We start from the raw sequence: 56302 nt of genomic DNA on the forward strand, positions 1-56302 counted from the left end.
CCGATCTGTGTATTGGTGTCCAGCGGGTTGCCCTGGATGATTTTCTGCGTCCTGGCCACGGCGTCGGCCAAGAAGGAGTCGTAGATGCCGTCCTGGACGAGGGCACGGGACGGGCTGCTGCAGACTTCGCCTTGGTTGAAGGCGTACAGGGTGAAGCCCTCGAGCGACTTGTCGTAGAAGGCGTCGTTGGAGTCGGCAACGTCGTTGAAGAAGATGTTGGGGCTCTTGCCGCCAAGCTCCAGCGTGACCGGGATCAGGTTGGCGCTGGCGTACTGGCTGATCAGGCGCCCGGTGGAGGTCTCGCCGGTGAACGCGATCTTCCGGATCCGCGGGCTGGAGGCCAGCGGCTTTCCCACCTCGGAGCCGAAGCCGTTGACGATGTTCAGCAGGCCGGCCGGCAGCAGGTCCGCAATGAGTTCCGCCAGGACCAGGATGGAGGCCGGGGTGTTGGAGGCGGGCTTCAGGACGACGGCGTTGCCGGCGGCAAGGGCGGGGGCCATCTTCCACACGGCCATGAGGATCGGGAAGTTCCACGGGATGATCTGCCCCACCACGCCGAGGGGCTCGTGGAAATGGTACGCCGTGGTGTCCTCGTCGAGCTGGGACAGCCGGCCTTCCTGGGCGCGTATGGCGCTGGCGAAGTAGCGGAAGTGGTCCGCCGCGAGCGGGATGTCCGCATTAAGGGTTTCGCGGATGGGCTTGCCGTTGTCCCAGGACTCGGCGACGGCAAGCATTTCGAGGTTGGCATCGATCCTGTCTGCGATCTTGTTCAGCACAGCAGCCCGCTCAGTGGCTGATGTCTTTCCCCACGCCGGTGAAGCCTTGTGCGCGGCGTCCAGGGCGAGCTCGACGTCCGCAGCGGCGCCGCGAGCCACCTCGGTAAATTGCTTCCCGTTCACCGGGGAGACGTTCTCGATGTATCGGCCGGTAGTTGGAGCCACCCATTCTCCGCCGATCCAGTTCTCGTAGCGGTCCTTGAACTGGACCTTGGATCCTTCTTGGCCGGGCTGTACATAAACAGTCATGGTCACTCCTCTGGAAAACGGACGTCTTCGTCCTGGCCCCCATGCTAGGGGTTCAAAGGTTGCGACCAGGCTGCAATGGGCCCTGCCCTACTGAAGCTGGGCACTAACCCAGCTTCCTTGCCGGACGTGACCGCTCGGCGCGAATGGCGGTTGCAGCTTCCGTCAAAGCTGCGTAGTTGTGCCCGCTGATGAAGGCGTCACAATAGGGCAGCGCCGCGGCCATGCCACCCGCCAACGGTTGGTAGTCCGCGCCGGCTTTCCTCGGATTGACCCAGACGATCCGGTAGGCGAGCCGCCGCAGCCGCGCCATCTGGGCGTCCACCAGTTCCGGCGCGTCCTGTGCCCAACCGTCGGAGAGCACCACAATGACCGCACCCCGGGCCAAGCCGCGGCGTCCATGGCCGTCGATGAAGTGCCGGAGGCTCTCCGCGAGCCGGGTGCCGCCCGCCCAGTCAGGCGCGGCGGCGGCTCCCAGGGCCAGGGCTTTGTCTGCGTTCCGGTTCGAAAGCTGCCGGGTGAGCCTGGTCAGCCGCGTGGAAAACACGAACGCCTCGGCCTGGGCGCCGGCTACTGCGCCCTGCAGCAGGGAAAGGAACACCTGTGTGTACGGTTCCATGGAGCCGGATACATCGCACAGGAACACGAGGCGGCGCGGACGCTGACGACGCCGGGCATAGACCAAGGAGCCTGCGTCGCCCCCGGTGCGCCGTGCCGCGCGGATGGTGCGTCGGAGATCGAGCTTCGCGCCGCTGTGCGCGCCTTGTCGTGTCCGGCGGCTTCGGCGTTCCGGAGTAGCCAGCACGATCCGCCGGACCAGCTGGCGCACGTGGGCAGCTTCTTCAGGTGTCAGCTCGGCGAAGGACTTCTCATGCAGGTGCTCGTCAGCCGAGGCCATGGCCAGGATTGCCTCCAACGCGGGTGAGCTGGCCTCGTCGTCGCTCCCTACTCCAGGGGCGGCGACGGGTGCCCGCGACGCCGGGACGTGGCCGTCGGCATGAGCCGGCCGTTGTTCGCCGGGAGCCGCTCGGGCGCGCTCCGCCGCTCCGATCGCCGGTGGGTTATTGGCATCGCCCCGGGTCTCTGCCGGATCGGGCATCCCGTCGAATGCGGCCGAAAAGACGGCGTCGAATACCGGCAGTTGTTCGTGCGAGGAGACGAGCGCCACCCGGCACGTCCAGTACAGCGGCTCACGGGCAGCAGGGGGAACGATCCTCAGCGCCTGCGCCAGCCAGGCCGTGCGGTCCGGGGAGCTCGGGAGTCCAGCCCGGCGCAGCGCCGTACTGAACCCCACCGCCAAAGCCGCCGCATCGACGCCGGCCAAGCCATCCCTGGGCGCATAGTCAGTCATGGCCGCCGGCCACCCATGCCGGTCCGCGGGCCCAGGCAATGTCCAGATCGTCGCGATTCTTCAAGACCGAACCCCACGTCTGTTTCACCGCAACCGGATCCAGCCGGTCGACGCCAAGCACCGTGAGGGCGGACACCCAGTCGATGGCCTCCGCGATCCCCGGGGGCTTGGCCAAGTCCAGGGACCGCAGCCTCGTGATGGCCGCTGCGGCATCCAGGGCGAGCGGCTCGGCGCTCCCGGGAACCTTGCGGCGTACGATAGCGGCGATCCGTTCGGGCCGTGGGTAGTCAATCCAGTGGTACAGGCAGCGCCTGGTTAGCGCGTCGTGTAGGTCCCTGGTCCGGTTGGAGGTCAGCACGACGACGGGCGGGTGCGTGGCGCGGATGGTGCCGAGCTCGGGAATCGTCACCGCTGCCTCGGCCAGAAGCTCGAAAGTGAAGGCCTCGAACTCGGCGTCGGCCCGGTCGATCTCGTCCAGCAGGAGGACGGCCGGGCGCGGACCTGGATGCTCGATCGCCTTCAGCAGCGGGCGGCGCAGCAAGTACTGTTCCCCGAAGAGATCGGCCTCCTCTACGTGGATGTCCCGGACTTCAGCCAGGCGGATCCCCAGGAGTTGGCGTTGATGGTTCCACTCGTACAGGGCCTCGCCCACGTCGATGCCCTCGTAGCACTGCAAGCGGTACAGGGGAGTGCCGAGCACCTTGGCCAGCGCCTTCGCTGCCTCGGTCTTCCCGACGCCGGCCTCACCCTCCAGCAGGATGGGTTGTGGCAAGCGGATGGACAGGAACAAGGCGGTCGCCAGTCCGACGTCGGCGAGGTAGTCGCCGTCGTCGAGGGCGGACATCAACGCGGAGACGTCCGGGACAAGGCGGCGCACTTCGTCTTCGGCACCCGCGCGCACCGGTCCGGCGGCCGGGGGTTCACGACGCGGTGGCATAGTGTTCCGGATCGGCGAGGAAGGCCCTCCTGCAACCAGCGGAACAGAAGTAGTACGTCGTTCCGGCGTACTCGGCGTGCAGCGTAGATTCCACAGCCGCGACGCTCATGCCGCAGACAGGGTCCACGGCACTCGCGGGCTCGGTGCTCGCGGGCACCGGATCCGCCGCCGCAGTCTCCGGTCTCGTAGCCTCTACAGCCCTGCCAAGGTGGCGCACGGACACAAGCTCGGCCAGGATCGACAGTGCGATCTCGGCAGGCGTGCGGCCGCCCAGCAGCAGTCCGGCCGGGCTGTGCACCCGCGCACGCTGGCCGTCGTCGACGTCGAGCGAAGCCAGGACCGCGGCGCCGCGCGTGCGGCTGGCGACCAAGGCGACGTACGGCACCCCTAGCCGGAGTGCGGCCTCCAACGCGGGCTCCTCGTCCCGGCCCTGCGACGCGACGATGAGGGCGGCGTCGTCGGCCCGTGGTTCCGCGGCGGTCCCGTTGGTGAGTTGCATGTCCAGGTCGAGGATGGCGCCCAGGGCCCCCAAGGCCTGTGCCACGGGGGTCGCGCCGACCACCACTACCCTGGGCGCGGGCATCTGCGGCTCGAGGAAAATCTCCACGGCGCCGCCGCTGAGGCAGGGATTTGCGACCTCCACGGCGCCCTCCTCGCGGGTGCGGGACGGCTCGCCGGGGACTACGCGCAGCAGCAGGGGTTCGTGCTTGGTCAGCGTCTGCAGTCCGTATTCGCGCACTGAGGCCTCGACACACGTGCCGCCAAGGAACCCGTCGATTTCCCCGTTGGCCAGCACCAGGGCGGTGTCCCCGGCATGGGCGCTGGTGGGATGCTGCGCGCGCACTACGGTGGCACGCACAAAAGGTTCCCGGCGTTCCACAAGTTCCTGCGCCCTCGCCGCCAAGTCTTCTCCGTGCAGGGGCATGTCACACCGGTGGCCTGGCCCGGCCCTGCATGGCCTCCCACACCCGGGCCGGCGTGCACGGCATATCCATGTGGGTCACTCCATACGGTGTCAAGGCATCCACGATGGCGTTGACGATGGCCGGCGGCGATCCGACCGTTGCGGATTCGCCGATGCCTTTGGCGCCGATGGGGTGGTGTGGCGACGGCGTGACGGTAAATCCGGTCTCCCAATCCGGGACTTCCATTGCCGTGGGGATGAGGTAGTCCATGAACGAGCCGCTGAGGCAGTTGCCTTCCTCGTCGAACGCGATGATTTCCATGAGCGCCATCCCGACGCCGTCGGTCAGCCCGCCGTGGACCTGGCCCTCGATGATCATCGGGTTGATCCGGGTCCCGCAGTCGTCCACCGCGATGAAGCGCCGGACCTTGACGTGGCCGGTCCCGGCGTCGACGTCCACGACGCAGATATAGGCGCCGAATGGGAACGTCAGGTTGGGAGGGTCATAGGTCACCTCCGCGTCGAGGTTGCCGTCAATGCCTTCCGGCAGGGCCACGGTGCCGTGCGCGCCGAAGGCGATCTCGGCGATTGTCTTGCCGGCGCTCGGATCGCCCTTGACGAACCAGCGGCCCTTTTCCCATTCGAGGTCCTCGGGCCGGGTCTCAAGCATCGCGGCGGCAATGAACTTCGCCTTTTCCCGGACCTTGCGCGCCACCAGCGCCACTGCGCCGCCGCTGACCGGCGTCGAGCGGCTGCCGTATGTGCCCAGGCCGAAGGGCGTCTGGTCCGTGTCGCCGTGTACGACGTCGATGTTTTCCGGCGGGATGCCGAGCTCCTCGGCCACGATCTGGGCGAAAGTGGTTTCGTGGCCCTGGCCCTGGCTCTGCACCGAGATCCTGACGACGGCCTTGCCGGTGGGATGGACGCGGAGTTCGGCGCCGTCGGCCATGCCGAGTCCGACGATGTCGAAGTGCTTGCGCGGTCCGGCCCCGACGGTCTCGGTGAAGAAGGAGACGCCGATGCCCATCAGCTCGCCGCGTTCCCGCTTTTCGAGTTGCTCGCGCCGGAGATCCTCGTACCCGGCCATCTGCATGGACAAGCGCATGGCAGGCTCGTAGTTGCCCGAATCGTAAACCCAGCCGGTCTTGTTGGCATAGGGGAACTGTTCCGGCCTGATGAAATTCTTCAGCCGAAGCTCTGCCGGATCCATCTCCAGTTTCCTGGCCAGGATGTCCACCATGCGCTCCACGAGGTAGACCGCTTCAGTCACGCGGAAGGAGCAGGCATAGGCCACGCCCCCGGGCGCCTTGTTGGTGTAGACACCCGTGACCTTGCAGTAGGCCGCCTGCAGGTCATAGCTCCCGGTGAAGATGGAGAAGAAACCGGCCGGGGTCTTGGTGGGCTGCGCGGTGGCATTGAACGCACCGTGGTCTGCCAGCACGCTGGTCCGGACTGCCAGGATCTTGCCTTCCTTGGTGGCCGCGATCTCGCCCTGCATGATGTAGTCGCGGGCGAACGACGTCGACATCAGGTTCTCCGAGCGGTCCTCCACCCACTTCACCGGCTTGCCGGTGACAATCGAGCCGACGACGGCCAGGACGTAGCCGGGATAGATGCCCACCTTGTTGCCAAAGCCTCCGCCGATATCGGGGGAGACGATCCGGATCTTGTGCTCTGGAATGCCGGCGACTATTGCGTACAGGGTCCGGTGGGCATGCGGGGCCTGGGTTGTTTCGTAGAGGGTCAGCCTGCCGTCGATCGGATCGAAATCCGCGACGGCGCCGCAGGTTTCCATGGGTGCCGGGTGCACGCGCGGGTACACGACTTCCTGGGCGACGACGACGTCGGCCGCGGCGAACACCGCCTCGGTTTCAGCCGCATCGCCGATCTCCCAATCGAAGATCCGGTTGTCCGTCCTGCCCTCGATATCGTCCCGGATGACCGGCGCGCCGGGGTCGAGGGCGTGCCGGGCATCAATCACTGGCGGCAACATGTCGTATTCGACGTCGATGAGCTCCAAAGCGTCCCTGGCGGCGTAACGGTGCTCGGCGACGACGAAAGCGACCTCCTGGCCCTGGAAGCGGACCTTGTCGGTGACGAGGACTGCCTGGACGTCCGCCGACAGGGTAGGCGCCCACGCGAGGTTGAGGGCCTGCAGGTCCTTGCCGGTGATGACGGCGAGGACCCCGGGATGCGCCAGCGCTTCGGTTGTGTCTATTGAAACGAGCCGGGCATGCGCAACGGGTGCGCGCAGGATTGCTCCATGCAGCATGCCGGGGAGCACGATGTCGTCGAGGTAATTGCCCTTTCCGCGGACGAACCGCGGGTCCTCTTTGCGCTGGAGGCGGCCGAACCCGATCGGGCGGCCCGGGTCTCCGGCCGCCGGGTTGGGTGCATGCTCCTGGATGGTGGTCATGCCGTCACCTCTTCCGCGACGGTCCCTCCGGCACCGCCGTCTTCCGTCCCGGCGTCCGTCTCAGAATCCCAACCGGGCGGGTGGGCGGCGGCCCATTGCACCGAGCGGACGATCGTCGCGTAACCGGTGCACCGGCAAATCTGGCCCGAAATGGCCTGGCGGATCTCGCCGTCGTCGGGATGCGGGTTGCGGTCCAGCAGTGCCCTGGCGGTGAGCATCATGCCCGGAGTGCAGAATCCGCATTGCAGGCCGTGTTCCTCCATGAACCCCTGCTGTACGGGATCGAGCGTGCCGCCGACGGCCAGCCCCTCGACAGTCCGGATGTCGTGTCCATCGGCCATGGCTGCCAGCACGGTGCACGATTTCACCGGCTGGCCGTCCATCAGGACCACGCAGGTTCCGCAATTGCTCGTGTCGCATCCCCAGTGCGTGCCGGTCAATCCAAGGTTTTCGCGGATGAAGTGGACCAGCAACACGCGGGGTTCGATCTCCCGGGTGACCTTGTCCCCGTTGACCGTCATGCTGATCTGCATTGCTTTCAGCCTTCCTGTGCACCTGCGGCGCGCGCACAAGCGCGGCGCAGGACCCTGCGGGTGAGTTCGTCGGCCAGGTGCCGTTTGTAGTCGACCGGTCCACGCTGGTCGTCCACTGGGTGGCAGGCGGCGGCCGCGATGCGGGCGGCCTCGACGAACAGGTCTTCATGCGGCTGCCGTCCGCGAAGCACGGCCTCGGCTTCGGAGACGGTGCCGTCCAGCCCCACTGCCGTCAGCCCGATTGCGGCCTCTTCCACGGTGCCGTCTGCGGAGAGCCCGACGGCGGCCCCGGCCGCGACGATTGCCCAGTCACCCACCCGGCGTTCCACCTTTTCATAGGCGCTGCCGGAGCGCGGGCGGATCGTGAAGCGGACTTCGTACAATAGCTCGTTCTGCGCCACGGCCGTTTCGTAGGGACCGCGGTGGAAGTCCGACATTGCGACGATCCGTTCGCCGTCGGGCCCGCGGATCACGGCCTGGGCTCGCAGGACGTCGCAAACAGTAGACAGGTCTTCGGCCGGATCCGCCTGGCAGAGCGAGCCTCCGATCGTGCCGCGGTTGCGGACTACAGGGTCCGCGATCACCTGCTCGGCGTCGTGGATTATCGGAAAGAGCCTGGCGACGTCGCTGGACTCAAGGAGCGCTGTGTGGCGGGTTAATGCGCCCACACGCAACTGCTCACCTTCCCGGCGGATAAATTCCAGTTCCGTCAGGTCGTTGATGTCGATCAGCCATTCGGGCCGCGCCAGGCGAAGCTTCATCATCGGCAGCAAACTGTGCCCGCCTGCAATGATGCGCGACTCGGGACCGTGGCGTTCGAGGAGGGCCAGCGCGTTTGCGACGTCGCTCGCGCGCTCATACTCAAATGGAGCCGGAATCTGCATTGTCCACCCCTTAGGGCCAGACGTCCTGCACCTCGTAGGACGCGGACCTATGATCAGTCTTGTCCGCGTCATTCTGAGTGTCAACATGGTCAAGGGGGCCAAGATCGCGGCCATTTCGGCTCGCAAAAGAATTTCCCAAACAGTGTCCTTTTCGCGACGTCCCGCCCGTCGTCATGGTGTATCAACCGATAAGAAGGAGTCATCGTGGAGTACATGCTTTTCATTTGCAACGACCCGGCAGCGCCGGAATATGTCCCCGCCGAGGACAACATCGTGGAATGGGTGGCCGAGATGGAAGCCCGGGGAGTGCGCCGTCACGGTGACCGGTTGCGTCCCGTCGAGGACGCGACCACCGTCACGGTGCGGGCGGGCGAGGTAGTTGTCTCGGACGGACCGTTTGCGGAGACAAAGGAGTGGATCGCGGGCTATGACATCATCGCCTGTGCCGATCTCGATGAGGCCATCGAGGTGGCGTCCAAGCATCCCATGGCGAGATTCGGCAAGATCGAGATCAGGCCTGTGTGGCCGCTCGGGCTGTAGCGGTTCGCCGCGTGACCGGCGTCGATGATGGTGGGAGGGACGACGTGACACCGGGACTGACGGACGCCCGGACCGCCGTCGAGGCCGCCTCCGCCGAAGAGACCGCCCGCATCACCGCAACCCTCATCCGTGTGACGGGCGACTGGAGCCTGGCGGAGGATTGCGTCCAGGACGCGTTCGCAAAGGCGTTGGTCGACTGGCCGGAGCACGGCATTCCGAGGAATCCCGGGGCGTGGCTGACCACCGTGGCCAGGAACCGCGCGATCGACCGCATGCGCAGTGCGGCCAGTGAAAAGAAGGCGGTCCGTGAACTCGCGATCATCGCCCAACTCGAAGGCCTGGACGAAGCGATCACCAGCGATCCCGGCGCGGAAGACGACCGCTTGCGGCTGATCTTCACTTGTTGCCACCCGGCTCTCCCGCTCGACGCGAGGGTTGCCTTGACCTTGCGCACCGTCGCGGGGCTGACCACCGGCGAGATTGCGCGTGCGTTCCTCGTCTCGGAAGCAACCATGTCAAAGAGGCTCGTCCGCGCGCGGGCCAAGATACGGGACGCAGGAATCCCGTATCGGGTGCCGCCGCCGGAGCTGAGGGCTGAACGCACGTCCGGGGTCCTTGCCGTCCTCTACCTCATGTTCAACGAAGGCTATTCGGCCACCGGCGGCGAATCATTGATCCGCGAACCCCTTGCCCGGGAAGCGATACGCCTCAACCGCTTGCTCGTTTCGCTGCTCGCCGGTTCCCCGCAAGAGCCGGAGGCCCTGGGCCTCCTGGCGCTCATGCTGTTCCACCATGCACGGCGAAGCTCGCGAACAGACGCGGCGGGGGACTTGGTGACGTTGGAGGAGCAGGACCGTAAATCGTGGGATCCCGCTGAAATCGCCGAGGCCGTCGCGCTCCTTGCCCTTGCCGAACGGCTCGGCATTTCACGCCCTTCCCGGCCGGGGAGCTACCGGGTCCAGGCCGCCATCGCGGCGTGCCATATGACCGCCAGCAACTCAGGCAACACAGACTTCGCCAGGGTGGCCTTGCTGTATGACTCCCTTGCGCGGATCGCTCCGTCTCCGGTCGTCGAGCTCAACCGGGCTGTCGCCGTCGCAATGTCCCAGGGGCCGGAGGCCGGTCTTGCCCTCATCGAGCAACTTGACCGAACCCGCTCGTTGGAGGGGTACTACCTCCTGCCTGCCGCGAAAGCGGACCTCCTGCGCCGCCTGGGCAGAAGCTCGGAGGCCCGGGATGAATACCAGAGGGCCCGGGAGCTCGCACCATCCGAGGCCGAGCGCCGTTACCTTGGCAAACGCCTTGCGGAGACTGGTTCTGCGTCCTCGTCCTTATCTGGAGCCAAGCGGAACAGCCACACGACCCCCGCCGTCAAGGAGCAAAAATGAAACACCTCTTGCTGATTCAAAACAACTTCGACACCTGGAACGCCCTGCCTGCGGACCAGATCGAGGCGATCATGCAAGCCCATGCCTCGGTGCAGCAGGAACTCAGGGCCTCCGGAGAGTTCGTGGAGGCACATGAGCTGGGTGCGGAAGCGAAGTTCGTAAGATGCAACGGCGACGGGCCTACGGTGACGGACGGTCCGTTCATCGAGACGAAGGAAATTGTGGCCGGCTACTACGTCGTCGACTGCAAGGACATGGACCGCGCTGTGGAAATCGCCGGCAAATTCGGAGAGGCCAGGCTGTGGCCGATCGAGGTGCGACCCATGGACCCGTGAGCGATGCTGAGAGCGTTGACACTGTTCTGGGCCGCGAGGAGACTTTTTCTGGGGATGCCTCGCCGAAAGGAGCCCCAGATGTCATGGCACGTCGAGGGTACGTATTTTGAGAATTGCAATTGCGACATGGTTTGCCCGTGTTCCACTTCCGGGCTGACCGCACCGGCTGATAACGACCGCTGCAACGTGGCCTTTGCCTTCCATGTGGACACCGGTGAGGTGAACGGTGTCGACGTCGGAGGCCTGACGGTCTGCCTCGTCGTCGATACGCCTGCCCTCATGAGTGACGGTGGTTGGAAGGTCGGTGTCGTGATGGACGCCGCAGCCTCCCCGGAGCAGGCGGAAGCGCTCGGTGGTGTCTTCGGTGGCCAGCTCGGCGGACCGATGGAGGGCCTGACACCGTTGATCGGTGAAATGGCGGGAATGGAGTCGCTGGAAATCGCTTACACCGACGACGGGCGCATGCACCAGGTCCGCGTTGGCAGCGCTGTCGACATGGCTGTGGAGGACTTCGTGTCGCCGCTGGATGCCACGGGACTCGGAGTGAAAATCAGCGGGATAGGATTCCCGGCGGACACCTTGGCGGCCGGCACGTCCAGCACGGCCCGCGTGGACGTGTTCGGGATGACGTGGGATAACGCCGGAAAGAACTCCTTCTCGGCTCCCTTTGCCTGGTCGGCCTAAGTACCGCTTCTTGGCCTTCAGAGACGGCGGACTGCGTCAACCGGGACGCTCGCTCAGATATATGGGCAAAAGCAAGGACGCTCGCTCACGTCATGTGAGCGAGCGTCCGCCGAAAACGCCCTAAAGGTGAGCGAGCGTCTGGGTAGGGAACGGCGCACGGCGGGACGACAGCGGGAGGGGACTGCCGCCGTCGGGCACTGACGGACCTGTCGCGGTACGTCAACCCGGATGCGCGCTCATATACATGGCAAAATTCCAGAACGCGCCGTTCTCTAAGGCATGTCACGCAGCTGGTCCCGGCCCTGCTGCCGACCGCGCGCCACAGGAGTAGCGTTTGCCTTGGCTGAGGATAGGGGTCCACATGAGCTATAAGTATCGAACCGTCAGGGTTCGTGGCACCGAGTTGGTAGGAACCATCGCCCGAAAACACGGCAGCGCACCGGAGATCTACGAAACCTCGAAGGACGCGAACACATCGGTAGTTCCCGTGTTTTTCCAGGCGACCGGCGAGATCCGATTCTTCGACAGGTCAGTCCTGGAAGACGTCGTGACGCCGGCCAGCTAGCAGCAGTTGCGCCTCTCGGAACTGACCAGAGACGTTTGTTTTCAGAGCTCCTGCGACTTGTGGTCGTTGGGGGTAGCTTTTGTGGCCCACACTTGGCAAGTGCGTACTTTTGGTGTTGAAGAAGAATTCCTGATCGTAGATCCTGACAACGGCAGTCCCGTGCCCCTCGCCGGCGATATCTTGCGCCTTCATAGCGCCGGTCCCCAGGGGGTGGCTCCTCCTTTCGGCCCGACGTTAGCGATCGAGCTTCAGCAGGAGCAAATCGAAGTCATCACCTCCCCGCACAGCAGCCTGAGTGCACTCGGCGCTGAAATACGTGCCGGACGCTCCTACGCCGATTCGCTCGCCCGGAAGGCGGGCGCAAGAATTGCTGCGCTCGCGACGTCGCCCCTGGCGGTTACTCCGCATGCAACAAACACCGATCGCTACGACGCCCTCCTGGAAAAGTTCGCTATGACTGCCAGAGAGCAGCTGACCTGCGGATATCACGTCCATGTTTCCGTTGACTCGGATGAGGAAGGCGTCGCAGTGCTGGACCGGATCAGGTCCTGGCTTCCGGTGCTGACTGCACTGAGCTCGAATTCACCGTTCTGGAACGGGGCCGACAGCGGTTACGCCAGTTTCCGGACCCAAGCTTGGAACCGATGGTCCAGCGCCGGTCCCACCGATGTCTTCGGATCTGCCGAGGCCTATCACTCTTTGGTGGCGGACCTGTCGGGAACCGGTGTGATCATGAGCCCGGATTTCGACGCTCGCCTGTCCGCCCGGCACCCTACGGTCGAGATCCGCGTCTCGGATGTTTGCCTTGATGCCCGGGATACCGTGCTGATCGCGGCCTTGGTGCGCGCCTTGGTGGATACGGCCGCCAGGGAATGGAAATCCGGACAGCGTCCGGACATGGTTTCTGCCGCCGTCCTGCGCCAAGCCACGTGGCGGGCCAGCCGGTTCGGCCTGCACGGGGAGCTGCTCGACTCGAAAACGCACAAGCCCGACACCGCAAAGCATGTCCTCGCTGCACTCCACTCCCACGTCCGTGATGCCCTCGAAGAGACCGGGGACGCACTGTACGCCAAGGAGGGATTGCAAAGGATCCTCAGCCAAGGCACGGGAGCCGCGCGGCAACGGCAAGCCCACCAACGCACCGGCAGTCTCGCCGGCGTCGTCGCATATGCAACGCGCGTCACCCACCTCGAACCCGTGGAGCACCAACACACCGGCGAACCATCCTTTTCGACGGATGCAGGGACTGCCGTGCTCGTGGCGAGCTAGCGGTCGGGCGAAATTGCGGCTCCATCGGAGTGCGCCGTTAGGGTGAGGCATGAGCGATAAGGGAAAGACCTGGCACGAAAACCACAAGGAATCATTGACGAAGGGTCAACGCGCCGCGGATGTCATGCGGAACGGGATGGGCAGTTGGCCGTTCGTCGGCGGCTTTGTCGGGTTCATGATCCTTTGGGCAGCCATCAACAGCTGGGCGTTGGCGAACAACGCCTGGGATCCGTATCCGTACATCTTGTTGAATCTCTTCCTCTCGATGCTGGCTGGCCTGCAAGGAGCCATCCTTCTCATCGCCGCAAAGCGTCAGGATGCGATTGCGGCGGTGATGTCCCGGCACGATCATGACACGAACGTGAAATCCAAAGAGGAGATCGACCTGCTCATGGCCATCAACAGCCAGCAACTGGAGATCCTCCGTGAATTGCAGGTACTCGCAGCCGCGGGGAACATCAGGATCGATGCAGCTGCGGGCAAGAGCTCGGACCGTTATTAGCGCTTCACGTCGGAAGGCACGACGGCGTGGCGTTCACTGCCGGAACCACCAGGAAGGAATCCAATGACTGAGAGCAACAATTCGCCGACCAAACCCACGATGTCAGCGATGTGGTCCGACGGCCTTGGCCGGGCAGGGATCCGTTCAGGGCAGATGCTCCTGGTCATCACCCTGGTGTCGGTGATTCTGTGGGCGATGACCAGCGTGCCGCTCGTCATGATCCCGGTCACAATCGCGCTCATTCTCGCCTCGGCAATTTCGCCCCTTGTGCGTTGGCTGACTGCACACCGGTGGCCCCGGGCCGTCGCCGTCGCGGCGTCGTTCGTGGGCATCCTTGCAGTCTTCGGCGGAGTCATCACCGGAATCGTCTTTCTTATCAGGGCGCAATCCAAGGAGCTTGCCGTGAAATTCACTGCCGGCATCGAGCAATTGCACCAATTCCTGAACAACGGCCCTTTCAAAGTCAGCGACGAGCAGCTCCGATCCGTGGCCGATTCCATCCAGCGCTTCTTCACGAGCAGTAGCTTTGGTGCCGAGGCGCTGACCGGCGCGCGGACGGTCGCTGAAATCCTGGCCGGCTTGGTTCTCATGGTGGTGATCTTGTTCTTCTTCCTCAAGGACGGCGAGAAGATCAGGAACTTCATCTTCGGATTTCTTCCGGCGGCTCATCGCGGAAAGGCCCATCTGGCCGCGGAACGAAGCGCCATCGTTCTGGGAGGCTACGTCCGCGGAACGGCCCTGATCGCTGCAGTAAACGGCGTGATCATAGGGACAATGCTGGCCATCCTCGGTGTCCCGCTTGCCCTGCCCCTCGGCGTTTTTGTGTTTATCGGCGGGTTCATTCCCATCGTTGGTTCCACCGCGGCGGGTACCCTCGCTGTGGGTGTCGCCTTGATTTCGAACGGTCCGGTGACGTCCCTCATCGTCCTCGCCGTCCTCATCGCGGCCAACCAGCTTGAGCACCATTTCCTCCAACCGGTTTTGATGGGCAAGGTCCTGAGTATCCATGGACTGGCCATTTTGCTCGCCTTGGCCATCGGGACGATGCTCGCAGGCATTGTCGGGGCCTTGTTAGCCGTACCGACCGCCGCCGTCGCGTGGACTGCAATCAAGACGTGGACCGGGCGCGGAGACACGGCGCCCGGTGGCATCGGCCCAGCCGACGAAACCGCGGCCTGAACGGTCTCGCAAGCAAACCTCGACCCTACGCTTGCGCTAGGAGCTCGTCGCGCAATTGCTCCAGGTGCGACGGCTGTTCCGCCAACGCCCGTGCGGTCGGCGGGGGAGTAGGTGCCTGAACCCCCGCGAGGGGGTCGTCGGTCCGGGGGACGGTGAGGCTCAACGCCCCGCCGACGTCGGGCGCCGCCGCATCGCGGCGGGTGAGGGCCGGCAGATTCCAACGATGTTCGATCGTCGCAAGGATGCTGGTGTGATCGAGCGGGACAGAACCGGGGGCTCGAAACACGGTGCCGGCAGGGATGAGCGGACTGATCAGTACCGTCGGTACCCGTAGCCCGAAACGGGTGAAATCGAAACCGAATTCCCCCGGGGCGCCGTCCGGGGGCGTCGCGCCCCATGGCGGGGCGACGTGGTCATAGCAGCCACCGTGTTCGTCATACGTGATGATGAGCAGGGTTGAGTCCCAGGCCGGCCCCGCGCGGACGGCGCGATAGACGTCGAGCAGGAACTGCTCACCGAGAGCGACGTTGTAGTTGGGGTGTTCGCTGTTGCCGGTCGAGGACCAGGACGGCTCAAGGAAAGAGTATGCGGGGAGCTTCCCGGATGCCGCGTCGGCTTGGAAGTCCGTGAACAGGCCAATGTTCGACGCCGGAGCGTGCCGGGTGTCGTCGAAGTCGAGTTTCGTCAGGGGCTGCTTGGTTTCGCCGTAGATCTTCCAGGGGATGCCATGGTTGCCCAGGTGCCCGAAAATGCTCGGCACGGTAAACCGCTTGGCCTTGTCATCCAAGTTGCCCTGGCTGGTGCCGGCGCAGGCGAAGGCCCGATTGGGCATCGTCATGGTGGGAGCTGACGCGAACCAGGCGTCGCACACGGCGAATCCCTTCGCCATCGCCGACAACACCGGCAGTGTCTGAGGGGTGAAGCAGCCCATGATCATGTGCGCGGTTGTTCCCGGCACCACATGCCAGCCCTTGGCTAGGTTGTCCTTGATGGCGCCGGCATAGTTGGTCACAAAACCGGTCATGGAAGGAATAGCCCCGGCTTTCGGCGCACTGGCGCTGCCATAGAGCTGGTAGTTCGTGGCCTGGTACCCCTCTCCGGGGTCGGCGCCCGGCATGAAGTAGAGGTCGGGGGTCGAAGGAGTCAACTGGTAGGCGCCCACCGGCCTGCCATCGGAACCGGGACAGGACTCCGTGCCGGTCAAGCCCTCGAACGGGTGCCCTGCAGAGGAAACATTGCCCGAATCTGCATAGAGGTATCCAAGCATGTGATCGAACGATCGGTTTTCAAGCATCAAGACGACGATGTGCTGGACGGTGTTGAGACCTGTTACCGCCACGATGACCATCCCCTTCGAAGAGTTCCTGTCGGTGCTGAACAGTCTCCCACGCCGCTGTCTTGGTGGATATGCCTCGGGCCCGGTCGTGGTCAGCCGGGAATGGTAGCCAGGACGGGTTCACCATTGAAGTATTCGAGTTGCCAGCCGTCAATGGCATGGTGGTGGGCGAGGTTGAGGACGGCGTTGTCGATGCTCTCCAGTGTGCGGCCGATGGCGCGGCCGAGGCTCACTCGGAGGAGCGTTCCGTGGGCGACAACGAGGACCCGGCGGCCGCGGAACTCCTCGGCCAGCGCCTCCAGCGCGGCAAGACCGCGGGAGGCTGCCTCCTCCGCGGTTTCCGCCCCATGGAAGCCACCGGGAATGCGAAGTGCGTCCAGTTCAGGTCCTGCCTGCAGGCCCTCGGCAGGTCCAAAGCGGCGCTCGGTGAGCTCCGGCATGTGCCGGTCCACGCTGAGCCCCAGCCCAGCGGCGATCAGCTCTGCGGTCTCCGCGGCCCGGCTCAGCGGTGACGAAACAACGACGTCCCACTCGTAACCGGACAGCACGGCTACGGCGTCGCGCGCTTGGCCACGGCCGACGTCGTTCAGCGGAATATCGGTCGATCCCTGCAGCCGGCGCTGGGCATTCCAGTCTGTCTGGCCGTGGCGGACGAGGGCGAACGTAGTAAGGGGCATGCCCTCCATTCTGCCTTGACCAATGCGGCTTCGATCAATCCAAGAGTTGGATTAGGAAGGGGTAGCCTCCAGTGGCCTCGGCCGCCCGGTGGACCAAGCCGGGGGACAGGCCGGGGGACAGGCCGGCCCCGGCCCTGGCGAAGGTCGCGGCGAAGGAATCCTCAGGACCTGTGCCAGGCTCCCAGTAAGTTGCCGCATGGATTCCCCGAGGCGTCCCATAAAACCTTCGGTCGCTGTCTCGGAAATAACTGCCCAGCCCTGTCCGCGGGCCGGATCATGGGCCGCCGATCATGACTGTCTTGCCGATGCCGCGTGCTGGGATGTACAAGATCCACGGCACAAATATCTCAGGCCGGACCGCGGATCGATAACTCCGATCCAATACGGATTTCGTCGCCGTCGTATGTTAAGCCATTGTCATTGAACGGAAGTTCTCGCAGCCCCTTCCACTCCCGCTCTTTTAACGCCGATAATCTACATTATGTAAAGTAATACTCTGCGTATCTCATCAGATGAATCAATTCGCCCTAATCCTCCGGATCCGTCGGGGCGGGCTCACTCGCCCCGGGATTGCGCGGATTTTTGCACCTCTGCAACCCTGGCGGGCAGCTTCCCGGACGATCCAGACGGCTGCGTGTGGTTTTCTGTGACGGCGTGAGACGCGCCTCTGACCTGCGGTTTTGTCGTGATGATGCGTTTGATGAATCATTGATTCAAATTATGAACATGATTCAGGCGTGATTTGGAGGCGAAAATGGCGGTCGATGGGTCCGGGCGCGTGCTGCAACTGAGTGCTGTTCGGCTGCTGCATCCCGAGGAACAGACGCTCGAGGACATGCTTACGGGCTGGCGCAACCAGCAGCTCTCCAGGAACCTTCAATTCGACACGATTGATAAGGGCATCGGATGTGTCCGAAGGTTCGTGAACCATGTGAACGAGTTCCCCTGGAACTGGTCACCGGCCCATGTCGAGGAGTATTTCGGTGACCTGCGCTCGATCCATCAACTGAAGCACTCCACGATCCGCGGTTACCAGTCCGCCCTCCGCCGGTTCACGTCCTACGTATCCAATCCCGACTATGGCTGGGACCAGGTCTGTGAGCAGCGCTTTGGCACGCACCCGTCCCAGGTCTTCTTTGACTGGAACACCGCTGCGCACACGCAAGAGTACGAAGGGCGTCCTTCGAAGCGGCCATTCACCAAGGCTGAACTGCAGATGCTGTTCGACCATGCGGATGACCAGGTCGAACTCATCGCGGCCTCTGGCAAGAAAGGCTGGAAAGCAGCCTACCGCGACGCGGTCATGCTGAAAGTCACCTACTCGTACGGGCTCAGGTTCAACGAACTCCGGCACCTGCAGACCATCGATTTCGCGACCAATCCGCAGGCGCGAAGGTTCGGAAAAACAGGCGTCTGCAAGGTCCGCTTCGGCAAGTCACGCAAGGGCTCCCCGCACAAACCCCGCAGCGTCCTGACGGTCTTCGACTGGACCGCCGGGGTCATCGAGGACTGGCTCGCCAACGGGCGGGGAACGCTTGAAACACTGGACCTGTTCCCCAGCGAACGCGGTGGGCTGATCTGCGAATCCACCCTGCTGCGCCGGCTCCGGCGTTACCTGGACGAGCTGGGACTGCCGCTGGATGGCCTGGATCTGCACTCACTGCGACGCTCCTACGCAACACACCTCCTGGAGGACGGGTGGGATCCTAGATTCGTGCAATATCAAATGGGCCACGAACACGCCTCCACCACCGGGATCTATCAATTCGTCAGCGATGACTTCCGCAACTCCACCCTCCGTGCGGCCCTGGACCGCACCATGGACGAAGTTCTGGGCGTGCAGATACGGGGCCAATGGTGAGACGCGAAGTCGAATACAAATGGCGGCTTTCCGAGCTTATGGCAGCACGGGGACTACACAACACCACCGACCTCATCCCCCTGCTGGCCGAGCGCGGCATCTCCTTGTCCCGGCCACAGGTCTACCGGCTCGTCAACCAGAAGCCCGAACGCGTCGCGCTCCAACTCATCGCCGCGATCTGTGACATCTTCTCCTGCGGCCCCGAAGACCTCATCACGGTGACAGCCGCCGACGCCCGCACCCGCAAGACCGGCACCAGCGCTCCCAATGTCGTAGACCTGAACCGAACCGTCCGCCCGCGGCGGGCCCGCATCATCGACGATGGACACTGAGGCTCCAGAGGGGCTGACTCCCCGCAACACCAGCCGCGGCCGGCCGCGCACCACCGGGACCGCCACTTGCGTCCGATGCGGCCGAAACGCCGGCCGAACACGCGCCACCTGGCCCGAAGGCAAAATCTGCGGACCCTGCTTCACCACCGCCACCCGCACCCACGGGACCTGCCCTGACTGTGGCCAGCACCGGCTGCTCCCCGGCCCGCCCGAGACCATCGGCGGGCCGCGATGCGCACCCTGCGCAGGCATCCCCCACGACTTCCACTGCGGCCGCTGCGGTGTTGAGGGCGAGTTCTACCGGCTGGGTATCTGCGCCCGCTGCGCCCTCCGGGACGACCTCAACGATCTACTGCTCACAGACCCTGCCGATTCAGGAATAGCCGTCAGAATCGTCGAGGTCCTCTGCAAGGCAGACCGGCCCGAGAGCATCATCACCTGGAAGCGCTCCCCCAAAGTCCAAGCCCTCCTGTCCTCACTCTCAAACGGGACAACACCTTTGACCCACGAAGGACTCAACGCCCAGGCCAAGTCAGCGGAACGAGAAACCAACCACCTGCGGGCACTGTTCGTCCACCACGGACTCCTCCCCTACCAAGACCCGCACCTGGCCCGGTTCGAGTCCTGGATCGAAGACAAGCTCCGCCCCTTGCCCGAACAGGTCGCAAGACCTGTCGAGCACTTTGCCACATGGCACCACCTACGGCGCATCCGGTCCACGACAACACCGGAAACAAGCGCCCGCGGCCCGGTGCACTCGGCCAAACAAGAGATCACCGAAACCATCAAATTCCTGGACTGGCTCTGGCAGACCCACCAAAGAACCGCAGCCACCTGCACCCAGCAAGACATCGAAACCTGGCTCGCCACCGGACCCACGACCAGAAAAGCCATCCGCACCTTCATCGTCTTCATCAACAACACCGGAACAAACACCCGCGTGGAAATGGGCCATTACACCGCCAAAAAACGCCCGGCAATCACCCAGGACCAACGCCTGGCCTGGCTGCGCGAACTGCTCACCGGCACCAGCGAATCCCTGCCCTACAGAGTCGCCGGGATCCTGCTGCTTCTCTACGCCCAACCGCTCGTGCGGGTAGCCAAACTCCGCGTCGAGGCCGTCGAGCCCAACGAAGGCAGCGCGAACATGAAGATCGCCTTCGGTACGCATCCGGTCCCCGTGCCCCAGCCCGTCGCGGAACTACTTCAAGAACACCTGCGAAACCGGCCGAACCTCAGAACCGGATCAGACACACAAAGCCCCTGGCTCTTCCCCGGAACCCGAGCCGGACAGCCACTTCACCCAAACACCATCATGGACAGGCTCCGCAGCCTCGGCATCGACCTGCGCGGCGCACGAAACACCGCCCTCGACGAACACCTGACCCTTTCCCCGCCACCACTGGTCGCGGACGCACTCGGCTACAGCCACCAGGTTGCGTTCCTCCACGCCGACAATGCCGGGGACTCCTGGTCACGCTACGTAGACCGACGAACATAACCGCTGCTGCGGGCTCAGTCCGGGAATCGGGGTTCTTCTCCCCAAATTGCGCTCTGAACGCGGTTCGCGGCGGCCAAACCAACTCGATTGGCGCTGGTCGATGGCCCCTTGATCCTCGCACTGTGTGTGCTTCGATACACAACCCTGTCGCCGACTATTGTCCCCGCATAGCGGCCGCTCGGGTCGTAGACGCGATCGTCATACACCTTGCCAACGTAGATGCCGGAGCGGGAGTAGAGCCGATCTCCCTGCAATCGGAGAGGACGGCCGTTCTTGGTATAGAGATTACTCATGCTCCAATTCAGCCATGACAGTCTGACAATTCCGACTGGCTACCTGCCTCGGTGAACCCGAAGACGTCCATTAGTTACCGTGCAGGCAAGTCGTGACCGCGACGGCTGAGTTCCTCCCGCACCCGGACGAAAGCGTACTGCGGCTTAGCAGAAAGCAAAGGAACCAGGTCGACAAAAGAGGGCGTGCTATCCATAAAGTTCGCGACCGGGATAATAACAACTTCAGTGAGTTGCTCGACGAAGGCATCTTCCGGGAACCGGCCGCTCATTTCGGCGTCGAGCAGGATGGTTCCCGGAAGGTCGCGAGCTACCAAGCCGTCGTGTCGCACAAAGTCAATCGACGGGATCACATCCGTTTGTTCGGCTCGAAGACTCAGAAGGCAGAGGTTTTCTGACCGAAACTCCCCCCTAGGGACCGACGGGTCCCACGCCAGGTTGAGGTAGTAGTCTCCGCTTCCCCATGGGGACTTCTGAAGGTTCACCACCTGATATTCACCGGCCAATGTCGTGCGGAACCAGTTACGACCCCGCTTACGGAACCCGCGGGACTTGAGAACGCCGGCGAATGCTGACTCGACTAGTTTCGTTCTTTCCACACGGGCAATTCTCCAGCATGATCCGTCTGCGGCCGATGAATACGCCCACATTCGATCCGCAGGGATGCCAGTAGAAGTGCTCCGATCGCAGAACTTGCAGATTAGGACCCGGTGATACGCTGTCGCAACCAAGCTGCGAACGAAGCCCGGTGACAAAGCCCGCGCCCACGTATACGCTGCGATCAGCTTCCATTTTCAGGGGATTCGATGAAGCATTCACGATTGTGGCAAAACACTTTTTGCCTGCTATTTCTCGGCCTGCTAATGACTTCTTGTGCATCAGGTCCAGTAGGCAAAACACGGCCAGACGTTACAACGCTTTCCCCGACCGTTTCCATGCCTCCCGTGGTGACCTGCACGTCCTTCCTGCCGTCTGCCCCATGTTCGCAATACGTCAGCATCTCAGGGACGTCCAACGGCGCTGCCCTGCCGTGGGTGGCGGCAGGCGGGCTAAGAGTAGAACTGTATTCCGTCAACGGCGGGCTTCAGTTCGCAGCGAAAACGCCGTGCAATCCGATCAGCGGACCGGCGGCGATCGCCGGGAACACGCTCACACTTGGCAAGCTCGCAGTCGGGGCGATGGGCTGCGTCGGCGATTCTTCTGCTCAGGAGCAATGGGTCACGCAATTCCTAGGTCGCCCGATCGAAATGTCGTTCGTCCATGACACCCTGACCTGGACGACCGGCGCGGACACGCTCAGCTTTAAAGGCAAATAGCAGTCGCTCGTTGTGTCCTTGCCCTGGCCGCCAGGCGGAACTGACCGCGGGGGCGCCGCTCGTCCATCACGGGCTCCTCCCCTACCAGGATCCAAACCGCGATCGTCTCGAGTCCATACTCACGTCGCAACGCTTGCCACACACCAGCCGCCCTAGAAAACATCCTCGGGATCCACCGTCGACGTTGCGTACTCCGGACGCCCAGCCGGTCGATAAGTCTGGATGGTGATGCCGCGGGACGTCGTCCGTGAGTTGACGAGTTCAAGCGCGAGGTCCGGACCGGATTCGGGGAACAACCGAGTGCCCTGGCCGACGACCACGGGATAGGTGAGCAGGTCGAGCCGGTCGACCAGATTGTTGGCGAGCAGCCATCGGACGAGGACACCGCTGCCCGGGACAACCAAGTCGCCGTCGTGATGTGCCTTCAGCTCGCCGATTGCTGAGGCGAGGTCACCGGCCAGGACGGTCGTGCTCGCCCATTGCGGGTCGGTGAGGCTCGTTGATGCTACATACTTGGGCCGGTTGTTCAATGCGGCCGCGATCGGGTTGGTGCTCGGGTCGATCATCGCTCCCCAATAGGGCGCGAAGATCTCGTAGGTCCGCCGCCCGAAGAGGAACGCGGACGCACCGCCGTAGACCTCGGTGAGATACTCCCCGGTTTCGGCGTCCAGAAGTGGGATCGCCCATCCCCCGCGCTCGAAGCCACCTCTGCGATCTTCGTCCGCTCCGCCCAACCCCTGCATCACGCCGTCCACTGAGACGTTGGTCGTGGTCGTCAACCTCATGTCGTTTTACCCCGTCGAACAACGGCCGCGGAGCCCTTCTGGATCCACGCTACGTGCCCTCATTGTCGCAAGCCTTTACGCCCTTGGCCCGGTACCGCCGTCGAACGCTAATTCGTGGCAAGAGCGGTTCGATCATGACCGCGCCTTCCGTGTGACGATATCCGGATGGAACAGACTCCGGACGTACTCCGCTATGCCGCCTTTACCGCCACTCCCGAAGGAGGAAATCCGGCCGGAGTAGTCCTGGACGCAACCGGGCTTGACGACGCCCGGATGCAGGCCATTGCGGCCGAGATCGGTTATGCGGAAACGGTCTTTGTCACCGGGAAGACTATTGACGGGGACGCCCGCCGAAACCGTGTGCGGTACTTCTCCCCCATCGCCGAGGTACCGTTTTGCGGCCATGCCACAATCGCTTTGGCTGTCGCCCTGTCAGGGCGCGACGGTGCGGGAACCTTTGTGTTCGAGACGGAGGTAGGGCCCGTGGTGATTGAGACGACGGGAGGCGGCGACACGATCACGGCAAGCTTCACGAGCGTGGAGCCCCGGGTAGCCGGCTTCCCCGCCGGTGTTCTGGACTCCCTGCTCGGATTGCTCGGCGTGGGCCAAGGCGAACTGCACCCGGGCTACCCTCCGATGGTCGCCTTTGCTGGAAACTGGCACCCTATTCTTGTCTTCAAGGAACGGAGCACCTTCGACTCCTTCGTTTTCGACCCGGATGCCATGCGCACGCTGATGGATGCCCAGGGCTGGGCAGGCACCGTCACGACGCTCTGCGAGATTGCTGGCGGCGAGTTCGACTCGCGCAACCTTTTCCCCGTGGGAACCATCACTGAAGATCCGGCGACAGGTTCAGCCGCCGCGGCTTTCGGCGCATACCTCCGGTTGCTTTCGCTCGTGGAGACGCCAATCCGGGTGATTGTGCACCAAGGAAGCCATGTCCACCGCCCGAGTGTGCTCACTGTCGACATTCCCCCGGAAGGCGGAATTGTCGTAAGTGGTGAAGCCGTGGAGATCGCCGAACTCTTGTAGAACCCGGCCGCTTCATGCGGGCCGGCGAGCGCGCCAGACGCACCTACCCGTGTCTCACGACTTAACGGGCAGCAGGAAGTATTCTCCATCGATGGGCGTGAACGCCCGCACAATTTCATTTTGGGGGAAATCTTGAAGTCGCACATGGTAAATCGTTCACTCGTCATAGGATCGCTACTGGCTGGGCTAGTTCTGGTGGGCTCAGCCTGCGCAGATCCGGTGGCGAGTCCTCCCCCTGCTGTTACTGCACACGTCGACTCTTCGACGCCGACGCCAACTTCCGTACCCGCACCGGTGACTTCTATCGCCGTTCCTACCCCGGCCGCCTCATTCCAGCGCTTCACTTTTCCAGACGGCCACATCTCCTTTGCATACCCGGCAGGTTGGGCTGTTCGCACCGAACAGGGACGGTATTTGAGCCCGGAGACCAAGGCAGGTTCCGTATCCGCCATCGTCTCCGATGCGTCCGGATCGGAGGTAGCACGCGTCCTCAGCGGGATGTACGGTGACGGTGCTGCCGGTTGGGTCCAGAGGACTGTCTTGGACCACGTTCCCGTTGAGGGGATTACAAGCGCCGCCGGGGAGCCCGTCGAGTTCGGCTTCGCCATGGATCAAGGCTTGTCCGTTCCTTCTCCTTACACAGGGGTGCCTACCGTGCCTGCAGATGGCAGCCTCAGGTACTACTTCATGGATGTCCGGCGTGCTGGTGAGTTTCAGCCAGCGCAGAACAGTTCCGGATCCAACCAGATTCGCCTGCCTAATGGGGTCATGTCGGCTTTTGTTGTCTTCGACTCCGGGAAGCAGCCCGTCTTTGCAACGCCTGGCGCGGCAAGGGCGTGGATGGCGAGTGAAGAATATGGCCAACTGAAGGCCCTCGTGCTTAGTCTCAGATATGCGTAAGCAGGCCAAGTGCGACGTGACTCCGCTTAGATAGTAAGGAAACCTTTTCAGTTTGCCTTACTCAAACGCCTTTGGAGCCGTGAGAAACATGCCCATCACCACGTTGGACCCACAGACCGCCCTCATCATTGTTGACCTTCAGCGGGGAATAGTTGCCTCCCCGAAAGCGCATCCCATCGATCCAATCGTGCGGAATTCCGCTGCCTTGGCGGATGCCTTCCGCAGCCACGGCCTGCCCGTGGTGCTGGTCAACGTCAGCGGCGGAGCGCCCGGCCGGACAGATCAAGGCAGTACCGCGGGAAGGGACTTCCCAGCCGAATTCGCCGAACTCCTGCCCGAACTCAACCAGCAACCAGGCGATCACCTCGTCACGAAGAAGACGTGGGGCGCGTTCACCAACACCGGCCTGGGCGCACTCCTGGAGGACCTTGGTGTGACCCAGGTGGTGCTCACCGGTGTGGCCACCAGCATTGGCGTGGAATCCACTGCGCGGAGCGCCCACGAAGCCGGCCTTAACGTCACTCTCGCCCTTGACGCGATGACCGATCTGACGATGAACGCCCACGAAAACTCCGTCACGACGATTTTTCCCCGACTAGGCGAAACCGGAACGACTCAAGAAATCCTGAACGTGCTTGAAACCACCCGGTCGTGACCGCGCCGGACGCGGCCGGCGCCGAACCCAGCTGACACGGGCAAGCGCCTGCTGACTCCCCCACGGTCCGCGACTCGGGCCGAGACTTCAGGTCAGGGTGATCGGCCCTCGAACCCGCTGGGTTGGAGATTCACGGCACCCTTCCTGCTTGGCTCCACCCTGAACCCGATCAACAGCTCGATGATTGCCACCGCGCTGGTGGGCATCGGGACTGACTTTCGCTCGAGTCCGGGCGCCACCGCCGGACTCATATCCGTCCTGTACCTATGTAGCGCAGTGGCCCAACCGACCATGGGGAAACTCTCCGTCTTCTTCGGGCCCAGGCGGGCCTTCCTCTCCGGCGTCGCTGTCCTCCTGCTGGCTGGTGTCGTGGGCGTGCTGGCTCCAAACCTGGGCGTGCTGCTCATTTCGAGGGCACTCATCGGCGTCGGGACTTCAGCGTGCTACCCGACGGCGATGGCGCTGGTCCGCCGGCGGGCCGATGAGTCCGGGGTCGGCGTCCCGGGCCGCGTCCTGGGCAACTTTTCGATCGCAGCCCAGGTGACCGCCGTCGTCGGCTTGCCGCTTGGTGGAGTGTTGGCAGGCGCGTTCGGCTGGCGGGCCCTGTTCGCGGTCAATATTCCGCTGGCCCTGCTGGCATTCACTCTCACGTTGCGCGGAGTGGCGAAAGACGCGCCGGTCCGCAAACAGGGCTTGGCTAGCCTGCTCACCATGCTGGACCTGCCGGGGATCGCCCTCTTTGCTGGTGCGATCATCTCGCTGCTGGTGTTCCTATCGGCGCTCACGACGCCTGCCTGGTGGCTTGCCGTCCTCGCTGTGGTGCTGGCGGGGGCGCTGCTGTTGCGGGAACGGCATGCGCGCAGTCCGCTGATCGACGTCCGGATGCTGGGCAGGAACGGACCGCTGCAGCGTACCTACCTGCGTACGATCCTGGCCGCACTGGCAACATATGCATCGATGTACGGGGCCAGCCAGTGGATGGAACAAAGCATGCGACTGAACCGGTCGGGCGTGGGTCCGCTGGCCGTTGATCCTTGCAGGCGTCGCTTTGACCCTCTCCGCAGAGGTGATGCTGCTGGTGAACCACAGCTCCGGCGTCGCACTGCTCATCGGGATGACCCTGCTGATGGGCCTGACCAACGGTTTCAGCAGTTTCGCCAATCAGGCAGCGCTGTACCTGCAAACGACGGCCGCGGAGATCGCCGTGGCCTCGGGCTTGCTGCGGACGTCGATGTACTTGGGCGCGATCGGCTCCTCCAGCCTCATCAGCATCGCCTTTGGGTCGTCCGCCACCGACGCAGGTTTCCACACCTTGGTCTGGATTCTGGTCGCCATTGGAGCATCCATGGTGCTCCTGACGGCGTTTGATCGCGGCGTACCGGCCGTCGCCGCGGAGCGTTGAGCCCGATGGCGGGTGGCCACCCGGGCTGCCCGTCGCGACATGGCCGTCGCGAGCAAATCCTTGTCACGCTTCAGCTCGTCTCCTAACCTTTCCTCATGGGTGAAGGCCGCGCGTCGGAGACTCACGTTGATTGAAGCAACGTTGCATGGGCGGGATGTCCAGGTCGAGCGGATCGATGCTTTCCTGAACGAGTCCGGAGGTGATTCCCTCCTCGTGGTCACCGGAGAACCCGGAGTCGGAAAATCGGCCGTGCTTGAATTCATCGGCGATCGAGCAGCCATGAACGGCACTCGAGTGCTCGGCGCGCGGGCCCTCGAGTTTGAAGCCGAACTTCCGTACAGCACGGTCAACCAGCTGTTGCTCCCGTTGATCGGCACGCTCCCCCAGCTCGCGCCGGATCACCAGGCGGCAATCGGCATCATCTGCGGACTTCGGACGGGCGCGATGCCCGGCCTCCTCGTTGCGGGCGCCGCGGCGCTTTCCCTCCTGGAACTGACCGCCGCAAAATCGGACTCCGTGCTCCTGATGGTGGATGACTCGCCATGGATGGACCTGCTTTCCGCCATGACGCTGACCTACCTTGGCCGCCGTCTTCGCGGGGTATCGGCCAAGATCCTTGTGGCAGCACGACTGGATGAGGACACGGTCTTCGTCCGCAGCGGCTTTCCGGCTCTTCTTGTTCCTCCGTTAAGCGACGACGCCGCGGACGCTCTGCTCGTCGATCGTTTTCCGGCTCTGCCCGCAAGCGTTCGACGGCGGATCCAAGGTGAGGCGCTTGGCAATCCACTCGGACTGCTCGAGCTCCCCGCTGCGCTCAAATACCCTAGTGTGCAGCCGTTGCCCAGCATGCTCCCCCTCACGAACCGACTGAAATCGCTTTACGAAGACCGGTTGTCGGCGCTGCCTCAGCACACGCGTGAAATGTTGCTCTTCGTGGTCCTTGCCGGCGCCGAGAACAGGTTGACCATCGAAAAATGCATTCCACCGAGCGCTGGCCATAATGATTTCTCGCCAGCAGAGCGCGCGGGCGTAGTGCGTTTCAACTCCCGTTCCGGGCGTTGGGAATTTCGTCACCCGCTGATTCGCTCGGCCGTGTTCGAGCGCTCGACGGACGAAGAGCGCCGGCGCGTGCACTCAACCCTCGCCGATGCCTTCGCCGACGAACCTGAACGGCGGGCCTGGCACCTCGGCCAGGCGGCAACGGGCCCCGATGAGGAAGTCGCGGCGCTTCTCGAAAACGTGTCCCAGCGGTTCATCGAGATTGGCGACGGCACCCGGGCAACTGCTGCAATGCTCAGGGCTGCGGAACTGACTCCTTCCGTCAGCGGCCGTGAGCGCCGAGTGGCGCGCGCGGCATATCTTGGATCATCGATTGCGGGGACAATCGGAGAAAGTCCGGCTCTGCTCGCTGAGTCGCTTCGGAGCCAATCCAGTCCACCACAGCTGGCGACCGTGATCGCTGTGACGTACGATCTGCTCAACAGCGAGGGGGACGTTGCAACCGCACGCAGACTCCTGCTTGCCGCCCTGGCACCAGGAACGTCCGAGCCGGATGCGGACGCCCGTGATTATGCCGAAGCCCTCTACACACTCGTCCTGGTCGGTTTTTTCGGGGGCAATGGGGACTTCTGGAAACCTCTCCTGGCTCAGGCGTCACCCGGAGGCCTGCCGGAAGTACTCCAGTTTCAGATCGGACTTTTCGTCGATGCGGCTCACTCGGAGGGAGCATCTATCGAGCGCTTTCATCGCGCGATTGATGGACTTCGATTCGTTACCGATCCGCTGCACATAGTGCGTTTCGCCACCGCCGGGGCATACATCGATTCTCTCGGAGGCATGCGCGATGCCCTCTGGCAAGTCGTCGAAGACGGGCGCAGAGGGGAAGCCATCACTCCCGCCATTCAAGCGCTCTTTCTGCTCGCCAATGACGACTACTTCAGTGGCAGCTGGGACGAGCTGGAGGTGTTGGTCCAAGAGGGCATGGACCTCTCGATAGAACACGGTTACGCACTGACCACCGCACCGGCCAGGTTCCTGTTGGCACTCGTCCAGGCGGCCCGTGGAGAGGAAGCCCCCGCTCATGGCACTGCCGAAGATCTCCTTATTTGGGCTGCGCCGCGGCGGCTTGTCGCCCTCGCCAATTATTCGTCGCACATCCGGTGCCTCACGGCATTGCCGGCCGGCCGATTCGACGAGGCCTTCACCCATGCGGCGACGATCAGCGCGCCAGGCATTCTTCCGGCGTACATCCCACACGCCATCTGGTCGGCTTTCGATCTCATTGAAGCAGGCACGCGATCGGGACGCAGGGCCCAGGCACAAATGCACCTACGGGCGTTGGAAAGTACTGAAGTCGCCAGCCACTCCTCGCGGTTGGGTGCCCTTGTCCTGGCCGCCCACGGGTTGTTGGACGAAGGTCCGGACTGGAAGGAAAAGTTCGAGTCTGCCCTTGCCACCCCGGACGTTGAGCACTGGCGGTTCGATCACGCGCGGATCCGGCTTCTGTTCGGAGAGGAACTTCGACGCCGGCGGGAACGCTCCGCCGCCAAGATCCAACTCAGCGGAGCGAGGAAGATGTTTCTTCAGCTGGGTGCCACTGCGTGGGCCCTGCGCTCGGATCGGGAACTTCGCGCACTTGGTGCACCTGAGGTGCGCTCCGGCGCACTGACCCCGCAAGAATCCGCAGTTGCTGACCTCGCGGCGACGGGCCTCTCGAACAAACAGATCGCCGAGTCCCTCTTCTTGTCACCGCGAACTGTCTCCACTCATCTTTCGCGTACTTTCTCGAAGCTGGGGATCTCGACGCGGGCCGGCTTGCGTGACGCCCTCTCGGCCGGCACGAACACTTTACGTCCTTGAATGTACGTCAATTGACGGATTACCACGGGCGAACGGAAGCCTAGCGTTGCTCCTGTCCAACACTGTTAGGAGCAAAGCATGAAACCAACAATCGTTCTGGTTCACGGTGGATTCGTCGACGGAACAGGCTGGCGGGGTGTGTACGACGAGCTGACGGCAGATGGTTTCGAGGTGCGCGTCGTCCAGAACCCCACAAAGTCCCTCGCCGACGACACGTCAACAACCCTGCAAGTGATTGACAAAGCGAATGGGCCAGTCGTTCTCGTTGGTCATTCGTACGGAGGGGCCGTCGTCACCGAGGCGGGCAGTCACGAAAAGGTGTCCGCGCTTGTCTACATCACCGCGTTCGCCCCGGACCAAGGCGAGTCAGTGAACTCTTTGCTTGGGACGTTCCCGGCCGACAGCCCGCAGCCACCCATCCTGCCTCCCGTCGACGGATACCTCTTCCTCGACCGCGATAAGTTCCATGAGTCCTTCGCCGGCGACGTCACCCGCGAGGAAGCGGCATTTATGGCCGACGCGCAGGTCCCATGGGGCTTGGAAGCACTCGGCGGAGTCGTTTCCTCAGCCGCCTGGCGGGTGAAGCCCAGTTGGTATCTGCATGTCACCGAGGACAAAATGATCCCACCGGTGGCGCAGACCAGCATGGCAGAGCGGATAGGCGCAACGGTCAGCGAGACGCCAGGAAGCCATGCCGTATATGTGTCGCGGCCGAAGGTGGTCGCCGACGTGATCAGGAAGGCTGCTGCCTCCGTAGGTTGAGGTGAACCAGGCAACGAACCGAGCCGCGCACCGCCACCGGCCTCTTGTGCGCCGCGTGGCGGTGCGAGCGATCCGCCGCCGCATTAAGGTTCCGTTAAGAACATTCACAAATTTGTGAATCGAGCGTAGCGTTCGAACCATGAACACAGTGATTGAGGCCCGAGGCCTTGAGAAACGCTACGGACGGGTTCGCGCACTCGACGGACTCGACCTCTCTGTCGACGCCGGGGAGGTGCACGGATTCCTTGGCCCAAACGGCGCGGGAAAGTCCACCACCATCCGGGTGTTACTAGGTCTTGCACGGGCCAGCGGCGGAAGCGCGACGGTCTTCGGCCAGGACCCGTGGACGGACGCGGTGGAACTGCACAAGCGCATTGCTTACGTCCCCGGCGATGTCAGCCTGTGGCCCAACCTCTCCGGTGGCGAGGCGATCGACCTGCTCAGCCGCTTGCGCGGCGGCACGGACGACAAGGCCGCATACGCTGAGCGCAAGGCCAGGCTCATTGAAGTCTTCCAGTTGGACCCGTCCAAGAAAGGCCGATCCTATTCGAAAGGCAATCGCCAGAAAGTAGCCCTGGTAGCCGCGTTTGCGTCGCCGGCCGACGTGTTCATTCTCGATGAACCCACCAGCGGGCTCGATCCACTCATGGAAGGCGTCTTCAACCAGGAGATCAGACGTGTGGCTTCGCTAGGCAGCACCGTGCTGCTCTCGAGCCATATCCTGTCCGAGGTCGAGCAACTCTGCGATCGCGTGACCATCATCCGCGCCGGCAAGACGGTGGAATCCGGAACCCTTGCGGAGCTGCGCCATCTGACTCGCACAGAGGTGTCATTCGCACGCAACGGCCTGACGGATGCCGACATTGCCCGCATTCCATCCGTCCACGACGTAGCCCTTGTCAACGGTCGTGCCCGCTTCACCGTGGACAGTGACAAGATTTCGTCCCTGCTGCCTGTGCTGACGGAACTCGACGTCAAAGGCCTGAGGGTCGCTCCCCCGTCGCTCGAGGAACTGTTCCTGCGGCACTACGGCGATGAGCTCAATCCGGCTGAAGCCTCGCTCGCGCTGCCCCACTCACGCAAGGCCCGACGTCGGGAAGCCGCCAAGGAGGCGAGCGTGCGATGAGCACTCTTGTCACGTTGCTCCTTCAGCGACTGCGGCGTGACCGCCTGCAGCTGCTGATCTGGATTGTCGGCATCGCACTACTGGCTCTCTTCTCCGTCTCCGCGGTTGAAAAGACGTACGGCGACCCCGCGGGACGCGAGAACATCCTGCAGCTCGCCGTCGCCAACCCGAGCATTCTGATGCTTCGGGGAACACCCGAAGGAGGCGGACTTGATCAATTCGTCTTCTTCGAAATCTTCACGTTCATCGCCGTGCTCGCCGGCCTCATGAACACCTTCCTGTCGGTACGGCACTCGCGGGCCGAGGAGGAGTCCGGAAGGGCCGAACTCCTCGCCGCGACTCCGGCCGGCCGTACCTTGCCCACGGTAGCCACGATCATCTACGGCGCCCTCGTCAACGTTTTTATCGGGCTGTTCGTGGCGCTCGCCTTCATTGCCGGCGGACTGGACGCGAGAGGATCGTTCGTCGCGGGCTGCGCGACGGCGGCCGTCGGACTCACCTTCCTCGCTGTCGGACTATTCGCCGCCCAACTCATGCGCACCTCCCGCGGCGCGAACGGCGTGGCCGCGGCTGCAGTCACAGCCGCGTACGTCATCCGCGGGATCGGTGACGCCCTCGGAACCCCTTCGGCCGACCACCTCCACATGACGGTGTCATGGTGGAGTTGGGCCTCGCCCATCGGCTGGGGCCAGCAAACCCTTGCCTATAACGCGAACACTCTCACCCCCCTGCTGCTCAACCTGGCACTCAGTGCTGCGTTTCTCTCGCTCGTGTTCGTCCTCCAGGCGCAACGCGACAGCGGCGCCAGCCTGCTCGCCGGCCGCCTCGGCCGCGTTGACGCCCGTAGCTCCCTCTCCACGTCACTGGGTCTCGCATGGCGACTGCAGTGGCCCACAGTGGTGGGCTGGTGCGTTGGCAGCGCGTTCGGAGGCCTGCTTACGGGGAGCCTTGCCCATGCGGTCGCCGGTGCGGCAACAGCCGACCCAAATGTGCAGAAGATCATGGAAGGCCTCATTCCCGGAGGCAAAGGTTCGCTCGTCCAGCTCTTTATCTCGGCGATCTTCGTGATGGTCGGCGTGCTTGCCGCCGCCTGCGCAACACAGGTCATCATCAGGATGCGTCAGGAAGAGGTCGCCGGAACAGCTGAGCAAGTGCTCGCGACGCGGGTATCACGAGCCCGGTGGCTGATTGGCTACCTTACTGTGGGCACCGCTTCAATCGCGCTGGTGCTTCTCAGCGGGGCTGCGGCGTCCGGGCTCAGCGCCGTGGCAGTGGGCGATGACTCAGCGCGCGTCGGCGACTCCTTCGCCGCGGCAGCCGCCCAGCTGCCGGCAGCATTGACGTACCTCAGCGTGCTGGCGCTCGTGTTCGTCGCGCTGCCCGCGTGGACGGTTGGCCTGGGGTGGACCTTGTTGGGCCTCGGCACGGTATTCGGGCTGTTCGGCGGGCTCGTGGGCATGCCTGAATGGATTCGCGACATTTCACCGTTCACCCACTCCCCCGTGCCGATCGGCACCTCCACGGACTGGAGCGGTGGCTTATGGATGTTGTGCATCGCGGTGGTGGTCGCGATTGTGGCGACAGCGGGCATGAAGCGGCGAGAACTGAACACGGCTTAGCGCCGAGGAACGGCCGGACCGGCAGGCCGAGAAAGGAAAGCAACGAATGGCCAGAGACGAACGAGCACTTCGCGAGGCGGCCGAACAATCGGCCGCCATCCTTACTGCCGCCGGCATGCCCAAAATGCCTGCGCGCGTTCTCATGGCGCTGACCGTCGCGGAAGACGGGGGCCTGACGGCACTCGAACTAGGTGCGGTGCTCGGTGTCAGCGCAGCAGCAATCTCCGGGGCGGTGCGCTATCTGCAATCCATAGCAATCGTGAGGAGGGTGGCCCAGCCCGGCAGTCGCCGTGACCGTTACGAGGTTCCGCCCAATTCCTGGTTGGCAGCCTTCGCCCAGGAACGTCCGGTCTACCGCGCGCTCGCAGACCTCGCCGACGCCGCAAGCAAAGCAATTGGTGAGCGCACCTCCACGGCCGCCGGCCGGCTGGAGGAAATGGCGAGCTTCTACAGATTCCTGGATGCCCGGCTCCCCGAACTCATGACCGAATGGGAGAAACGCCGCGATGATCAGAAGGGATGACGCAAGGGCGTGCGGGCTTGGCTCGGAGCGGAGCCTTCAAAACCGGCACTGAATAGCTGGCCGAGTTCCCGCCGAGAGCGGAGGCCGAGCTTGGCCAGGACATTCCGGATATGGAAGTTCACGGTGGCGGGCGAAACAAATAGCTGGGCGGCGATTTGCTTGTTGGTCATGCCTCGTTCGGCATAAAAGGCGATTTCCCGTTCCCGTCCAGTAAGGGACTCGAATGCCTGTAGGTACGGATTGGCGGGCCTGTCGCTCAGCCCGTCGAGTAACTTCATCGCACGGCTGAGGTACGGCGCGGCGCCGAGTGCAAGGAAGATCCTTACGGCACCCCTCAGGGCGGTCGCACCGGCTTTGGTGTTTCCCATCGAGATGAGCAGCCGGCCAAGGTCGAGGTGGGCAATGCCCTGCGACAAAGGGAAGCGCGATTCCTTCGCCGCAAGCCGGTAGAACTTGGCCGCCTGGCTGGATAGTCCATACGCTTCGCTGACCCTGCCTTCCAACCAGTCCAGCGAGCCATACACCGGCCACCATCCGCGACCATTCATGTCCTTGCAGGCCTGCAACAACCTGTCCGCTTCCTCCGCACGACCCAGTCCAGCCAAGGCGTCAATCCTGTAACTGTGTGTCGATGGCGTGGCTAGTGTGATCGCCTCTGATGCGTCCAGCTGTTGTTGCCATTCGGCCAAGGAACGGGCTCGTTCGAGCTTTGCAAGGCCGCTGAGTTCGACTCCGAAAGTGTCATATTCGCTCATTCGGACTTCTTCCGCGCGGCGCAAGGCAGCTTCGTATGATTCCGAACGGCCCTGTACTGCCTCGAGGACCGCGGACATCGAGAAAACGAGGGGGCGGGAGGAAACATCGCTGACATCCAGAGAAAGCAATTGCGCCGTGCGGACCACCGTCAGCATTTCCGGCACCCTTCCCAGCAGGAAATAGCAGTATGCGAGCACAACCCTGGTGTGCCCGATTGCCAGGCCCGCCCCGGTCGAAGCCGAGACTTCCATGGCTCTCTCCAGATCGACCGTGGCCTGTTCGATGCCACCGGTCACGCTGAGGAAGCCGGCTCTGCAGGTCAATGCGTCGGCCAAGGCAGGACTGTCGTTCGCTCCAGCGATCCGTGCACTGAGCGACGCAAAAGCCTTCGAGATCAGGTTTGGATCCTCGGTGCCGCTTGCACCGATGAGGTTGAATCCATCGAATTGCAGGCCCAGGTCCCTGCCTGAGGGCAGGTGCCGAAGCCTAGGGTCGTGTACCGCCCCCTTGGACTGGCTCAGCTGCTCCAGGTATCGGTGAGCTTGGGCGACAGCGACGGCGGTGGAGGACTTATCGTCGGAGACCATGCGTGAAACGACTATCGCCAACGAAATGTGGGCCCGCAGCAGGGCCTCGTCAGGGTGGTTCAGTTCTTTCGCGATCAGCTCTTCGGCAAATTGGCCGACACGGTCCAGATCCGGCCTCATTTGAAGCAACTGCAACAGCGCGAAGTCCCGCACTACGCCGGGACGCATGGATTGCACCTGAGGCAGAAGGTCCATCACTTCGGCAATGCAATGGTGGACGGACGCAACGATGCAGGCTTCGATGATGCAGTCGTCCCGGCGGCTTCCCTGGAACCTGTCCATCGCCGAGCGTAGGTATTGCAACGCGAGTTCCGGCTGGCCATCGGCCAAAGCGTGATCGACGCCGGAGGTCACATCCGCATAGAGTGCGGCCGTCCCGGGTTCCTGCACCAGCAATCGATGTTGCAGCGCAAGTCTCGGATCATCGAGTTCGCCTGCAATCGCGCGGTGGATGGAAGACAAGCGGTGGCTCTTGAGGTTGTCCCGCACCCCGACAGCGAGCAGATCACGAAACGGGCGCAATTGAACGGTCTGCCCGACCCGTGTGCCCCGGACGAGCCCGCTCGCCAATGCTGCCGCGACATCCGTTGGTTCATTCAAAGCGGAGCCAATCCGCTGCAAGCGCTCTTGTTCAATTGGGTCGCGACTGACACACACGAACTCGACGACGGATCGGGCAGGTCCAAGCTCCAATGCGTCGAGCATGGCGGCAAAGGGATTGTTTCCAGGGGCGATGTACGGCAGGGCATCGGGCCAGGGGTTCTGGGCGGAATATTCGGGCCCGGCGGCATGCTCCATTGCGGCGTTGATCAACAAGGGAGTACCTCCGGTGCTCCATCGAAGCCGTTCAGCCGTACGCGCCGACATCGTTCGATCCCAGACCCGCGCCACGTAATCCTGGACCTGTTCCGGACTCAGCGGTTCCATGGCGACCCGTTTGATAAAGCCCCTGGACAGGTCATCAGCCACCATCCGATCGATGGCTGCGGTACCGGGCCCTGAAACACCTGCCAAGACAACTGTGATCCTGTCGTCGGCGAGTCTCTGCAGCACGAACCGCAGGGTCTTGGCGGAGCGTTCATCTATCCATTGGGCATTGTCCACGACAATGCAACTAATGTTCTTCGGCCGGGAAGCTAGCGCAGACAATAGTTGGCGGGCCGCAATGACCGGATCCGAGAGGGGCTCGGCCTCGCGATGGCCCAAGGCCACAAGAAGCTTGTCAACAAAGGAGAGTGGAAGGCTACTTTCAAAAGCGTCCGCACTGCACGCCACCACGTTTGCCCGCCTTAGGGCATCCATGAACTGCAAGCACCACGTCGTTTTTCCTATCCCCTGAATCCCAGTGAGCACGACAATCCCGCCACGGTACTGGCGTGTGCGTTTCAGTACAGCGGCGGGAGTGTCATCGCTTGATAGAGCGGGATGTACGACCGTACGTGACGTCATGCCGCCATATTATTGGCAGATCAGCCTTTTCATCCCTGTGGGCCGCGGGTTCTGCCAATGTGTCGAGGTCGGCTCCAGAGTCGGAGGAACAGACCCAGAACGAGCGCGGCAACGGCCCCGAGACACAATCCTGTGAAGACCGGACCGTTAGACCCGGTGTACGCCAGGTTGCCATACGACGCTGTCGATGCCGTGGGCAAGACCACGATGGATGACGCCATGCCTGGCGCTCCGGGTGATGCCGGGACCGTTGGCACGACCGGAGCCGTCACTGTGACCGAAGCCGGCGTTCCCGAGGCGGGCAGGAAATAGGCGTCCCCCGAGTGCTCCACCGTTATTTCGTGGTTCCCCGTGGACAACGCCGGAAGGGTGACGGCGGCCGAGCCGGAGACCAAGGTCTCCGCGGTCAGGCGGACCTGGTTGTCAACTGTCAGAATGACGGTTCCGCCAGGCTGCACCGGAAGCGCGCTGCTCGCCGTGACATTTACTCGTAGGTCCACGGTCCGGCCTTCCGAGATGGAAGTCGACGATGGAACAAGAAGGACCGTCGGTTGGGCCCGCGCGGCGTTCACTTGAATCATTACCGGTTCGGCGGGCCTGAAGTTGGTGTCACCGTCGTAGCTGAGTTGAACTGTGCGATTACCCTCAGCCCAGGGGATCGCGGTGGTGAAGTCACCTCGCGAATCCAACGGGGCCGTTCCAAGAACATCGCCGTTCGAACTTAATGTCACTTCCCCCGTGGGCACAGCAGGAGAAAGAGCTCTCGAAGCAGTCGCGACCTTCGCGACCGCCGCGGCGATGTCAGCCGAAACCGTGCCCGTTATCGTAGCGGGCTTGCTCAGGAGGTCGGCGGAAACCGTCGCATTGACGATCCGCGTTGCGAGAGGCTGTACGAGTTGGGTCAAGGATGCCGCGGAGGACTGGAATTTGTAGGAATCGGCGTTGCGTGGCCGGTATTGGAAGGTGAGATCGTGGGAACCCGCGTGTAGGTCGATTGCACTGATGTTGGCAGTTCCAGCGGCGTCAACTGGAGCGGTTGCCAGTTCCGTGCCGCCACTGTCCATAACTGCGACCTCGCCACGTGGAACCACTCCGTGGAGGTCGGAGTTGAGGACTGTTGCGACGTAGCCGCCGGGAGTGCCGAAGATGGAAGGATTCGTTGCCGAGATGACGCTGGTTGTTGTTGCGTAGTCGGGGGTGTACCAGATGCTGACCCAGCCGCTACCCGCGTTGTAGCCCCTGATCACGTTGCTTGCGGTGGGGTCAACATAGCTGCTGCCGCCAGCGCCACCACCGCCCCCGGCGCCACCTACGCGGCTGCCAAGAGCACCTGAACCACTTAGCCAACCGCCGCCGCCACCGCCCCCACCGCCGCCGCTGGACGAACTTCCGGCTCCGCCACCGCCGGTTCCCGCCGCGCCGACAGGCCCGATGACTCCCGAGTCAGCGCCAGGTGCCCCGCCCGCACACCACCCGTCAGCCGACTGGCCATTCTGGTTGGCGGCACCGCCTGCACCGCCGTTGCAGTACACGAAAGCAGCTCCGTGGCCTGCGCCTCCGCCCCCACCGGCGGCGACAACAAGCGGCGTGCCCTTCCCGTCGACTACGGCACTCGCGCCGCCGCCACCGCCACCAGCAGATCCAGCGAGGGATCCGGTACCACCTGAACCTCCGCGAATGAAACCCACTCCCCCGCCGCCTGGGTTGTGTCGCGACCCTGTTCCCCCGCCAGGTGTTGAAGCGTAAATCTTCAGCGCCTCGCCGGGCGTTACCTGCAGCGTGGCGCGAATGTCGGCCCCTGCTCCGCCGGGACCATCATTGCTCACAACAAAAGCGGTACCAGGAATATTGATTGGTCCGCCACCGCCGCCGGCGGAGCCCCAGACCCGGACATCGATGGAGCGCACACCGGCCGGCACGATCCACGTATCTCCATTGACGTTGGCGAAGTCCAGTTTGGTGGGAGTTGGATCCGGAGCGACGGACACAGCTGGTGACGCAGCATTTGCAGGAGGAACGCTGAGCCCCAGAGCTCCAACGGCGCTCGCGAGCAGGAAGACGGACAATTGCACAGCCAAGGGCTTGCGTACTGGAAGAGGCCTCATACCGGGAACACTAGGTACCCGACCCGGCCGGCCCCTTGGGCGGGATCAAATACTATTCACAACGAATAGGTCACCCCAGCTCAACTGTTTGCTGAAACCGCGGTCCCCAGGCCAAGCGCCGTAAGGATCGCGGCAGAGGTCCGTTCGAGTGCTTTCGTCACAGATGGCTTTTTCAGCCAGAGAACGGCTTTGGTTGCCACCAAAGACAGGACTCCGAGGTAGAGCATCGAAATCGCGAAGTCGATTACTCCGAGAATCATCGTCTGCCCAAAGGATGCTTCCCCGGGAGGAAGGAACTGGGGCACCACAGCGAGGAAGAACAGGCCGACTTTGGGGTTGAGCATGCACGAAACAAGTCCTGCGAAGAAACTCGAGCGCAGTTTGGGGCCGTTCTCCGGGGCATCCTGTTCGTGGCGGGTAGGCTTTCCGCGCCGGCTGTGGATAAAGGCGCTGATCCCGAGGTAGATCAGATACAGGCCACCAATGATTTTCACTACCCTGTAGGCCTCGGCCGACTGCTCCAGAAGGGCTGCCAATCCAATGCCGGCAAGCCCTGCCCAAAAGATGCTGCCAAGCGAAGAACCGAGGCCGGCCGAGAGGCCGGCCTTGACGTTTGAAAGGCTGTACCTCAGGACGAGGAACGAGTCCGGGCCCGGCGTGAGCGCCAAAATCACGCACAATCCGACGAACGCCGCAAGTGAACTCAGAGTCATGTTTCCATTGAATCATTGCGCGGTATCTGCACTAGGTACCGCGGGCCTCACGGAAGCTTCCCAGACCCCCCGGCTACAATAGGGCCGTCCGTATTTCCCCTGGAGAGGTAGTTCCCCTTTTGGTCACTCGCCACGATGCACCCAGCCCGGAGTCGGGTCAGTCACCCCCTGTTGCCTACCCGGGCCAGGGAAAGCTGGCTGCCCGCAGCCGGCGGTTCAGCTTTCGCCGCTCGCCCCGCTGGTTCAAAATCACGAGCGCCGCAGTGGCTGTCTTGCTGATCGCAGTCATCGCGTTCGGAGGGTATTGGGTATGGCGCCTTCAGTCCAACATCTCATCATCCGCACTCGGCGCCGGCGGCGTCAGGACGGAAGGACCGGTGGACGACAGCAAGGACCGGCTTCAAATCCTCGTCCTGGGCACTGATACCAGAAGCGGGAAGAACGGGCAGTTCGGCACCACCGATCAATCCTCCGGCTACGGCCAATCGGACGTCATGATGTTGCTGGATATTTCCGCGGACAACAACCATGTCAACGTCATCAGTTTCCCCCGGGACTTGCTGGTCGACGTTCCGGCCTGCACTGACAACAAAACAGGCAAGCAATACCCTGAACGGCAAAATGCCATGATCAACAGTGCCATGGCCGAGGCTGGCATCGGCTGCGCTGTTGACACCGTCAACAAGCTCACGGGTTTGGAGGTTGACCACTTCATGATGGCCGACTTCAACGCAGTGACCGAACTATCGAAGGCCGTCGGTGGCGTCGACGTCTGCGTGAGCGCTGCGGTCAACGACCCCGATTCCGGATTGCATTTGCCCAAGGGCACCTCACAGGTGGAAGGCGACCAGGCCCTGGCCTTCCTGCGCACCCGCCATGCATTTTCCGATGGCGGAGACCTCGGACGGATCAAGGCGCAGCAATCGTTCCTTGGTTCCCTCGTGCGGAAGCTCAAGGCTGACGGAACGCTCGGAAACCCCCAGAAGATGCTCGGCATTGCCGATACCGTCACCAAGAACCTCACCGTCGACAACGGTCTCGCCTCGGTTCCGGCCCTGTTGACCATCGCGGGCAGGCTCAAGAACATTGACCCGGCGAAGGTCAACTTCATCACCGTGCCCAACGTCCCGGCGGCGTCCGACCCCAACCGGCTCGACCTCGACCAACCGGCGGCGAGCAACTTCTTTGCTGCCTTGACGAAGAGCCCCGACCTCAGCCAGCCCGCACCAAGCGCCGCGGCGTCCCCTGCTCCATCGACCGAAGCTCCGAAGGCCGGATACAACAAGGCGCTCCAACCGGTCACCGTCGCCAATGGAACGGGCGTGACCGGCAGGAGCCAGGAGATCGGATCGCTGCTCTCCGCCGGTGGATTCACGAAGCTGGCCAAGATCCAAGCCGATGCCAGGCCACAGACGATGGTCTACTACGGTGCCGGATTCGCCGACGTTGCTGCGGACGTCGCAGCAATGTTCGGGTTGCCGTCGGCGAGCGTGCAGCAGGTCGCCAGCGTCCAGGGAGTCCAGCTCTACGCCGGGCAAGACTTCGCTACCGGGGACAAGCCCACGCTTCCGGCCCCTAAGCCCAACGATGTGGTTGCCCAGACCGCCCAGGACCAGACCTGCCAGACGACCAACCCGGTCGGATAGCCCCGGAAGACAGAGCGCCCTCCGTCCCGCATCGCGGGGCGGAGGGCGCTTTCTGTTTTGCGTTACTGAGGCTGATCTCCCGAAACGTTGACCAGCCAAGCGATGCCGAACTTATCAGTGAGCATCCCGAAGATGTCCCCCCAGGGCGCCTTCTCCATCGGCACGGTGACCGTCCCGCCGTCGACCAGTCCGTCCCAATAGCCTCGAAGTTCCGCTTCGTCGTCGCCGCTAAGGGACACCGAGATGTTGTTTCCCGGGCTGTAATCCATGCTGTTGGGGGTGTCCGCGGCCATGAGCAGCAATCCGTTGTCTGTCTTGAGTGCCGAGTGCATGATCTTGTCGCTTTCGGCGGGGTCTTCGCTCGCGTGGAACTCCGCGAAGGTGCTTTGGGTCAGCTCGCCTCCGAAGACCGACTGGTAGAAAGTCATTGCCTCTTTGGCGTTGTCCCGAAAGCTGATGTAGGGGTTGAGGTTCGTGGTCATTACATGGCTCCTCAGTGTTTGGGGCAGCACGATCAGCTACCTTTTCGTCATGCTAACAGCGCCCGCCGGGACCATCTACAGGCAGATTTTTTCTTGCTCGACGGCGGCTGTCCGCTTCCTAACTGCCACTCGCCTCACGGCCGACGAGGCCCACTGTGTTGCCTTCGCTGTCCTTGATGAAGGCCATCCACTCGTCGGTCCCGGCCGGTCCAAGGCTTCCGTCGACGTGGCTGTAGACCAATTGTGGTTCCTGGACGATCTTCGTCCCTGAGGCGCGGAGCCCTTCCACTGAGAGCCGGAGATCGGCTACGTCAAGGTAGATCAGCGACGACGGGGCGCCGCGATCCAGGAGAAGCCGGACGCCGTCGAGATCGAAGAAGAGCAGGCCGGGCGGATCGAATCTTCCGGTTGGCGCGCCGCCCAGCAGCCGGGAGTAGAACTCCGATGCCCGGTCGAGGTCCACCGCCCGCTGGGCAACCTGGATCAACTTCATGTCGTACCTCCGGGGATCGGCGTCGCTTCAAGTGTCGTAGCCACATCTTCCGCGGTACTCAGTGCTGGTTCAAGGGGCGCGGGTTCAACAGCCTGGTGGCATGCGTAGGACCTTCGGTTCGAGTTCGGCATCAGTGCGGGATAGTGTCGTTTCCATGCCTGCTGCAAATTCCGCCCTGGTCCGCACTGCCCTCATCGCCGGACTGGCAGACGCAATCCTCATTCTTGTTTTCGCCGCCATTGGCCGCGACGCGCACCAGCGTGCTGATGTGCTGACCGGGGTCTTTGCCACGGCTTGGCCGTTTCTTGCCGGTGCCGTGATCGGTTGGCTCACTGTGCGGGCCTGGAGGGCACCCTTCAAGACCTGGCCGGCCGGCGTCGGCATATGGATCGGAGCCGTCGCCGGGGGCATGCTTTTGCGTGCGGCCACCGGACAGACCGTGGTGCTCGCGTTCATCATTGTCGCCTTGATCAGCTTGGCGATCCTGCTGCTTGGCTACCGCGCCGTCATCGCCCTCGTGATGCGGGCCCGTCGACGGAGCCGCCGGGCCTAAGCACCCGCCGATGGACTAGGCTTGCTACGTCCACTGCTGCACTTCGGAAAGGCTGCCCCCAGTGATCACCGCTTTTGTCCTGATCAAGACCGACGCTTCACGCATTCCGGAGACGGCCGAGGAGATCTCCGCCATCCAAGGGATCAGCGAGGTCTACTCCGTCACAGGGGAATGGGACCTTATTGCCGTGGCACGCGTGGCGAAGCATGAGGAGTTGGCGGACGTCATCGCCGACAAACTCTCGAAGGTTCCCGCAGTAGTTCACACCACCACGCACATCGCCTTCCGAGCATACTCACAGCATGATCTGGACGCCGCGTTTACGCTGGGCTTCGAGCAGTAACAGCCGGAATCCTGGCGCCGCGCCTAGCTTTGGCTTAGTCCGACCCACGTGTCGAGGACCCTGGAAGCCGCTCCGGAATCAATGGATTCCGCGGCCCGCAGCCAGGCCGACTTCATTCGTTCCAAGAACGGTCCGTCGGCAGTAGTGTCGAAGGCCACCAGGCCTGCGGCGGCGTTGAGCACGACGGCATCGCGGACCGGGCCCGGCTTCCCCTCAAGTACTTCGCGCACGACGGCGGCATTCGCCTTGGCGTCGCCGCCTCGTAGATCGGCGACGGTCGCCGCAGCGATACCAAGATCCGCCGGCGAGAACCGCTGCTCGGTGACTTGCCCGTTCCTGATTTCCCACACCGTGGATGGTCCGGTGGTGGTGAGTTCATCGAGTCCGTCTTCCCCGCGGAACACCAATCCGCGGCTCCCTCGGCGCGCCAGGACCCCGGCGATCAAGGGAGCCATCGCGGCGTTGGCAACACCCACGGCTGAAGCCTGGACGTGGGCGGGGTTGGTCATTGGTCCCAGGAAGTTGAAGGCCGTGGGAATGCCGAGTTCCGCACGCACAACACCGGTATGCCGGAACGACGGATGGAATACCTGGGCGAAACAGAAGGTGATTCCCGCCTCTTCGGCATTCCGGGCCACCCGGTCGATCGGCAAGTCGAGCCTCACGCCCAAGGCTTCCAGGACATCGGCGGAGCCCGACGACGACGACGCCGCCCGGTTCCCGTGCTTTACGACCCGTGCTCCCGCGCCGGCCGCCACTAGGGCCGCCATCGTCGAGATGTTCACTGTGTTCAGCCGATCGCCGCCTGTGCCTACGATGTCAAGCTTTTCACCCGGAATGCTCACGGGTTTGGCGTTGGAGAGCATTGCCTCGACCAGTCCGGTGACTTCATCCACCGTTTCACCCTTGGCCCGCAGGGCAACGAGGAAACCGGCAATCTGGGAAGGGGCGGCTTCTCCGGACATGATTGTGTTCATGGCCCATGCCGTGTTCCCGGCCGAGAGGTCATGCCCGTTGATCAAAGCGGAGATGAGTCCGGGCCACGAGTTGCTTGCCTGCTCTGCAGATGCCTGTGAAGTCACCACTTGATGCTAGCGATCCACCCTGCTCCGTGACCAATGCTAAGGACGCCGGGAACTTTTCCGCGCGAATTCGCGTGTTTGTAGAAAAAGTCTCCCCAAATGGCGGTTCGCATTGGGAAGTCCGGACTTTTACAGACATAATGTCCTTGTGACATCTGCGACCCATGCCCCCAGTACCCCGGCGCACCCGACGCTGAATCGCCCCAATTTGGTTTCCGTTGGAACCGTTGTGTGGCTTTCCAGTGAGTTGATGTTCTTCGCCGGTCTCTTCGCCATGTACTTCACGCTGCGCTCCACGTCGGGCGCCTTGTGGGCGGAAGAAACCGGCAAGCTCAACTTCCCGTTTGCGCTTGTAAACACAATCGTCCTCGTGTCGAGTTCCTTCACTTGCCAGATGGGCGTCTTCGCTGCCGAGCGACTTGAGCCGCGCCGTCGAGGCGGTGTGCTGCAGTTCACCCGCTGGGGCATGAACGAATGGTTCATCCTGACGTTCATCATGGGCTCCTTCTTCGTTGCCGGGCAGACCACCGAATACGCGATGCTTGTGTCCGAGCACGTGACGCTCTCGGCCAATGCCTACGGCTCCGCGTTCTACATGACAACCGGCTTCCACGGTCTCCACGTCATCGGCGGCCTCATCGCCTTCCTGTTCATCATTGGCCGCGCATACGCCGCCAAGAAGTTCGGACACTTTGAAGCGACCTCGGCAATCGTCACCTCGTACTACTGGCACTTCGTGGATGTTGTGTGGATCGGCCTCTTCCTGGTCATCTACGTACTGAAGTAGCCCGGCACCGACTCTTGTTCCTCAAGAGGATGAATTTTAAAGAAGCGGCTCGCGGAGCCGACGCAGGATCGAATAAAGGAACCACCACGTGAAGGCACTCTCGCAGAAGCGACGTCATCCACTGGCAGCCATTGCGCTGCTGCTGATGGGACTCCTCGTCACTGGTGGGCTCTACGCCGTTGCCACAACGGTCAACCAGGCGAAGGCAGACACCACTACCTTCAGCGCAAGCGACGCCCAGGAAGGCGGCAAGCTCTTCGCCGCCAACTGCGCCACCTGCCACGGCATGGGCGCCAGCGGATCCAAGGACGGCCCCTCGCTGGTCGGCGTGGGTGCTGCTGCGGTTGACTTCCAGGTTGGCACCGGCCGTATGCCCATGCAGATGAACGGACCCCAGGCCCAGGAAAAGCCGCGGCAGTTCAACGAGCAGCAGACCCAGCAGCTGGCGGCCTACGTCGCTTCGCTCGGCGCTGGCCCGTCAATTCCCGACGCATCGCTGCTCGACGAAAAGGGAGATGCCGCCAAGGGTGGCGAGCTCTTCCGCGTGAACTGCGCGATGTGCCACAACGCTGCAGCGGCTGGCGGCGCCTTGACCCGTGGAAAGTTCGCTCCGGCCCTGGCTGGTGTCTCAGGCCAGCACATCTATGAAGCGATGGCCACTGGTCCGCAGAACATGCCGGTCTTCAACGACGCGAACATCTCTCCTGAGGGCAAGCGCGACATCATCACCTTCCTGAAGAAGATCGAAACCAACGGCTCGCCTGGTGGAAACGACCTGGGGGGCCTGGGTCCGGTATCCGAAGGTCTCTTCGTCTGGGTTGCAGGCCTCGGCGTCATCATTGCCTTCACCATCTGGCTGACGTCCCGTACGTCCTAGGCCAGCGCACGACAAAAACTTCTGCTGTCCCCACAGCAGTTTTGAATTGAACATTAACCCGGTTACGGCCGGGACAACGAGAGAAGGATGAGGCGAATTATGGGCAACCATAGTGACGGCAGTCCGAACCACTCGGGCACCGTAGCTACGGCTGGTCAGAATGATGTGGAGAAGTTCCAGGATCCTGGGCTTCCTCCGCACCGTTTGCGCCTGGCTGACACGGACCCGAGAGCCGCTAAGCGAGCCGAGCGACAGGTGGCCATACTGTTTGGCATCTCCGTCATCGGCACGGTGATCTTCCTGGTGTCGTACTTTGCCATCGATCTTGGGCAAGACTCCACGATCGCAACGATCCGCACCCAAAACCTGTTGCTTGGCCTGGGCACCGCATTTGCGATGCTCGGGATCGGCACCGGCATCGTGCACTGGGCCAAGGCCCTCATGCCGGACCACGAGGTTTCGGAAGAGCGCCACGCCATCCGCACCGAGGAAGACCGGCAGGCGGCCGTGCGAATCGTCGAGGACATCGTCGAGGAAACCGGCATCAAGCGTCGCCCGCTGATCCGCAACACCCTTTTGGGTGCCGTGGCACTGGCGCCTCTTCCGGCTTTGGCAGTATTCGGTGACCTTGGTCCCCGTCCCGACAACACGCTCGCACACACCATGTGGGCTCCCCAGGACGGCAAGCTCAAGCGCCTCACCCGCGACCCTGACGGAACTCCGATCAAGGCATCGGACGTGACCATCGGTTCCGCATTCCACGTGATCCCGGAAGGCCTCAACGAACTCCAGGAAGGCAAGCTCAACGCGAAGGCCAAAGCCGTCGTTTTGCTCATGCGCCTCAACCCGGATGACTTGACCATTTCCAAGGGCCGCGAAACCTGGAGCTACAACGGAATCGTTGCCTACTCCAAGATCTGCACCCACGTCGGTTGCCCGGTTGCTCTTTACGAGCAGCAAACGCACCACCTGCTGTGCCCGTGCCACCAGTCAACCTTCGACCTCACCAAGGAATGCAAGGTTATCTTCGGCCCCGCCAGCCGTCCGCTCCCCCAGCTGCCCATCGCGGTGGACGCTGAGGGCTACCTCGTAGCCACGAGCGATTTCAAAGAACCTGTAGGACCGAGTTACTGGGAGCGTGACGAGCATGAGCGCCTCATCAACAGCTGAAGTCCCCTTCGTACCGAAAACCAAGGTTGGCCGGATCACGGACTTCGTTGACGAGCGCGTCGGCGGATCCGGAATCCTGCGTGAATTCGGCCGGAAGGTCTTCCCCGACCACTGGTCCTTCATGTTCGGTGAGGTGGCGCTGTATTCCTTCGTCATTCTCCTGATGTCCGGTACCTTCCTGACGTTCTTCTTCGACCCGTCCATGGCTGAGACCCACTATTCGGGTTCGTACACCCCGCTCACGAATGTCGAAATGTCCGTCGCGTACAACTCGTCGCTGAACATTTCCTTCGACATTCGCGGCGGCTTGTTCTTCCGCCAGGTCCACCACTGGGCGGCTTTGCTGTTCGTGGCGTCGCTTGGTGTGCACATGCTGCGCGTTTTCTTCACCGGCGCTTTCCGCAAGCCGCGTGAAATGAACTGGGTAGTGGGCGGCGTCCTGCTCATCCTGGCCATGGCTGAAGGCTTCACCGGATATTCCCTTCCCGATGACCTGCTCTCCGGCAACGGCCTGCGAATCATCGACGGTGTCATCAAGTCCATCCCGGTGATCGGAACGTACATCTCGTTCTTCCTTTTCGGAGGCGAGTTCCCGGGTACAGCCATCATCGGCCGCCTGTACGTGCTGCACATCCTGCTCGTTCCTGCCATGATTCTGCTGATGATCGTCATCCACCTCTTCATGGTGGTTGTGCACAAGCACACGCAGTACCCCGGCCCGGGCCGCAACGACGGCAACGTCGTCGGTTACCCCCTGGGACCGGTTTACGCCGCTAAGGCCGGCGGCTTCTTCTTCATCGTGTTCGGTGTCGTCGCGCTCATGGCTGCGATGTTCACGATCAACCCGATCTGGAACTACGGACCGTACGACCCCTCCCCTGTGTCGGCAGGTACCCAGCCTGACTGGTACATCGGCTTCGTCGATGGCGCCTTGCGGCTCATGCCTGGCGTTGTCAACGACTTCCACTTCGAATACATCATCTTCGGCCACGTGCTGACCCTGAATGTGCTGCTGCCTGCATTGGTTCCCGCCGGCATCATTTTCACGGTGCTGTTCATGTACCCGTGGATCGAACGCTGGATCACCAAGGACAACCGTGAGCACCACGTTCTGGACCGTCCTCGCAACGCTCCTACCCGTACTGCCATCGGCGTCGCAGGGTTTACCTGGTACTGCGTCATGTGGGCGGCGGCCGGCTCGGACCTCATCGCAACGCACTTCCACGTTGCCCTGAACGACGTCACGTACTGGCTGCGCACGCTGTTCTTCATTGGCCCGATCATTGCGTTCATGGTGACAAAGCGCGTGGCGCTTGCGCTGCAGCGCAAGGACCGCGAGATTGCCCTGCACGGCCGCGAAACGGGCCGCATCGTGCGCTTGCCGCATGGTGAGTTCATCGAGGTTCACGCGCCACTGGACGACTACAAGCACTACAAGCTTGTGGGCTTCGAATCGCTTTCCCCGTTGCCGGCTGAGCCGAACGAGCATGGCGTCGTCACCCCGAAGGAGAAGCGCCGCGCGGCGCTGTCCAAGTGGTTCTTCGAAGACCGTGTTGCTCCGGCAACGCCGGCTGAGCTTGAAGCCGCTCACGGACATGGCCACCATGAGGCCATCGAGTCCGGCGAAGAGCACAAGAGCCTTAGCCACTAGCTCCAGCAGATAGCACAGATAAGGCCCCGTCCATGTGGACGGGGCCTTATCTCGTTCTTCGGGCTTCCAAGCGGGCGGTTCCCGGCTTTGTGCTAGTGGGTGCGGTACCCCGTCGATTGGCTCCGGGTGGACCGGACGCCCGGGCGCTGCAACGGGACCCACAACTTGTACCGGTCAGCCCTGTAGTAGGAGACGGAGTAGTCCACCATCGCGCGTGCGACGAATGCGTGGCGCTGGATCTTGAGCAAGGGAGTTCCGACATCTACGTTCAAGAGCCGCGCCGTTGACGGCGAAGCTGCTGTTGCTTCGATCATGTCCTCTCCCCACTCCATCACCAGTCCGTACTTCTCACTCAGCACGTTGTAGAGGGATGTGGGGGGCGCATCGTCCAGGAGACCTGGCACGCGATGGGCAGGGATGAAGTTCTCGTCCACGCTCATGGGCTCGTTGTCAGCGAGGAGGAGCCGTCTGAAGCGGACCAACGGCGTCCCTTCCTCCAGCTGGAGCTCCCTCGCGAGGAAGGCGCTGGCCGAGATTTGTTCAAAGCTCAGGACCTTGGCCGCCGGGACCATGCCGCGGCGCTGCATTTCCTCGCTGTACGACGTGAGCTTCACCTGGAGGTCGAGCTTCGGTTTGCGGACGAAAGTTCCCAATCCAACCACGCGTTCAATGACCTCCTCGCCGACGAGGGCATCAATGGCCTGCCGCACCGTCATCCTGGCAAGCCCGAAGCGTTCGGAAAGGTCCCGCTCCGAAGGCAGCGCCGCACCGGGTTTGCAGGACTCGGAGATGTAGCTGCGCAGGATCTCGCGCAGTTGAACGTAGATGGGAGTGCCGCTCTTGCGGTCGATCTCCCCCGCGATACGTGCTGCCTCAGCGGGCACGACGGTCTCCGGCCACGAAATCTCTCATGAAATAAGCGTAGGCCAATCCACGGGCAGGTCTAGACCAGTTGATCGCCGCGGACGGCGCCGTCGTGTTGCGGCGCTAGGCTTGTATGGATCAAAATCGCAGTCGGCATCTGGCCGTCCGAATCAAAGGAGCCGGTTTGCCCGAGCACAAAGCCATCGTCGCCGCAGAGATCGGTCTCCATGCACGGGCTGCTGCCATGTTCGTGCGGGCTGTGACCGCCACGGGCCTTCCAGTGACGATTCGTAAGCCCGGCCAGCAAGCAGTGGATGCCCGGTCATTGCTCGAGGTCATGACCGAAGACTTCGGCCACGGGTGCGAGGTGGTGCTGTCGGTCTCCGGTGAAGCGCTGCAAGCCGGCCGCACGCTTGATGAGGTCAATGATGCCTTGGCTGCGCTTTCGGCCGTCCTGGAGGCCGTAGAAGGCCAGTGAGCCGGCAATCGTGTTGAGTGTGCGCCTCGTGCCACATCCGGATATAACGACGGCGGGCCCCACCAATTGGTGGGGCCCGCCGTCGTTATTCAAGAACTTCTAGTGCGCGTGGTCTCCACGGCTGTATTCGAAGACCCAACCGACCAAGGCCACGAGGGCCAGGCCAGCGGCGACAAACGTGATCCAGAAACCTATGGCAAGGCCAAGGAAGCCACCGGCACACGCCAGGCCGAGGACCAGCGGCCACCAGCTCCAGGGGCTGAAGTGTCCCTGCTCGCCAGCGCCCTCGTGGATCTCAGCGTCCGGTCGGTCTTCCGGGCGCATGCCGACCCGCTTGCCGGTGAAACCGAGGTAGCCGCCGATCATGCCTGCCAGACCACCGACCAGGAGAATGCCGAGGGTTCCGACCCACTCAGACCAGTGGGTCAGGAAGCCGTAGGCCAGTGCGACGGGGACGAAGAAAAAGCTCCCGGCTCCAAAAATCCATGATTCGATTTTCACTTGGCGTCCTTCTGATCAGCGTTGCCGAGCACCTTTGCTGCCGGCTCGGGGCTCTGTGCAGTGTGGTGCTGAGCGAGTTCCGGGTGGTGGAGGTCCAGGGCAGGACGTTCGGAACGGATGCGGGGCAGCGAGGTGAAGTTGTGTCGCGGCGGCGGGCAGGATGTGGCCCACTCGAGCGAAGCGCCGAAGCCCCAGGGATCGTCCACTTCTACCTTCTTGTTGCTGCGCCAGGTGATGTAGACGTTCCAGAAGAACGGCAGGAGCGAGGCGCCGAGCACAAAGGATGAGATGGTGGAGAACTGGTTCATCCAGGTGAAGCCGTCCTGCGGCATGTAGTCCGCGTAGCGTCGGGGCATGCCCTCGACGCCGAGCCAGTGCTGGATCAGGAACGTGCCGTGGAAGCCCAGGAACAGAAGCCAGAAGTGGATCTTGCCGAGGCGCTCGTTGAGCATCTTTCCGGTCCACTTGGGCCACCAGAAGTAGAAGCCTGCGAACATGGCGAACACGACAGTTCCGAAGACGACGTAGTGGAAGTGCGCGACGACGAAGTAGGAGTCCGAGACGTGGAAGTCGAGCGGCGGGGAGGCCAGGATGATGCCGGTCAGGCCGCCGAAGAGGAAGGTGACCAGGAAGCCGATGCTCCAGAGCATGGGCGTCTCGAAAGTAATCGAGCCCTGCCACAGCGTGCCGATCCAGTTGAAGAACTTCACGCCGGTGGGTACCGCGATCAGCATCGTCATGAACGAGAAGAACGGCAGCAGCACCGATCCGGTGACATACATGTGGTGCGCCCAGACGGTAACCGACAGGGCGGCGATGGCGATGGTCGCGTAGACCAGGCCCTTGTAACCGAAGATCGGTTTGCGGCTGAATACCGGGAAGATCTCGGACACGATGCCGAAGAAGGGCAGCGCAATGATGTAAACCTCGGGGTGGCCGAAGAACCAGAACAGGTGCTGCCACAAGACAGCCCCGCCGTTCTCCGGGTCGAAGATGTGTGCGCCGAAGCGGCGGTCGGCACCGAGCGCGAAGAGCGCGGCGGCGAGCGGCGGGAAGGCCATGAGAACCAGGATTGCCGTCACGAGGGTGTTCCAGGTGAAGATCGGCATGCGCCACATCGTCATGCCGGGAGCGCGCATGCAGATGATCGTGGTAATGAAGTTCACGGCACCCAGGATGGTTCCGAAACCGGACAAAGCCAGACCGAAGACCCACAGGTCTCCGCCCACGCCCGGGGTGAACGTCGTGTCCGACAAGGGGGCATAGGCGAACCAGCCGAAGGAGGCGGCACCTTGCGGGGTGATGAAGCCGGACACCGCGATGGTGGAGCCGAAGAGGAAGAACCAGAAGGCCAGTGCGTTCAGTCGCGGGAAGGCAACATCGGGGGCGCCGATCTGAAGAGGCATGATGACGTTCGCGAAGCCTGCGAAGAGCGGCGTCGCGAACATCAGCAGCATCACGGTGCCGTGCATCGTGAAGAGCTGGTTGTACTGCTCCTTGGTCTGCAGGATCTGCATGCCGGGCTCGAAGAGCTCGGCGCGGATCAGCAGCGCCATGACACCACCCAGGCAGAAGAACACGAAGGACGCGATCAGGTACATGTACCCGATGGTCTTGTGGTCGGTGGAGGTGATCCAGTTGACGACGATGCGTCCCTTGGACTTCGGTACTACCGGAGCGTCAAGGACTCCGGCGGATTGAGTGTAAGTAGCCACGTCGCTTCCCTTAATTCTTTGCGTTCAGGTTCGGGTTGCGGTCGTACTTCGAATCGAGAAGACCGGTGTTGCCGCTCTGGCGAAGTTGGGCCATATGAGCCTGGAACTCAGCCTCGGAAACGACCTTCACGCGGAACAGCATCTCTGAGTGGTATTCACCGCAAAGTTCGGCGCACTTGCCGTCATAGGTGCCCTCCTTGGTGGGGGTCAACCTGATGTAGTTGGTCTTGCCGGGGATCATGTCGCGCTTCTGAAGGAAGGCGGGTACCCAGAAAGAGTGGATGACGTCGCGGGAATTCAATTCCAGGTCAACCGACTTGTTGACCGGCAGGTACAAGGTGGGGAGCTTGTCCTTGTCCACGTTGTTGCCCGTGAGGTGCGCCTGAACGCCGGCCTCGTGAAGGTCTTCGGCGATGACCGGGCCCTTCACGTAATTGAAGTCCCAAGCCCATTGCTTGCCGCGGACGTCAATCGTGACGTCGGCCGCCTGGGAGCGGTCATCGATTGCACGCTGGTCCTGATCCGTGAAGTAGAAGAACACCAGCACCATGAACAGCGGAATGGTCAAATAAAAGACCTCCAGAGGGAGGTTGTAGCTAAGCTGCTTCGGGAAACCCGTGGTGCCCTTGCGGCGGCGGTAGGCGATGATGCACCAGACCAGCAAGCCCCAAGTAATAATGCCGACGGCGAGGGCGGCGATCCATGAGTTGACCCAGAGGTCCATGATCCGATCGGTGTTGCTGGTGGTTCCACGTTCCGTGGGCAACCAGCCTTTTTCTACCTCTGGTGAACATCCGGTCAAAACCAACGCGCCGGCTAGTGCCAAGCCAGTGATCGAGGTGATCTTTATGCGTCGGCTGCCGGTTCGGTTCTGCGAACTCACAGACGGCCCTTCCTCTTGTTGCTGCAGCCCGGCCGGCCGGAAGCCCACCGGGCACACTAAAGTTTTACTACCCGATGTAGAGCTTACCGCTACCGAGCGGTTTTCGCCGACATGCTGGCCCAGTGCGTCGGCCCGGGTTCAACCCGTTCCTGAACTGGGCCAACAGTCTGCGAATGCCCGGGTTAGTGGAACGAATCGCCGCAGGCGCAAGACCCGCCGGCGTTGGGGTTGTCGATGGTGAAGCCCTGCTTCGAGATCGTGTCCTCGAAGTCTATGCTGGCACCGCTCAGGTAAGGCACGCTCATCTTGTCGACAACCACTTCGACGCCGTCATAATCGCGGACGGCATCGCCGTCGAGCAGGCGCTCGTCGAAGTAGAGCTGGTAAATCAGGCCCGAGCATCCGCCCGGCTGAACAGCGACGCGGAGCCGCAAGTCCGTGCGGCCTTCTTGTTCGAGAAGGCTCCGGACCTTACCTGCGGCGACATCGGTCAACTTGACCTCGTGCTCAGGAAGCTCGCCGCCTGCGAGCTGCGCTCCGGTGCTGTTTTCGTTGGTTGCAGTGCTCATTGGCCTACCTTCTTATGAAGCTCTTGGCGGCTGCGCCTTCGCGCTGCCTGCCCTTACCCAAATACGTGCGGGCTATAGCTACATGCTACGTCGAGCCGGCGCATAGCTATAACTTCTAACGTAACCGCAGGGAGCGTTACCTTGTTCCCCGGTCGATGCAGGCGGGGGCTCAGAGGCCTTCCGTGTTCAACCTGGCGAGCATCAGTGCCTCAGCCAGGACGGCATTGCGGAAATCGCCGATGTGAAGCGATTCGTTGGCGCTGTGGGCCCGTGAGTCAGGGTCCTCGACGCCAGTCACCAGGATCTGGACATCGGGATAGGTTTCCGTGAGATCCGCGATAAACGGTATGGATCCACCGATCCCCATTTCGACAGCGGGCACGCCCCAGGCTGCACCGAGTGCCCACATTGCGATCCGGGCCGCCGCCGATTCCGTATCGGTGGAGAAGGCGTTGCCCCGCTCCCCCGGTACGAACGTCACCTTCGCTCCGAAGGGCGCGTTCGCCTGCAGGTGCCTTCCCACGGCGTCCATGGCGGCATCGGGATCCTGCCCGGGGGCCAAGCGCAGGCTGAACTTTGCCCGCGCAGAGGGAAGCAGTGTGTTGGATGCGACGTCGACGGCGGGTGCGTCGATGCCGATGATCGACAACGCGGGCTTGGTCCAGAGCCTTGAGGCGATGCTGCCGCTGCCGGCGAGCCGTACGCCGTCGAGCACGGAGGCGTCGGCGCGGTACTGCTCCTCATCAACGTCCTCTACTACGTCATCCCTGGCTACCAGCCCCTCGATGGCCACGTTGCCGTCGTCGTCGTGCAGGGTGGCGATGAGGCGGGACAGAAGGGTCGGCGCGTCCAGTACGGGACCGCCGAACATGCCGGAGTGCACTGCGTGATCCAGGACCCGAACTTCGAAGGTGCCGTCCACCAGTCCGCGGAGGCTTGTTGTCAGCGCGGGAACGCCGACTTTCCAATTGCTTGAATCCGCCACAACAATGACGTTCGCTTCGAGGAGCTCGCGGTGTGTTTCGAGGAAAGTCCGGAACGTCGGCGAGCCCGCCTCTTCTTCGCCCTCGAAGAACAAGGTGACCCCAAGGCCGAAATCGTCTCCCAGCACCTGGGTTACAGCGGCATAAGAAGCCAGGTGGGCCATGATTCCGGCCTTGTCGTCGGCTGCGCCACGGCCATAAAGGCGGCCATCCCGCTCTTCGGCGACGAAGGGTTCGGTGTCCCACAAGGTCACGTCGCCCGGAGGCTGCACATCGTGGTGCGCGTAAAGCAGGATCGTTGCTTTGCCCGGCGCGGCAACGCGGCGAGCAACGATGGCGGGGCCTCCGGGAGTCCCGTCGGCCTTGTCGCAGCGCAGGATCTGTACGTCGCGGAAGCCCGACTCGCGGACCAGCGACGCGACAGCCTCGGCGCTCCGCTCCAGTTCCGCCGGGTCAAAGCTGGGCCAGGCGATCCCCGGGATGGCAACCAGGTCCTTCAAACGGGTCATGGTCTCGTCGAAGGAAGCATCGATCGAGGACTTGAGCGCATCAACATTGATTGTGCCGGAGCCGCCGGAAAAGGTCTGCGGGATCTCCGCATTCATTGAAGTCATGGCGAAAACACTACCGCCGGGAGTGGCGCTGGGGAACCGGACCTGGCGGCGTGGCGGGCTCCTTCGCCGGGCGGCACGTCACGTCGACTTTGGGGCGGTTCCTGCGGGGTATTCTGTAGTGGTGTTTGGACGTAAAAAGGATGAGCCGAGCGCTCAAGACCAAGTAGACCAGCTTGCCGCAGATGCCGCCGTGAAAGGCGCTGGCAAGGGCGCTCCCACGCCCAAGCGCAAGGAACAGGAAGCGGCCCGCAAGCGGCCCCTCGTGCCGACGGACCGCAAGGCCTCGAAGGAAGCCGAGCGCATTGCCGTGCAGGATCAGCGCCAGAAAATGCGCCAGGCCTTGGACACCGGGGATGAGAAGTACCTGCCGCTGCGGGACAAGGGACCCCAGAAGCGCTTTGCGCGCGACTATGTCGATGCCCGTTTCAGCCTGGGTGAGTACCTGATGTTCGGTGCCTTGCTGTTCGTGGTTATCTCCTTCGTCATTCCCTCAGGCAGCGACGCCCTGAGCTATATCCTGATCGGCTTCTGGGTCATGTTCCTGGCTGTCTTCGCGGACGTGTTCATCCTTTCCCGCAAATTGCGCAAGGGCCTGACGCAGAAGTTCGGCGACGTCGAGCGTGGGACGGTCTGGTACGGCAGCATGCGTTCCCTGCAATTCCGTCGCCTGCGCCTGCCGAAGCCGCAGGTGCAGCGAGGCCAGTACCCCGCTTAATACTCCCCGATCGCCAAGGACAGCAGTCCGACGAATCAAAAAGACCCTGGAACAGCTGTTCCAGGGTCTTTTTGTCCGCACTTGGCGGTTCAGGTGCAGTTCAGATGCTCGTCTCCCTGTTTAGCGGCGACGCTTAACTGCGCCGTTTGGCCAAGGCCTTGTTGATGCCGGCGGCCCAGAACGGACCTTCGTAGAGGAATGCCGTGTATCCCTGAACGAGGGTTGCCCCGGCATCGAGCCGCTCCTGCACGTCGGCCGCGGACTGCACGCCGCCGACCGCGATGAGCACGAGGCCCTCCCCCACCGCAGCCTTCAGCCGGCGCAATACCTCGAGCGAACGCCCCTTGAGCGGCGCACCGGAGAGTCCGCCGGCGCCGCACGCTTCCACTTTGCCCGGATCCGAAACCAGGCCTTCCCGGCTGATGGTGGTGTTTGTGGCGATGATCCCGTCGAGCTTGAGGTCCAAGGCGAGCCGGGCGACGTCGTCGATGTCTTCGTCGCTCAGATCCGGCGCGATCTTGACGAGCAGCGGCACGTGTCGGCCGGCGGATTCGTCCGCGGCTTCTCCGACCGCTCGCAGGAGGGGACGAAGCGTCTCGACGTTCTGGAGCAGTCGCAGTCCCGGCGTGTTGGGCGAGCTCACGTTCACTACCAGGTAGTCGGCGGCGGGTGCCAGGCTGCGGGCGCTGACCAAATAGTCCTCAACGGCGTCGTCGAGCTCGACAACCTTGGTCTTGCCGATATTGACTCCGATCACGGGACGAACGCCCGAATGCGTCCGCTGCAAAGCCGCCCTCGCAG

Annotated in this window: 54 protein-coding genes (2 of these 54 cut by a window edge); 30 read left to right on the forward strand and 24 right to left on the reverse strand. The window is 63.0% G+C overall.

Features of this window, described 5'->3' with window-relative positions:
* From exaC to ACSKT0_RS11825, 7 genes are all read right to left on the reverse strand, one after another.
* Nucleotides 1-1025, reverse strand: partial view of an acetaldehyde dehydrogenase ExaC gene (gene exaC, locus ACSKT0_RS11795; RefSeq protein WP_437773922.1) — the 5' portion only. Its footprint begins 499 nt before the window's first position; only the first 1025 of its 1524 coding nucleotides appear in the window; it begins with the start codon at nt 1023-1025; the stop codon falls past the left edge of the window.
* Between the two features lie 103 nt (nt 1026-1128).
* Entirely contained in the window at nt 1129-2373 is a 1245-nt protein-coding gene (locus ACSKT0_RS11800) for a vWA domain-containing protein (RefSeq protein ID WP_437773923.1), read from the reverse strand.
* Nucleotides 2366-3310, reverse strand: a complete 945-nt coding sequence (locus tag ACSKT0_RS11805) for an AAA family ATPase (protein ID WP_437773924.1) — start codon at nt 3308-3310, stop codon at nt 2366-2368. Before ACSKT0_RS11805 ends, ACSKT0_RS11800 begins: the two co-directional genes overlap by 8 nt.
* Complete coding sequence (locus ACSKT0_RS11810) at nt 3294-4235, reverse strand: XdhC family protein (RefSeq protein WP_437773925.1); 942 nt, start codon at nt 4233-4235, stop codon at nt 3294-3296. The genes ACSKT0_RS11805 and ACSKT0_RS11810 overlap by 17 nt, the downstream gene beginning before the upstream one ends.
* A gap of 1 nt (nt 4236) precedes the next feature.
* On the reverse strand, nt 4237-6630 hold the full coding sequence (locus ACSKT0_RS11815) for an aerobic carbon-monoxide dehydrogenase large subunit (RefSeq protein WP_437773926.1): 2394 nt from the start codon (nt 6628-6630) through the stop codon (nt 4237-4239).
* The gene (locus tag ACSKT0_RS11820; protein WP_437773927.1) at nt 6627-7163 is read right to left on the reverse strand and encodes a (2Fe-2S)-binding protein; all 537 of its coding nucleotides are present in this window, start codon (nt 7161-7163) and stop codon (nt 6627-6629) included. The genes ACSKT0_RS11815 and ACSKT0_RS11820 overlap by 4 nt, the downstream gene beginning before the upstream one ends.
* A gap of 5 nt (nt 7164-7168) precedes the next feature.
* Entirely contained in the window at nt 7169-8047 is an 879-nt protein-coding gene (locus ACSKT0_RS11825; RefSeq protein WP_437773928.1) for an FAD binding domain-containing protein, read from the reverse strand.
* 213 nt (nt 8048-8260) lie between these two features.
* Between ACSKT0_RS11825 and ACSKT0_RS11830 the strand changes: the two genes are divergently transcribed.
* The 8 genes from ACSKT0_RS11830 (at nt 8261) to ACSKT0_RS11865 (ending at nt 14509) form a co-directional block, all read left to right on the forward strand.
* Entirely contained in the window at nt 8261-8587 is a 327-nt protein-coding gene (locus ACSKT0_RS11830; protein ID WP_437774018.1) for a YciI family protein, read from the forward strand.
* Between the two features lie 44 nt (nt 8588-8631).
* Nucleotides 8632-9975 carry an RNA polymerase sigma factor gene (locus ACSKT0_RS11835; protein WP_437773929.1) on the forward strand — a complete coding sequence of 448 codons (1344 nt, stop codon included), beginning with the start codon at nt 8632-8634 and terminating at the stop codon, nt 9973-9975.
* A complete protein-coding gene (locus ACSKT0_RS11840) occupies nt 9972-10310 on the forward strand; it encodes a YciI family protein (protein ID WP_437773930.1) in 339 nt (112 codons plus the stop codon). The genes ACSKT0_RS11835 and ACSKT0_RS11840 overlap by 4 nt, the downstream gene beginning before the upstream one ends.
* A 78-nt stretch (nt 10311-10388) precedes the next feature.
* Nucleotides 10389-10994 (forward strand): DUF1326 domain-containing protein, encoded by a 606-nt coding sequence (locus ACSKT0_RS11845; RefSeq protein ID WP_437773931.1) that lies wholly within the window; start codon nt 10389-10391, stop codon nt 10992-10994.
* Nucleotides 10995-11355: 361 nt separating this feature from the next.
* Nucleotides 11356-11559 carry a hypothetical protein gene (locus tag ACSKT0_RS11850; protein WP_059389943.1) on the forward strand — a complete coding sequence of 68 codons (204 nt, stop codon included), beginning with the start codon at nt 11356-11358 and terminating at the stop codon, nt 11557-11559.
* Nucleotides 11560-11658: 99 nt separating this feature from the next.
* Nucleotides 11659-12828, forward strand: a complete 1170-nt coding sequence (locus ACSKT0_RS11855) for a carboxylate-amine ligase (RefSeq protein WP_437773932.1) — start codon at nt 11659-11661, stop codon at nt 12826-12828.
* A gap of 49 nt (nt 12829-12877) precedes the next feature.
* Nucleotides 12878-13330, forward strand: coding sequence for a DUF1003 domain-containing protein (locus tag ACSKT0_RS11860; RefSeq protein WP_437773933.1), 453 nt, complete (start codon nt 12878-12880; stop codon nt 13328-13330).
* A 63-nt stretch (nt 13331-13393) separates the two neighbouring features.
* Nucleotides 13394-14509: an AI-2E family transporter gene (locus ACSKT0_RS11865; protein ID WP_437773934.1), complete on the forward strand. Its 1116-nt coding sequence runs from the start codon at nt 13394-13396 to the stop codon at nt 14507-14509.
* 25 nt (nt 14510-14534) lie between these two features.
* Here ACSKT0_RS11865 and ACSKT0_RS11870 read toward each other — a convergent pair whose 3' ends face one another.
* Together ACSKT0_RS11870 and ACSKT0_RS11875 are read right to left on the reverse strand one after the other, a co-directional pair.
* Nucleotides 14535-15848, reverse strand: a complete 1314-nt coding sequence (locus tag ACSKT0_RS11870; protein WP_437773935.1) for an alkaline phosphatase family protein — start codon at nt 15846-15848, stop codon at nt 14535-14537.
* 89 nt (nt 15849-15937) lie between these two features.
* Entirely contained in the window at nt 15938-16522 is a 585-nt protein-coding gene (locus ACSKT0_RS11875) for a histidine phosphatase family protein (RefSeq protein ID WP_437773936.1), read from the reverse strand.
* 754 nt (nt 16523-17276) lie between these two features.
* Between ACSKT0_RS11875 and ACSKT0_RS11880 the strand changes: the two genes are divergently transcribed.
* From ACSKT0_RS11880 to ACSKT0_RS11890, 3 genes are read left to right on the forward strand one after another with little or no spacing between them, the layout of a single operon-like run.
* On the forward strand, nt 17277-18383 hold the full coding sequence (locus ACSKT0_RS11880; RefSeq protein ID WP_437770012.1) for a tyrosine-type recombinase/integrase: 1107 nt from the start codon (nt 17277-17279) through the stop codon (nt 18381-18383).
* Nucleotides 18377-18715, forward strand: a complete 339-nt coding sequence (locus ACSKT0_RS11885; protein ID WP_231497281.1) for a helix-turn-helix domain-containing protein — start codon at nt 18377-18379, stop codon at nt 18713-18715. The genes ACSKT0_RS11880 and ACSKT0_RS11885 overlap by 7 nt, the downstream gene beginning before the upstream one ends.
* Nucleotides 18705-20216: a recombinase XerD gene (locus ACSKT0_RS11890; RefSeq protein WP_437770013.1), complete on the forward strand. Its 1512-nt coding sequence runs from the start codon at nt 18705-18707 to the stop codon at nt 20214-20216. Before ACSKT0_RS11885 ends, ACSKT0_RS11890 begins: the two co-directional genes overlap by 11 nt.
* A 367-nt stretch (nt 20217-20583) precedes the next feature.
* Here ACSKT0_RS11890 and ACSKT0_RS11895 read toward each other — a convergent pair whose 3' ends face one another.
* On the reverse strand, nt 20584-21105 hold the full coding sequence (locus ACSKT0_RS11895) for a DUF4304 domain-containing protein (protein WP_437770014.1): 522 nt from the start codon (nt 21103-21105) through the stop codon (nt 20584-20586).
* A gap of 345 nt (nt 21106-21450) precedes the next feature.
* Here ACSKT0_RS11895 and ACSKT0_RS11900 point away from each other — a divergent pair, with 345 nt between their 5' ends.
* Complete coding sequence (locus tag ACSKT0_RS11900) at nt 21451-21822, forward strand: META domain-containing protein (protein ID WP_437770015.1); 372 nt, start codon at nt 21451-21453, stop codon at nt 21820-21822.
* A 152-nt stretch (nt 21823-21974) separates the two neighbouring features.
* On the opposite strand, the gene ACSKT0_RS11905 is transcribed toward ACSKT0_RS11900, so the two are convergent.
* Complete coding sequence (locus ACSKT0_RS11905) at nt 21975-22607, reverse strand: dihydrofolate reductase family protein (RefSeq protein ID WP_437770016.1); 633 nt, start codon at nt 22605-22607, stop codon at nt 21975-21977.
* A 165-nt stretch (nt 22608-22772) separates the two neighbouring features.
* On the opposite strand from ACSKT0_RS11905, the gene ACSKT0_RS11910 reads away from it, so the two are divergent.
* The 9 genes from ACSKT0_RS11910 (at nt 22773) to ACSKT0_RS11950 (ending at nt 33485) form a co-directional block, all read left to right on the forward strand.
* A complete protein-coding gene (locus tag ACSKT0_RS11910; RefSeq protein WP_437770017.1) occupies nt 22773-23639 on the forward strand; it encodes a PhzF family phenazine biosynthesis protein in 867 nt (288 codons plus the stop codon).
* 414 nt (nt 23640-24053) lie between these two features.
* Entirely contained in the window at nt 24054-24539 is a 486-nt protein-coding gene (locus ACSKT0_RS11915) for a hypothetical protein (RefSeq protein ID WP_437770018.1), read from the forward strand.
* A gap of 88 nt (nt 24540-24627) precedes the next feature.
* Nucleotides 24628-25194 (forward strand): cysteine hydrolase family protein, encoded by a 567-nt coding sequence (locus ACSKT0_RS11920; protein WP_437770019.1) that lies wholly within the window; start codon nt 24628-24630, stop codon nt 25192-25194.
* 180 nt (nt 25195-25374) lie between these two features.
* Nucleotides 25375-26562: an MFS transporter gene (locus tag ACSKT0_RS11925; RefSeq protein WP_437770020.1), complete on the forward strand. Its 1188-nt coding sequence runs from the start codon at nt 25375-25377 to the stop codon at nt 26560-26562.
* Between the two features lie 160 nt (nt 26563-26722).
* On the forward strand, nt 26723-29455 hold the full coding sequence (locus ACSKT0_RS11930) for a LuxR C-terminal-related transcriptional regulator (protein ID WP_437770021.1): 2733 nt from the start codon (nt 26723-26725) through the stop codon (nt 29453-29455).
* Between the two features lie 78 nt (nt 29456-29533).
* Nucleotides 29534-30217, forward strand: a complete 684-nt coding sequence (locus ACSKT0_RS11935) for an alpha/beta fold hydrolase (RefSeq protein WP_437770022.1) — start codon at nt 29534-29536, stop codon at nt 30215-30217.
* A gap of 139 nt (nt 30218-30356) precedes the next feature.
* Entirely contained in the window at nt 30357-31343 is a 987-nt protein-coding gene (locus tag ACSKT0_RS11940; RefSeq protein ID WP_437770023.1) for an ATP-binding cassette domain-containing protein, read from the forward strand.
* Complete coding sequence (locus tag ACSKT0_RS11945; RefSeq protein WP_437770024.1) at nt 31340-32962, forward strand: ABC transporter permease; 1623 nt, start codon at nt 31340-31342, stop codon at nt 32960-32962. The genes ACSKT0_RS11940 and ACSKT0_RS11945 overlap by 4 nt, the downstream gene beginning before the upstream one ends.
* 46 nt (nt 32963-33008) lie before the next feature.
* On the forward strand, nt 33009-33485 hold the full coding sequence (locus ACSKT0_RS11950) for a GbsR/MarR family transcriptional regulator (protein ID WP_437770025.1): 477 nt from the start codon (nt 33009-33011) through the stop codon (nt 33483-33485).
* Here the strand turns inward: ACSKT0_RS11950 and ACSKT0_RS11955 are convergent.
* From ACSKT0_RS11955 to ACSKT0_RS11965, 3 genes are all read right to left on the reverse strand, one after another.
* On the reverse strand, nt 33473-36277 hold the full coding sequence (locus ACSKT0_RS11955) for a LuxR C-terminal-related transcriptional regulator (RefSeq protein WP_437770026.1): 2805 nt from the start codon (nt 36275-36277) through the stop codon (nt 33473-33475). The two genes, ACSKT0_RS11950 and ACSKT0_RS11955, sit on opposite strands and share 13 nt — an antisense overlap.
* 29 nt (nt 36278-36306) lie before the next feature.
* Nucleotides 36307-38382, reverse strand: coding sequence for an Ig-like domain-containing protein (locus ACSKT0_RS11960; RefSeq protein ID WP_437770027.1), 2076 nt, complete (start codon nt 38380-38382; stop codon nt 36307-36309).
* Between the two features lie 80 nt (nt 38383-38462).
* Nucleotides 38463-39095: a LysE family translocator gene (locus tag ACSKT0_RS11965; protein ID WP_437770028.1), complete on the reverse strand. Its 633-nt coding sequence runs from the start codon at nt 39093-39095 to the stop codon at nt 38463-38465.
* A gap of 119 nt (nt 39096-39214) precedes the next feature.
* Between ACSKT0_RS11965 and ACSKT0_RS11970 the strand changes: the two genes are divergently transcribed.
* Nucleotides 39215-40741, forward strand: coding sequence for an LCP family protein (locus ACSKT0_RS11970; RefSeq protein ID WP_437770029.1), 1527 nt, complete (start codon nt 39215-39217; stop codon nt 40739-40741).
* A 62-nt stretch (nt 40742-40803) separates the two neighbouring features.
* On the opposite strand, the gene ACSKT0_RS11975 is transcribed toward ACSKT0_RS11970, so the two are convergent.
* Both ACSKT0_RS11975 and ACSKT0_RS11980 read right to left on the reverse strand, forming a co-directional pair.
* The gene (locus tag ACSKT0_RS11975) at nt 40804-41223 is read right to left on the reverse strand and encodes a VOC family protein (RefSeq protein ID WP_437770030.1); all 420 of its coding nucleotides are present in this window, start codon (nt 41221-41223) and stop codon (nt 40804-40806) included.
* A 118-nt stretch (nt 41224-41341) separates the two neighbouring features.
* Nucleotides 41342-41716, reverse strand: coding sequence for a VOC family protein (locus ACSKT0_RS11980; RefSeq protein ID WP_437770031.1), 375 nt, complete (start codon nt 41714-41716; stop codon nt 41342-41344).
* Nucleotides 41717-41870: 154 nt separating this feature from the next.
* On the opposite strand from ACSKT0_RS11980, the gene ACSKT0_RS11985 reads away from it, so the two are divergent.
* Together ACSKT0_RS11985 and ACSKT0_RS11990 are read left to right on the forward strand one after the other, a co-directional pair.
* Nucleotides 41871-42269: a DUF3054 domain-containing protein gene (locus tag ACSKT0_RS11985; RefSeq protein ID WP_437770032.1), complete on the forward strand. Its 399-nt coding sequence runs from the start codon at nt 41871-41873 to the stop codon at nt 42267-42269.
* Between the two features lie 61 nt (nt 42270-42330).
* The gene (locus ACSKT0_RS11990; protein WP_395248256.1) at nt 42331-42612 is read left to right on the forward strand and encodes an Lrp/AsnC family transcriptional regulator; all 282 of its coding nucleotides are present in this window, start codon (nt 42331-42333) and stop codon (nt 42610-42612) included.
* A 23-nt stretch (nt 42613-42635) separates the two neighbouring features.
* Here the strand turns inward: ACSKT0_RS11990 and trpD are convergent, their stop codons facing one another.
* A complete protein-coding gene (trpD, locus tag ACSKT0_RS11995) occupies nt 42636-43694 on the reverse strand; it encodes an anthranilate phosphoribosyltransferase (protein ID WP_437770033.1) in 1059 nt (352 codons plus the stop codon).
* Between the two features lie 148 nt (nt 43695-43842).
* Here trpD and ctaE point away from each other — a divergent pair, with 148 nt between their 5' ends.
* The 4 genes from ctaE to qcrB all read left to right on the forward strand — a co-directional run bounded on the left by ctaE (nt 43843) and on the right by qcrB (nt 48179).
* On the forward strand, nt 43843-44481 hold the full coding sequence (gene ctaE / locus ACSKT0_RS12000; protein ID WP_236810900.1) for an aa3-type cytochrome oxidase subunit III: 639 nt from the start codon (nt 43843-43845) through the stop codon (nt 44479-44481).
* Nucleotides 44482-44569: 88 nt separating this feature from the next.
* Nucleotides 44570-45358 carry a cytochrome bc1 complex diheme cytochrome c subunit gene (gene qcrC / locus ACSKT0_RS12005; protein ID WP_236810898.1) on the forward strand — a complete coding sequence of 263 codons (789 nt, stop codon included), beginning with the start codon at nt 44570-44572 and terminating at the stop codon, nt 45356-45358.
* A gap of 99 nt (nt 45359-45457) precedes the next feature.
* Nucleotides 45458-46528 carry a cytochrome bc1 complex Rieske iron-sulfur subunit gene (gene qcrA, locus ACSKT0_RS12010; RefSeq protein ID WP_437770034.1) on the forward strand — a complete coding sequence of 357 codons (1071 nt, stop codon included), beginning with the start codon at nt 45458-45460 and terminating at the stop codon, nt 46526-46528.
* Nucleotides 46506-48179 (forward strand): cytochrome bc1 complex cytochrome b subunit, encoded by a 1674-nt coding sequence (gene qcrB, locus ACSKT0_RS12015; protein WP_437770035.1) that lies wholly within the window; start codon nt 46506-46508, stop codon nt 48177-48179. The genes qcrA and qcrB overlap by 23 nt, the downstream gene beginning before the upstream one ends.
* Nucleotides 48180-48271: 92 nt before the next feature.
* On the opposite strand, the gene ACSKT0_RS12020 is transcribed toward qcrB, so the two are convergent.
* Nucleotides 48272-49063, reverse strand: a complete 792-nt coding sequence (locus tag ACSKT0_RS12020; protein WP_236810892.1) for a GntR family transcriptional regulator — start codon at nt 49061-49063, stop codon at nt 48272-48274.
* Between the two features lie 164 nt (nt 49064-49227).
* Between ACSKT0_RS12020 and ACSKT0_RS12025 the strand changes: the two genes are divergently transcribed.
* Nucleotides 49228-49521, forward strand: a complete 294-nt coding sequence (locus ACSKT0_RS12025; protein ID WP_236810890.1) for an HPr family phosphocarrier protein — start codon at nt 49228-49230, stop codon at nt 49519-49521.
* Nucleotides 49522-49620: 99 nt separating this feature from the next.
* On the opposite strand, the gene ACSKT0_RS12030 is transcribed toward ACSKT0_RS12025, so the two are convergent.
* From ACSKT0_RS12030 to ACSKT0_RS12050, 5 genes are all read right to left on the reverse strand, one after another.
* On the reverse strand, nt 49621-50022 hold the full coding sequence (locus tag ACSKT0_RS12030) for a cytochrome c oxidase subunit 4 (protein ID WP_265977369.1): 402 nt from the start codon (nt 50020-50022) through the stop codon (nt 49621-49623).
* On the reverse strand, nt 50019-51737 hold the full coding sequence (ctaD, locus tag ACSKT0_RS12035) for an aa3-type cytochrome oxidase subunit I (protein WP_059390002.1): 1719 nt from the start codon (nt 51735-51737) through the stop codon (nt 50019-50021). Before ctaD ends, ACSKT0_RS12030 begins: the two co-directional genes overlap by 4 nt.
* Nucleotides 51738-51747: 10 nt before the next feature.
* Entirely contained in the window at nt 51748-52620 is an 873-nt protein-coding gene (ctaC, locus tag ACSKT0_RS12040) for an aa3-type cytochrome oxidase subunit II (protein WP_437770036.1), read from the reverse strand.
* A gap of 182 nt (nt 52621-52802) precedes the next feature.
* Entirely contained in the window at nt 52803-53189 is a 387-nt protein-coding gene (locus ACSKT0_RS12045) for a HesB/IscA family protein (protein ID WP_059390004.1), read from the reverse strand.
* 169 nt (nt 53190-53358) lie between these two features.
* The gene (locus tag ACSKT0_RS12050; RefSeq protein WP_437770037.1) at nt 53359-54786 is read right to left on the reverse strand and encodes a dipeptidase; all 1428 of its coding nucleotides are present in this window, start codon (nt 54784-54786) and stop codon (nt 53359-53361) included.
* Nucleotides 54787-54907: 121 nt separating this feature from the next.
* Here ACSKT0_RS12050 and ACSKT0_RS12055 point away from each other — a divergent pair, with 121 nt between their 5' ends.
* Entirely contained in the window at nt 54908-55501 is a 594-nt protein-coding gene (locus ACSKT0_RS12055) for a DUF3043 domain-containing protein (RefSeq protein WP_236810884.1), read from the forward strand.
* A 133-nt stretch (nt 55502-55634) separates the two neighbouring features.
* Here the strand turns inward: ACSKT0_RS12055 and ACSKT0_RS12060 are convergent, their stop codons facing one another.
* On the reverse strand, nt 55635-56302 hold the 3' portion of the coding sequence (locus tag ACSKT0_RS12060; protein WP_437770038.1) for a quinone-dependent dihydroorotate dehydrogenase. It continues 400 nt past the right edge of the window; only the last 668 of its 1068 coding nucleotides appear in the window; the start codon falls outside the window, past its right edge — the gene reads right to left on this strand; the stop codon is at nt 55635-55637.

This window comes from Arthrobacter sp. KNU40 (assembly GCF_051515115.1).
In the GTDB taxonomy this organism is placed as follows: Bacteria; Actinomycetota; Actinomycetes; order Actinomycetales; family Micrococcaceae; genus Arthrobacter.

What these genes read in the sequence shown, in the direction of transcription:
- ACSKT0_RS11860 (WP_437773933.1), top strand. Translation starts at nt 12,878, where the DNA reads ATGAGCGATAAGGGAAAGACCTGGCACGAAAACCACAAGGAATCATTG.
- ACSKT0_RS11985 (WP_437770032.1), top strand. Translation starts at nt 41,871, where the DNA reads ATGCCTGCTGCAAATTCCGCCCTGGTCCGCACTGCCCTCATCGCCGGA.
- ACSKT0_RS12050 (WP_437770037.1), bottom strand. Translation starts at nt 54,786, where the DNA reads ATGACTTCAATGAATGCGGAGATCCCGCAGACCTTTTCCGGCGGCTCC.
- ACSKT0_RS11980 (WP_437770031.1), bottom strand. Translation starts at nt 41,716, where the DNA reads ATGAAGTTGATCCAGGTTGCCCAGCGGGCGGTGGACCTCGACCGGGCA.
- ACSKT0_RS11815 (WP_437773926.1), bottom strand. Translation starts at nt 6,630, where the DNA reads ATGACCACCATCCAGGAGCATGCACCCAACCCGGCGGCCGGAGACCCG.
- qcrA (WP_437770034.1), top strand. Translation starts at nt 45,458, where the DNA reads ATGGGCAACCATAGTGACGGCAGTCCGAACCACTCGGGCACCGTAGCT.
- ACSKT0_RS11890 (WP_437770013.1), top strand. Translation starts at nt 18,705, where the DNA reads ATGGACACTGAGGCTCCAGAGGGGCTGACTCCCCGCAACACCAGCCGC.
- ACSKT0_RS11865 (WP_437773934.1), top strand. Translation starts at nt 13,394, where the DNA reads ATGACTGAGAGCAACAATTCGCCGACCAAACCCACGATGTCAGCGATG.
- ACSKT0_RS11825 (WP_437773928.1), bottom strand. Translation starts at nt 8,047, where the DNA reads ATGCAGATTCCGGCTCCATTTGAGTATGAGCGCGCGAGCGACGTCGCA.
- ACSKT0_RS11820 (WP_437773927.1), bottom strand. Translation starts at nt 7,163, where the DNA reads ATGCAGATCAGCATGACGGTCAACGGGGACAAGGTCACCCGGGAGATC.
- ACSKT0_RS11830 (WP_437774018.1), top strand. Translation starts at nt 8,261, where the DNA reads ATGCTTTTCATTTGCAACGACCCGGCAGCGCCGGAATATGTCCCCGCC.
- ACSKT0_RS12045 (WP_059390004.1), bottom strand. Translation starts at nt 53,189, where the DNA reads ATGAGCACTGCAACCAACGAAAACAGCACCGGAGCGCAGCTCGCAGGC.
- ACSKT0_RS11935 (WP_437770022.1), top strand. Translation starts at nt 29,534, where the DNA reads ATGAAACCAACAATCGTTCTGGTTCACGGTGGATTCGTCGACGGAACA.
- ACSKT0_RS11905 (WP_437770016.1), bottom strand. Translation starts at nt 22,607, where the DNA reads ATGAGGTTGACGACCACGACCAACGTCTCAGTGGACGGCGTGATGCAG.
- ACSKT0_RS11840 (WP_437773930.1), top strand. Translation starts at nt 9,972, where the DNA reads ATGAAACACCTCTTGCTGATTCAAAACAACTTCGACACCTGGAACGCC.
- ACSKT0_RS11925 (WP_437770020.1), top strand. Translation starts at nt 25,375, where the DNA reads ATGATTGCCACCGCGCTGGTGGGCATCGGGACTGACTTTCGCTCGAGT.
- ACSKT0_RS11845 (WP_437773931.1), top strand. Translation starts at nt 10,389, where the DNA reads ATGTCATGGCACGTCGAGGGTACGTATTTTGAGAATTGCAATTGCGAC.
- ACSKT0_RS11800 (WP_437773923.1), bottom strand. Translation starts at nt 2,373, where the DNA reads ATGACTGACTATGCGCCCAGGGATGGCTTGGCCGGCGTCGATGCGGCG.
- ACSKT0_RS11810 (WP_437773925.1), bottom strand. Translation starts at nt 4,235, where the DNA reads ATGCCCCTGCACGGAGAAGACTTGGCGGCGAGGGCGCAGGAACTTGTG.
- ACSKT0_RS11940 (WP_437770023.1), top strand. Translation starts at nt 30,357, where the DNA reads ATGAACACAGTGATTGAGGCCCGAGGCCTTGAGAAACGCTACGGACGG.
- ACSKT0_RS11880 (WP_437770012.1), top strand. Translation starts at nt 17,277, where the DNA reads ATGGCGGTCGATGGGTCCGGGCGCGTGCTGCAACTGAGTGCTGTTCGG.
- ACSKT0_RS11910 (WP_437770017.1), top strand. Translation starts at nt 22,773, where the DNA reads ATGGAACAGACTCCGGACGTACTCCGCTATGCCGCCTTTACCGCCACT.
- ACSKT0_RS11920 (WP_437770019.1), top strand. Translation starts at nt 24,628, where the DNA reads ATGCCCATCACCACGTTGGACCCACAGACCGCCCTCATCATTGTTGAC.
- ACSKT0_RS11885 (WP_231497281.1), top strand. Translation starts at nt 18,377, where the DNA reads ATGGTGAGACGCGAAGTCGAATACAAATGGCGGCTTTCCGAGCTTATG.
- qcrB (WP_437770035.1), top strand. Translation starts at nt 46,506, where the DNA reads ATGAGCGCCTCATCAACAGCTGAAGTCCCCTTCGTACCGAAAACCAAG.
- ACSKT0_RS11850 (WP_059389943.1), top strand. Translation starts at nt 11,356, where the DNA reads ATGAGCTATAAGTATCGAACCGTCAGGGTTCGTGGCACCGAGTTGGTA.
- ACSKT0_RS11875 (WP_437773936.1), bottom strand. Translation starts at nt 16,522, where the DNA reads ATGCCCCTTACTACGTTCGCCCTCGTCCGCCACGGCCAGACAGACTGG.
- ACSKT0_RS11945 (WP_437770024.1), top strand. Translation starts at nt 31,340, where the DNA reads ATGAGCACTCTTGTCACGTTGCTCCTTCAGCGACTGCGGCGTGACCGC.
- ACSKT0_RS11950 (WP_437770025.1), top strand. Translation starts at nt 33,009, where the DNA reads ATGGCCAGAGACGAACGAGCACTTCGCGAGGCGGCCGAACAATCGGCC.
- ACSKT0_RS11960 (WP_437770027.1), bottom strand. Translation starts at nt 38,382, where the DNA reads ATGAGGCCTCTTCCAGTACGCAAGCCCTTGGCTGTGCAATTGTCCGTC.
- ACSKT0_RS11965 (WP_437770028.1), bottom strand. Translation starts at nt 39,095, where the DNA reads ATGACTCTGAGTTCACTTGCGGCGTTCGTCGGATTGTGCGTGATTTTG.
- ACSKT0_RS11955 (WP_437770026.1), bottom strand. Translation starts at nt 36,277, where the DNA reads ATGACGTCACGTACGGTCGTACATCCCGCTCTATCAAGCGATGACACT.
- ACSKT0_RS11975 (WP_437770030.1), bottom strand. Translation starts at nt 41,223, where the DNA reads ATGACCACGAACCTCAACCCCTACATCAGCTTTCGGGACAACGCCAAA.
- ACSKT0_RS11805 (WP_437773924.1), bottom strand. Translation starts at nt 3,310, where the DNA reads ATGCCACCGCGTCGTGAACCCCCGGCCGCCGGACCGGTGCGCGCGGGT.